47 protein-coding genes and 3 pseudogenes (1 of these 50 only partly in view) are annotated in these 56,844 nt (G+C 73.8%); 34 read left to right on the top strand and 16 right to left on the bottom strand.

From position 1 onward, the window contains the following. Window positions 1-951, top strand: partial view of an iron-containing redox enzyme family protein gene (locus ABD223_RS17000; protein WP_344037213.1) — the 3' portion only. The gene continues 63 nt to the left of window position 1, outside the view; 951 of the gene's 1,014 nt are visible here — the last part of the coding sequence; its start codon lies beyond the left edge, outside the window; the stop codon is at window positions 949-951. Here the strand turns inward: ABD223_RS17000 and ABD223_RS16995 are convergent. Further along, complete coding sequence (locus tag ABD223_RS16995) at window positions 948-1,139, bottom strand: CDGSH iron-sulfur domain-containing protein (RefSeq protein WP_344037212.1); 192 nt, start codon at window positions 1,137-1,139, stop codon at window positions 948-950. The genes ABD223_RS17000 and ABD223_RS16995 overlap by 4 nt on opposite strands. Continuing rightward, window positions 1,123-1,770 carry a HemK2/MTQ2 family protein methyltransferase gene (locus tag ABD223_RS16990; protein ID WP_344037211.1) on the bottom strand — a complete coding sequence of 216 codons (648 nt, stop codon included), beginning with the start codon at window positions 1,768-1,770 and terminating at the stop codon, window positions 1,123-1,125. The genes ABD223_RS16995 and ABD223_RS16990 overlap by 17 nt, the downstream gene beginning before the upstream one ends. 105 nt (window positions 1,771-1,875) lie before the next feature. Here ABD223_RS16990 and ABD223_RS16985 point away from each other — a divergent pair, with 105 nt between their 5' ends. After that, the gene (locus ABD223_RS16985) at window positions 1,876-2,703 is read left to right on the top strand and encodes an alpha/beta hydrolase (RefSeq protein WP_344037210.1); all 828 of its coding nucleotides are present in this window, start codon (window positions 1,876-1,878) and stop codon (window positions 2,701-2,703) included. A gap of 84 nt (window positions 2,704-2,787) precedes the next feature. Here ABD223_RS16985 and ABD223_RS16980 read toward each other — a convergent pair whose 3' ends face one another. After that, a complete protein-coding gene (locus ABD223_RS16980; protein WP_344037209.1) occupies window positions 2,788-3,219 on the bottom strand; it encodes a PPOX class F420-dependent oxidoreductase in 432 nt (143 codons plus the stop codon). Next, on the bottom strand, window positions 3,216-4,127 hold the full coding sequence (locus ABD223_RS16975) for an NAD(P)-dependent oxidoreductase (RefSeq protein WP_344037208.1): 912 nt from the start codon (window positions 4,125-4,127) through the stop codon (window positions 3,216-3,218). The genes ABD223_RS16980 and ABD223_RS16975 overlap by 4 nt, the downstream gene beginning before the upstream one ends. 50 nt (window positions 4,128-4,177) lie before the next feature. Here ABD223_RS16975 and ABD223_RS16970 point away from each other — a divergent pair, with 50 nt between their 5' ends. The 4 genes and pseudogenes from ABD223_RS16970 (at window position 4,178) to ABD223_RS16960 (ending at window position 7,685) form a co-directional block, all read left to right on the top strand. Next, on the top strand, window positions 4,178-4,615 hold the full coding sequence (locus tag ABD223_RS16970; RefSeq protein ID WP_344037207.1) for a MerR family transcriptional regulator: 438 nt from the start codon (window positions 4,178-4,180) through the stop codon (window positions 4,613-4,615). An 81-nt stretch (window positions 4,616-4,696) separates the two neighbouring features. Next, window positions 4,697-5,143: pseudogene (locus ABD223_RS43550) on the top strand (DUF6359 domain-containing protein); the annotation flags it as partial. Beyond that, window positions 5,129-5,911, top strand: coding sequence for an endonuclease I family protein (locus ABD223_RS16965; RefSeq protein ID WP_380647706.1), 783 nt, complete (start codon window positions 5,129-5,131; stop codon window positions 5,909-5,911). The pseudogene ABD223_RS43550 and the gene ABD223_RS16965, both read left to right, overlap by 15 nt. 526 nt (window positions 5,912-6,437) lie before the next feature. Then, a complete protein-coding gene (locus ABD223_RS16960) occupies window positions 6,438-7,685 on the top strand; it encodes a nucleotide sugar dehydrogenase (RefSeq protein ID WP_344037205.1) in 1,248 nt (415 codons plus the stop codon). A gap of 18 nt (window positions 7,686-7,703) precedes the next feature. On the opposite strand, the gene ABD223_RS16955 is transcribed toward ABD223_RS16960, so the two are convergent. Together ABD223_RS16955 and ABD223_RS16950 are read right to left on the bottom strand one after the other, a co-directional pair. Beyond that, the gene (locus ABD223_RS16955; RefSeq protein WP_344037204.1) at window positions 7,704-8,600 is read right to left on the bottom strand and encodes a sugar phosphate isomerase/epimerase family protein; all 897 of its coding nucleotides are present in this window, start codon (window positions 8,598-8,600) and stop codon (window positions 7,704-7,706) included. 83 nt (window positions 8,601-8,683) lie between these two features. After that, window positions 8,684-9,721: a Gfo/Idh/MocA family protein gene (locus tag ABD223_RS16950; RefSeq protein WP_344037203.1), complete on the bottom strand. Its 1,038-nt coding sequence runs from the start codon at window positions 9,719-9,721 to the stop codon at window positions 8,684-8,686. Window positions 9,722-10,193: 472 nt separating this feature from the next. Here ABD223_RS16950 and ABD223_RS16945 point away from each other — a divergent pair, with 472 nt between their 5' ends. After that, window positions 10,194-10,733, top strand: a complete 540-nt coding sequence (locus ABD223_RS16945; protein ID WP_344037202.1) for a hypothetical protein — start codon at window positions 10,194-10,196, stop codon at window positions 10,731-10,733. Continuing rightward, complete coding sequence (locus ABD223_RS16940) at window positions 10,730-12,133, top strand: CoA transferase (RefSeq protein WP_344037201.1); 1,404 nt, start codon at window positions 10,730-10,732, stop codon at window positions 12,131-12,133. Before ABD223_RS16945 ends, ABD223_RS16940 begins: the two co-directional genes overlap by 4 nt. A gap of 175 nt (window positions 12,134-12,308) precedes the next feature. Here the strand turns inward: ABD223_RS16940 and ABD223_RS16935 are convergent, their stop codons facing one another. Beyond that, window positions 12,309-13,811 carry an outer membrane protein assembly factor BamB family protein gene (locus tag ABD223_RS16935; protein WP_344037200.1) on the bottom strand — a complete coding sequence of 501 codons (1,503 nt, stop codon included), beginning with the start codon at window positions 13,809-13,811 and terminating at the stop codon, window positions 12,309-12,311. A gap of 68 nt (window positions 13,812-13,879) precedes the next feature. Between ABD223_RS16935 and ABD223_RS16930 the strand changes: the two genes are divergently transcribed. The 3 genes from ABD223_RS16930 (at window position 13,880) to ABD223_RS16920 (ending at window position 15,756) form a co-directional block, all read left to right on the top strand. Next, entirely contained in the window at window positions 13,880-14,194 is a 315-nt protein-coding gene (locus ABD223_RS16930; RefSeq protein ID WP_344037199.1) for a DUF4062 domain-containing protein, read from the top strand. Window positions 14,195-14,287: 93 nt separating this feature from the next. Beyond that, on the top strand, window positions 14,288-15,517 hold the full coding sequence (locus tag ABD223_RS16925) for an FAD-binding protein (RefSeq protein WP_344037198.1): 1,230 nt from the start codon (window positions 14,288-14,290) through the stop codon (window positions 15,515-15,517). After that, window positions 15,514-15,756 (top strand): hypothetical protein, encoded by a 243-nt coding sequence (locus ABD223_RS16920; RefSeq protein ID WP_344037197.1) that lies wholly within the window; start codon window positions 15,514-15,516, stop codon window positions 15,754-15,756. The genes ABD223_RS16925 and ABD223_RS16920 overlap by 4 nt, the downstream gene beginning before the upstream one ends. A 39-nt stretch (window positions 15,757-15,795) precedes the next feature. Here the strand turns inward: ABD223_RS16920 and ABD223_RS16915 are convergent, their stop codons facing one another. Further along, a complete protein-coding gene (locus ABD223_RS16915) occupies window positions 15,796-17,601 on the bottom strand; it encodes a Crp/Fnr family transcriptional regulator (protein ID WP_344037196.1) in 1,806 nt (601 codons plus the stop codon). A gap of 772 nt (window positions 17,602-18,373) precedes the next feature. Between ABD223_RS16915 and ABD223_RS16910 the strand changes: the two genes are divergently transcribed. The 8 genes from ABD223_RS16910 to ABD223_RS16875 all read left to right on the top strand — a co-directional run bounded on the left by ABD223_RS16910 (window position 18,374) and on the right by ABD223_RS16875 (window position 28,396). Then, window positions 18,374-19,441: a long-chain-fatty-acid--protein ligase gene (locus tag ABD223_RS16910; protein WP_344037195.1), complete on the top strand. Its 1,068-nt coding sequence runs from the start codon at window positions 18,374-18,376 to the stop codon at window positions 19,439-19,441. Continuing rightward, the gene (locus tag ABD223_RS16905) at window positions 19,438-20,814 is read left to right on the top strand and encodes an acyl-CoA reductase (RefSeq protein ID WP_344037194.1); all 1,377 of its coding nucleotides are present in this window, start codon (window positions 19,438-19,440) and stop codon (window positions 20,812-20,814) included. The genes ABD223_RS16910 and ABD223_RS16905 overlap by 4 nt, the downstream gene beginning before the upstream one ends. A 79-nt stretch (window positions 20,815-20,893) precedes the next feature. Continuing rightward, window positions 20,894-22,489 (top strand): methyltransferase, encoded by a 1,596-nt coding sequence (locus ABD223_RS16900; RefSeq protein WP_344037193.1) that lies wholly within the window; start codon window positions 20,894-20,896, stop codon window positions 22,487-22,489. A gap of 117 nt (window positions 22,490-22,606) precedes the next feature. Further along, window positions 22,607-23,737, top strand: a complete 1,131-nt coding sequence (locus tag ABD223_RS16895) for a sugar efflux transporter (protein WP_344037192.1) — start codon at window positions 22,607-22,609, stop codon at window positions 23,735-23,737. A 178-nt stretch (window positions 23,738-23,915) separates the two neighbouring features. After that, the gene (locus ABD223_RS16890; RefSeq protein WP_344037191.1) at window positions 23,916-24,578 is read left to right on the top strand and encodes a hypothetical protein; all 663 of its coding nucleotides are present in this window, start codon (window positions 23,916-23,918) and stop codon (window positions 24,576-24,578) included. Between the two features lie 203 nt (window positions 24,579-24,781). Next, complete coding sequence (locus tag ABD223_RS16885; protein ID WP_344037190.1) at window positions 24,782-26,041, top strand: cytochrome P450; 1,260 nt, start codon at window positions 24,782-24,784, stop codon at window positions 26,039-26,041. 116 nt (window positions 26,042-26,157) lie between these two features. After that, window positions 26,158-27,150, top strand: coding sequence for a DMT family transporter (locus ABD223_RS16880; RefSeq protein WP_344037189.1), 993 nt, complete (start codon window positions 26,158-26,160; stop codon window positions 27,148-27,150). A 64-nt stretch (window positions 27,151-27,214) separates the two neighbouring features. Next, window positions 27,215-28,396 (top strand): S8 family peptidase, encoded by a 1,182-nt coding sequence (locus ABD223_RS16875; protein ID WP_344037188.1) that lies wholly within the window; start codon window positions 27,215-27,217, stop codon window positions 28,394-28,396. A 75-nt stretch (window positions 28,397-28,471) separates the two neighbouring features. Here the strand turns inward: ABD223_RS16875 and ABD223_RS16870 are convergent, their stop codons facing one another. Both ABD223_RS16870 and ABD223_RS16865 read right to left on the bottom strand, forming a co-directional pair. Next, on the bottom strand, window positions 28,472-29,263 hold the full coding sequence (locus ABD223_RS16870; RefSeq protein ID WP_344037187.1) for an exonuclease domain-containing protein: 792 nt from the start codon (window positions 29,261-29,263) through the stop codon (window positions 28,472-28,474). A 35-nt stretch (window positions 29,264-29,298) separates the two neighbouring features. After that, a complete protein-coding gene (locus ABD223_RS16865; protein ID WP_344037186.1) occupies window positions 29,299-35,454 on the bottom strand; it encodes an SDR family NAD(P)-dependent oxidoreductase in 6,156 nt (2,051 codons plus the stop codon). A gap of 240 nt (window positions 35,455-35,694) precedes the next feature. On the opposite strand from ABD223_RS16865, the gene ABD223_RS16860 reads away from it, so the two are divergent. From ABD223_RS16860 to ABD223_RS16850, 3 genes are all read left to right on the top strand, one after another. Next, window positions 35,695-37,386 carry a fatty acyl-AMP ligase gene (locus ABD223_RS16860; protein ID WP_344037185.1) on the top strand — a complete coding sequence of 564 codons (1,692 nt, stop codon included), beginning with the start codon at window positions 35,695-35,697 and terminating at the stop codon, window positions 37,384-37,386. 161 nt (window positions 37,387-37,547) lie between these two features. Beyond that, window positions 37,548-38,519, top strand: a complete 972-nt coding sequence (locus ABD223_RS16855) for an alpha/beta hydrolase (RefSeq protein ID WP_344037184.1) — start codon at window positions 37,548-37,550, stop codon at window positions 38,517-38,519. Then, window positions 38,516-39,859, top strand: coding sequence for an MFS transporter (locus tag ABD223_RS16850; RefSeq protein WP_344037183.1), 1,344 nt, complete (start codon window positions 38,516-38,518; stop codon window positions 39,857-39,859). The genes ABD223_RS16855 and ABD223_RS16850 overlap by 4 nt, the downstream gene beginning before the upstream one ends. Here ABD223_RS16850 and ABD223_RS16845 read toward each other — a convergent pair. Next, window positions 39,846-41,060 carry a hypothetical protein gene (locus ABD223_RS16845; RefSeq protein WP_344037182.1) on the bottom strand — a complete coding sequence of 405 codons (1,215 nt, stop codon included), beginning with the start codon at window positions 41,058-41,060 and terminating at the stop codon, window positions 39,846-39,848. The genes ABD223_RS16850 and ABD223_RS16845 overlap by 14 nt on opposite strands. Before the next feature lie 222 nt (window positions 41,061-41,282). Here ABD223_RS16845 and ABD223_RS16840 point away from each other — a divergent pair, with 222 nt between their 5' ends. Continuing rightward, complete coding sequence (locus ABD223_RS16840; RefSeq protein WP_344037181.1) at window positions 41,283-43,646, top strand: PEP/pyruvate-binding domain-containing protein; 2,364 nt, start codon at window positions 41,283-41,285, stop codon at window positions 43,644-43,646. Between the two features lie 79 nt (window positions 43,647-43,725). On the opposite strand, the gene ABD223_RS16835 is transcribed toward ABD223_RS16840, so the two are convergent. Both ABD223_RS16835 and ABD223_RS16830 read right to left on the bottom strand, forming a co-directional pair. Beyond that, entirely contained in the window at window positions 43,726-44,190 is a 465-nt protein-coding gene (locus ABD223_RS16835) for a hypothetical protein (protein WP_344037180.1), read from the bottom strand. 5 nt (window positions 44,191-44,195) lie between these two features. Further along, a complete protein-coding gene (locus ABD223_RS16830; RefSeq protein WP_344037179.1) occupies window positions 44,196-44,528 on the bottom strand; it encodes a Scr1 family TA system antitoxin-like transcriptional regulator in 333 nt (110 codons plus the stop codon). On the opposite strand from ABD223_RS16830, the gene ABD223_RS16825 reads away from it, so the two are divergent. The 3 genes and pseudogenes from ABD223_RS16825 to ABD223_RS16815 form a co-directional block, all read left to right on the top strand. Beyond that, window positions 44,480-45,154 (top strand): Imm1 family immunity protein, encoded by a 675-nt coding sequence (locus ABD223_RS16825; RefSeq protein WP_344037178.1) that lies wholly within the window; start codon window positions 44,480-44,482, stop codon window positions 45,152-45,154. The genes ABD223_RS16830 and ABD223_RS16825 overlap by 49 nt on opposite strands. Then, window positions 45,147-45,560, top strand: coding sequence for a tetratricopeptide repeat protein (locus tag ABD223_RS16820; protein WP_344037177.1), 414 nt, complete (start codon window positions 45,147-45,149; stop codon window positions 45,558-45,560). Before ABD223_RS16825 ends, ABD223_RS16820 begins: the two co-directional genes overlap by 8 nt. A 197-nt stretch (window positions 45,561-45,757) precedes the next feature. Next, window positions 45,758-45,967 (top strand): annotated as a pseudogene (locus tag ABD223_RS16815) (DUF4158 domain-containing protein); the annotation flags it as partial. A gap of 87 nt (window positions 45,968-46,054) precedes the next feature. Here ABD223_RS16815 and ABD223_RS16810 read toward each other — a convergent pair. Beyond that, window positions 46,055-47,023 carry a calcium-binding protein gene (locus ABD223_RS16810; protein ID WP_344037282.1) on the bottom strand — a complete coding sequence of 323 codons (969 nt, stop codon included), beginning with the start codon at window positions 47,021-47,023 and terminating at the stop codon, window positions 46,055-46,057. Between the two features lie 503 nt (window positions 47,024-47,526). Here ABD223_RS16810 and ABD223_RS16805 point away from each other — a divergent pair. The 4 genes and pseudogenes from ABD223_RS16805 (at window position 47,527) to ABD223_RS16790 (ending at window position 50,301) form a co-directional block, all read left to right on the top strand. Continuing rightward, entirely contained in the window at window positions 47,527-47,769 is a 243-nt protein-coding gene (locus tag ABD223_RS16805) for a hypothetical protein (RefSeq protein WP_344037176.1), read from the top strand. Beyond that, window positions 47,763-48,002 (top strand): annotated as a pseudogene (locus ABD223_RS43545) (helix-turn-helix domain-containing protein); the annotation flags it as partial. The gene ABD223_RS16805 and the pseudogene ABD223_RS43545, both read left to right, overlap by 7 nt. A gap of 237 nt (window positions 48,003-48,239) precedes the next feature. After that, the gene (locus tag ABD223_RS16795) at window positions 48,240-49,697 is read left to right on the top strand and encodes an MFS transporter (protein WP_380647708.1); all 1,458 of its coding nucleotides are present in this window, start codon (window positions 48,240-48,242) and stop codon (window positions 49,695-49,697) included. 4 nt (window positions 49,698-49,701) lie between these two features. Then, on the top strand, window positions 49,702-50,301 hold the full coding sequence (locus ABD223_RS16790) for a TetR/AcrR family transcriptional regulator (protein ID WP_344037175.1): 600 nt from the start codon (window positions 49,702-49,704) through the stop codon (window positions 50,299-50,301). An 862-nt stretch (window positions 50,302-51,163) separates the two neighbouring features. On the opposite strand, the gene ABD223_RS16785 is transcribed toward ABD223_RS16790, so the two are convergent. Together ABD223_RS16785 and ABD223_RS16780 are read right to left on the bottom strand one after the other, a co-directional pair. Beyond that, window positions 51,164-51,574 carry an imidazolonepropionase-like domain-containing protein gene (locus tag ABD223_RS16785; RefSeq protein WP_344037174.1) on the bottom strand — a complete coding sequence of 137 codons (411 nt, stop codon included), beginning with the start codon at window positions 51,572-51,574 and terminating at the stop codon, window positions 51,164-51,166. Then, complete coding sequence (locus ABD223_RS16780; RefSeq protein WP_344037173.1) at window positions 51,571-52,338, bottom strand: alpha/beta hydrolase; 768 nt, start codon at window positions 52,336-52,338, stop codon at window positions 51,571-51,573. Before ABD223_RS16780 ends, ABD223_RS16785 begins: the two co-directional genes overlap by 4 nt. A 147-nt stretch (window positions 52,339-52,485) precedes the next feature. On the opposite strand from ABD223_RS16780, the gene ABD223_RS16775 reads away from it, so the two are divergent. From ABD223_RS16775 to ABD223_RS16760, 4 genes are all read left to right on the top strand, one after another. Then, window positions 52,486-52,851, top strand: coding sequence for a winged helix-turn-helix transcriptional regulator (locus ABD223_RS16775; RefSeq protein ID WP_344037172.1), 366 nt, complete (start codon window positions 52,486-52,488; stop codon window positions 52,849-52,851). Between the two features lie 90 nt (window positions 52,852-52,941). After that, window positions 52,942-53,571 carry a hypothetical protein gene (locus ABD223_RS16770; RefSeq protein WP_344037171.1) on the top strand — a complete coding sequence of 210 codons (630 nt, stop codon included), beginning with the start codon at window positions 52,942-52,944 and terminating at the stop codon, window positions 53,569-53,571. Between the two features lie 205 nt (window positions 53,572-53,776). Further along, window positions 53,777-55,111 (top strand): NAD(P)/FAD-dependent oxidoreductase, encoded by a 1,335-nt coding sequence (locus tag ABD223_RS16765; protein ID WP_344037170.1) that lies wholly within the window; start codon window positions 53,777-53,779, stop codon window positions 55,109-55,111. Continuing rightward, complete coding sequence (locus ABD223_RS16760; protein ID WP_344037169.1) at window positions 55,108-56,709, top strand: aminotransferase class I/II-fold pyridoxal phosphate-dependent enzyme; 1,602 nt, start codon at window positions 55,108-55,110, stop codon at window positions 56,707-56,709. Before ABD223_RS16765 ends, ABD223_RS16760 begins: the two co-directional genes overlap by 4 nt. The last annotated feature ends 135 nt before the right edge of the window (window positions 56,710-56,844 follow it).

Raw genomic sequence — 56,844 nt, 5'->3', positions numbered from 1 at the left:
GCGGCGGTGCTGAACGCCCTGCGCGGCGCTCCACCCGCCGTCGACCTGCCGTCGGACGTCACCGCCGACCCCTACGGCGAGGACCTCCAGCTGGCCCTGCACGTCTGCTACGAGCTGCACTACCAGGGCTTCGCGGACGTGACGGAGGACTGGGAGTGGGAACCGGAGCTGCTGCGCTTCCGGGCCGTGCTGGAACGAGCCTTCCTGGACGCGCTGCGCGCCGACGTGCCCGGCGGCGACGACATCGAGGGCGTGCTCGACGAGTTGCTGGTCGAGCCGGTCGACGGTGCGGGCGTGAGCCACTTCATCAAGGACCGCGGCGAGTGGTGGCAGGTGCGCGAGTACTTCGCGCTGCGCTCCATCTACCACCTCAAGGAGGCCGACCCGCACGCCTGGGTGATCCCCAGGTTGCGCGGCAAGGCCAAGGCCGCGCTGGTGGCGGTGGAGTTCGACGAGTTCGGCGGCGGCCGTGGCGACCGGATGCACTCGCAGCTGTTCGCGAACCTCCTCGTCGGCGCCGACCTCGACCACGGCTACCTGCACTACCTGGAGCACGCGCCCGCGGTCGTGCTGGCCACGGTCAACCTGATGTCGATGTGCGGCCTGCGCCGGTCGCTGCGCGGCGCGCTGGTCGGGCACTTCGCCGCCGCCGAGATCAGCACCGCGCCCAGCGCCGCCCGGATGGCCAAGGGGTTGGAGCGCCTCGGCGCGCACCCGGACTGCGTCGAGTTCTTCACCGAGCACATCGAGGCGGACGCCGTGCACGAGCAGATCATGCGCCGCGACGTGATCGGCGACCTGCTCGACCGCGAGCCGGAGCTGACCGGGTCCGTGGTGTTCGGCGTGCAGGCCACGGAGCTGCTGGAGGCCCGCCTGGGCGAGCACCTGTTGCGGGCGTGGGAAAAGGGGCAGACGGCGCTGCGCCTGCCCCTTCAGCCGCTCGGGTCCTAGCGCCGTTTGCGGTGGCTCGTGTCGCACAGCGGGTAGCGCTTGCTGCGGCGGCACGAGCACACCGCGACGACGAACCGGTCGGAGCTGACCACCGTCCCGTCCTCCATCCGCACCTCGACCGGCCCCTCCACCAGGATGGGCCCGCCGGGCACGACGGTCACCTCACGCGCGTCACGTCGCGTCGGCACGGATCACCACCAGTTCCTCGTGCTGCTGTCCTTCTTCGATGAGCCCCTGTTCGAGCAGCCACGGCGCGCGAGCGCGCATGACCGGTCCGAAGGGGATGGTCCGGCGCGCCACCACGGCCGCCTTCAACCCGCCGCCGCGCAGCTGCCGGAGCGTGACGTCGGGGTCGCACAGCTCGGAGTGCACGATCAGGCCCACGCCCCTGGCCGCCAACAGGAGCGGCAGCACCGCGCACAGCCGGTCGAGCACCGAGCGCCCCCGCGCCCCCGCGTCCCAGGCCCGCTCGCAACCGCGCTCGGGCACGCTCGTGCTGGGCACGTAAGGCGGGTTCGCGGTCACCACGTCGAACTCGCCGGTCCCGACCAGGTCGCCGAAGTCGCCGTGCCGGGCGCGGACGGGCACGCCGCGCAACCGCCCGTTCACCCACGCCGCGACCACCGCGCGCCGACACCGGTCGACCGCGGTCACCTCGTCCGCACCGGCCCGGCCGGCGGCGACCGCCAGCGCGCCGGTACCCGTGCACACGTCCAGCACCCGCGCACCGCGCGGGATGCCCGCTTCCGCCAGAGCTTCGGCCATGAGCCAGGTGTCCTCCTGCGGGCGGTACACACCGGGCGGCCTCCACAACCACATAGGACAGTGGTTCCCGGCGCGCGGTTCGGCAAACGAACACTCGCACGGATGTTCAACCACCCCACCGGGTGGGAACCCCGGGTTCCCGGACGTGGAGGTGTTGCTATGGGCGTCGTGGAAGCAGCACGTGCCGCTGCCAGGGAACAGGTCCTGGTGGCCATGCTGGACATACCTCGTCTGCTGGCGCACCCGGCGTGGCGCGCCGGCGACCCGGACGAGGGCAGGGGCGTCGGGGTCCTGCTCGTGCCGGGGTTCGGCTTCGGCGACCTGAGCCTGCACCTGACCGGCACCTGGTTGCGCAACAGGGGCTACGTGCCCACGGGGGCGCGCATCGGGCTCAACGTCGGGTGCACCACGGAACTGGTCGACCGGCTGGAGGAGCGGCTGCGGGCGCACGTGGAGGCCACGGGCGGGCCGGTCGTGCTGTTCGGCCAGAGCCGCGGCGGCGGCCTGGCCAGGTTGCTCGCGGTGCGGCGACCGGAACTGGTCCGCGGCCTGGTGATGGTGGGCAGCCCGGTGCTGGACACCCTGGGCGCGCACCCGAGCGTGGTGCGGGTGGCGCGGCTGTTGGCGCGGCTGTCCGCCGCGGGCCTGCCGGGCCTGCTGGACGAGGACTGCTTCGAGGGCACCTGCTACGACACCAACTCCGAGTCCATGGCCCGACCGCTGGAAGTGCCCGCCCTGGCGGTGTTCTCGCCCAACGACCTGATCGCGCCGCCGGAGCTGTGCGCCGACCCGTGCGCGGAGTGCGTCGAGGTGGGGAGCACCCACACCGGCATGGCCCTGGACCCGGAGCTGTACGAGCTGCTGGCGCCCAGGCTCGCGGCGTGGGCTCGGGCGGGGGAGGACGCAGCGGGGGACGACGCCGCGGTGAGGGAGGCCGCGGTGGCGGAGGAGACCCGCGAGTCGTTGTCGCTGGCGAGCACGGCGTGACGTGGTCCCCCGGTACGAGGGGGACCACGTCGACGAGGCGTCCGCGCGCGCCGAGCTGGACAGCGTGGCCGCCGGGGAACGCGGTCAGCCGATGTCCGCGCCGTACACGTGGTCGACCGCCATCTTCATGAGCACCCTGCGGTCGGACACCATCACCGACCGGTACTCGTCCCAGTCCGGGTGCTCGCCCGCGGCGAGGCGGTAGTACTCCACCAGCGCCTCGACCTCGGGACCGCGGGGGTCGGCGCCCGGCCCGATCAGCGTCACCGAGCCCTCGGCGGTGGCCCACGCCCGGCCGTCGGCGCGGGTGACCTCCAGCGCGGCGCGGGGGTCGCGCCGCAGGTTCGCCGTCTTGGCGCGCCCCTCGGTCATGGACACGTAGAGGACCTCGTCGTCCCGGTCGTAATAGGGCATGACCGGGGAGAGCTGGGGGCGGCCGTCCGACTTGATGGTCGCGAGGACGCCCAGCCTGCTCTCCGCGAGCAACGCGCGCGGGTCGAAAGGACCTTCGGTCACGACCGCACCTCCACGGGTCGGCGGAACTGCTCGATCACCGCAGCGTAGCCGCTGTCGCCGTGCCCGGAGGCCACCGCGCGGTCGACCAGGGCTCGGAACAACCGGGGCAGCTCGGTGCTCACGCCCAGCGACTCGTTCTCCTCGACGAGGTGCTCGATCGCGGCCAGGTGCGTGTCGAGGGTGGCGTCGAGGGGTTGGCGGGAGCCGTCGTCGAGCTGCCGCGCGTAGGCGGGCAGCCAGCCGGCCACGGTGGTCAGCAGGGTGTCGGCGTACGGCGTGAACGCGGCGGCTCCGACGCCCGCCGCGCCGAGCAGGGCCGTGCCCTGGAGGAAACCGTTGAGCGCGCCCCACATCATGCCCAGCAGGGCCACGTCGTGCAGCGCCGACAGGCCGTGGTCCTCGCCGAGGTGGGTCGTGCCCGCGCCGAGGAGTCGCAGGACCGGTTCGTGCTCCTCGAAGGCGGACCTGGGCCCGCTGTAGAGGAGCACCGCTCCCGCCGTGCCGATGGCCTGCGGCACGGTCATGATCGCGCCGTCGAGGTAGGAGCCGCCGTGCCGCGCCGCCCACCCGGCGGTCTCCCGGGCCTGGGCCGAGGTGCCGGAGGTCAGGTTCGCCAGGACCCGGCCGTCGAGGAGGTCCCCCAACGGGTCGAGCAGGTCGCGCACCGCCCCGTGGTCCGAGACGCAGACGACCACGAGGGGGCTCGCCGCCACGGCGTCACGCGGGGAACCGGCGAGTTCCGCGCCCAGCGCGACCAGGGGCGCCGCCTTCTCCGGGCTGCGGTTCCACACGGTCGTGGGGTGCCCGCCGCGCAGGAACGCCTCGGCCAGCGCGCGGCCCATCAAACCCAGGCCCACGACCGTCACGGGAGTGGGGTGGTCGGTCCGGGGACGTCGTTCGGTGTTCATGGCAGGATCATCGACCTTCACACCGGTATGAAGGTCAAGGGGGAACAGGCGTGCTGATCGGGGAGCTGAGCCGGCGGACCGGGGTCCACGCGCACCAGTTGCGCTACTACGAGGCGCAGGGCCTGCTGGAACCCGGGCGGGGCGCCAACGGCTACCGCGAGTACGGCGACGACGCCGTGGTGACCGTGACCCAGATCAGGAAGCTGCTCGACGCCGGGCTGTCGACCCAGGAGATCGGGTTCGTGCTGCCCTGCGCGACCGGCGCGCTCCCCGAGCTCGAACCCTGCGCCGAGCTGCTGGACGGCCTGCGCGCGCGCCTGCGCGAGATGGACGAGCACATCGACACGCTCACCAGGTCCCGCCGGACCCTCCAGGAGTACCTCGTCGCCACCGAGCGGCGCGGCTCGCGGCGGGACAGCTCGAAGCAGGGCGGCTCGAAGCGGAGCGGCTCGCTGCGACGCGCCGCGCCGTCCCAGCGGAGCTGCTGACCACCGCTCTGTGAATGGTCAGCCCCGAAGGTTTGGTGATCATTAACTCTGACGTGTTATTTCCCGTGCGATCCTGCCTGGGTGCGGTCACCCTGCGACGCCGCACAGGGGAGGAGACACGCGATCGTGAAGAATCGGTCCCTGCTTCATCCGATTGCTCTCGTGGTGGCCGCCGTCGCGGTGGCGGCCGCCCTGGTTGCCCCGGCGGCGTCGGGCGCCGCACCGATCACGGTGGCGGCGGCCATCGGGCAGCAGAACGGCGCGACCGCGACCGTGCGCGGCTACGTGGTGGGCCAGCCGACCGCCACCACCACGGTGGTGCGATCGGGCTTCCCGTCGGACTACGCGGTGGCGCTGGCCGACTCGCCCACCCAGACCGGCACCGGGCAGATGCTGTACGTGCAGGTCACGACGTCCCTTCGGGCGCAGTGGGGGCTGAAGAGCAACCCCGGCCTGCTGGGCAGGCAGGTCGACGTCACCGGCGTGCTGGGCGCGTACTTCTCGCACGCGGGCCTGACCTCGACCACGGCGTTCGCCTTCGCCGGCGGCGCCGCGCCGACGACGACCACGACGTGGACCACCGCGCCCACGACCACCGCGCCCGGCGGGGTGGACGACTACTACCGCGACGCGCTGGGCAAGTCCGGTGCGACGCTGAAGTCCGCGCTGCACGGCATCGTCCGCAACCAGACCCGGCTGTCCTACGACCAGGTGTGGGAGGCGTTGAAGGTCACCGACGAGGACCCGGCCAACCCGAACAACGTGGTGCTGCTGTACTCGGGGCGGTCACAGGCGAAGTCGACCAACGGCGGCGACGCGAACGACTGGAACCGGGAGCACGTCTGGGCCAAGTCGCACGGCGACTTCGGCACCGCGACCGGACCGGGCACCGACGTGCACCACCTGCGGCCGGAGGACGTGTCGGTCAACGCCAACCGGGGCAACAAGGACTTCGACGCGGGCGGCTCGGTGGCGAGCGAGGCGCCGGGCAACTACACCGACGGCGACTCGTGGGAGCCGCGCAACGCGGTGAAGGGCGACGTGGCGCGGATGCTGTTCTACATGGCGGTGCGCTACGAGGGCGGCGACGGGTTCGCGAACCTGGAGCTGAACGACCGCGTGAGCAACGGGACGCAGCCGTACCACGGCCGGTCGTCGGTGCTGCTGCGGTGGCACGCGCAGGACCCGCCGGACGCGTTCGAGAAGCGGCGCAACCAGGTGATCTTCGACCGGTTCCAGCGCAACCGGAACCCGTTCATCGACCACCCGGAGTGGGCGTCCTCGATCTGGAGCTGACCCCGGCCCAACAAACCCTCGCGCACGGCGGACGGCGGCGTGGACCCGGTCCACGCCGCCGTCCGCCGTGCGCCGGTCGCCGAACGCGGCGCACGGCGCATCTTGTCCTTTGTGGACGGTAGGGTTAAGAAGGCCTCGCCGGAGGCGGCGATCCCGATCGGGCGACCGTCGAACGGATTCCCAGACTGAATTCCGCCTTAATGCGGTCACGGAAATGGCCATAAACCCACCGTCGCACAACCCCCGCCGCCATCACCCGGTTCCGTGAACCAGCCGTCTCCCGACCGGGCCGCCGTTACAGCAACAGCCGTCCCGTCAGCCGATGGGATGAACGCGGTCACACCTGCCACGACCTGTCCGGGTGATGTTCGAGTTCACCCCTACCTCCAGCACCGGGTCGCTGTTAGCTTGCCGCCAGCAATTCGTCTTCGTGAGGAGTCGACGTGAAAGCCGACCTGACCGACACCCGGACCTGAACCGCGTGCCGACCACCCGCACCCCGCCCGATGCCGTGGAAAGGGCGCGCGTGTCCCTCGACCTCGTCGTCGTCGGGGTCGGCTACGTCGGCCTGCCGCTGGCCGAGGCGGCCACCGCCGCGGGCCTGGCGGTGGCCGGTCACGACATCGACCCGGCGGTGGTGGCGACCCTCGCCGCGGGCCGTTCGCACGTGCCCGACGTCCCGGACGAGCGCCTGCGGTCCATGCTGGCCAAGGGCTTCACCGCGACCGGCGACCCCTCGGTCGTCGCCACCGCCGCCGCGGTCGTCATCTGCGTGCCCACCGGCCTGGACGCCGACGGCCGACCCGACCTGGGCGCGGTGCGCGCCGCCGCGACCGCCGTGTCCGACCACCTGCGGCCCGGCACGCTGGTGGTGCTGGAGTCCACCAGCTACCCCGGCACCACCGACGAGGTGGTGCGACCGATCCTGGAGCGGCACGGCCTGGTCGCCGGCGAGGACTTCCCGCTGGCGTTCTCGCCCGAGCGCGTCGACCCGGGCAACCCGCGCCACACCCTGCGCACCACGCCCAAGGTGGTCGGCGGCCACACCCCGCTGTGCGCCAAGCACTGCGCCACCTTCTACAGCCGCTTCGTCGACCGGGTCGTGGTCGCCCGCGGCACCCGCGAGGCCGAGATGGCCAAGCTGCTGGAGAACACCTACCGGTACGTCAACATCGCGCTGGTCAACGAGGTCGCGGTGTTCTGCGACCGGCTCGGCCTGGACGTGTGGGACGTGCTGCGCTGCGCGGCCACCAAGCCGTTCGGGTTCGAGCCCTTCACCCCCGGGCCCGGCGTCGGCGGGCACTGCATCCCCGTCGACCCCCGCTACCTGCTGGACAAGGCCCACCGCGAAGGCGTCCGGCTGGGCGTGGTCGAGGCCGCCCGGCAGGTCGACCGCGCCATGCCGGACTACGTGGTGGCGCGCACCGGGCGGCTGCTGGCCGGCGCGGGCAAGGGCATCGCCGGCGCGCGGGTCCTGTTGCTGGGCGTGACCTACAAGGCCGACGTGCCCGACACCCGCGAGTCCGCCGCCCTGCGCATCGCCGCTCGGCTGCGCGAGCTGGGCGCCGCGGTGTCCTACCACGACCCCGTCGCCGGGCGGGTGCCCGAACTCGGGCCGCAGGTGCCCGACCTGCACTCCGCGCTGCGCGCGAGCGACGCCACCGTGCTGCTCGTCGCGCACCGCGACTACGAACCGGACCGCCTGGCCCGGGAGGCGGTGCTGCTGCTCGACGTGACGGGCAGCGTGCCGGGGGAGGAGGTCGACCGCCTGTGACCACCGGGGGCGCGCCGGTCACCGCAGCAACCCGGCCATCGCCCGACCGGCCGCCACGAACGCCGCCGCCGCGCCGGGCGCCAGGACGCCGGACTCGTGCGGGCGCAGCGACACGTGCGGCTCCAGCGACCACGCTCCCCGGTAGCCGTGCGCGCGCAGCAGCGCCACGCAGTCGGCCACCCGCGCCCCACCGGTGCCCGGCGGCACGAACCGGCCGCCCACCGCGTCCTTGACGTGCACGTGCGCCACGTGCCCGACCACCTCGCGCAGCAGCGCGTACCCGTCGTAGCCGTGGGCCGCGCCGTTGCCGGTGTCGAACAGCAGCCGCACCGCCGGGTTGTCCACCGCGGCCAGCAGCTCCAGCGCCCGTTCGGCGCTCGTGCCCGCCCACCCCGAGCAGTTCTCGTGCAGCAGCACCACCCCGGCCCGCGCGGCGCGCTCCGCCAGCCGCGACACCCGCCCGACGACCTCGTCCCGCCACCGCCGCTCCGGCAGGCCCCGGTTGGGGTAGGACATGATCCGCACGTAGCGGGTGCCCAGCTCCGCGCACCGGCGCAGCAGCACCTCCAGCTCCGCCAGGTCCACCGGGAACGGCGTGTCGACCGGTCGCGCCCACCCGCCGATGCGCGAGTCCAGGCACACCACCCGCACCCCTCGCCCGGCCAGCGCCCCCGCCACCGCGGCGAACGCGGCGTCATCCAGGTCGGCGACCGCGCGCCCGTCGACCGTGCGCAGCTCGACGTGCGACCAGCCCAGCTTGGCCAGCACCGCCAGCTGGGTGGCCAGGTCCGGCCCGGCCTCGTCGGTGATGCCCGCCAACACCGGCTCGACGGCGCCGCGCGTCACCGACCCGCCGCCCACCGCGTCCCGCGCCGACCTGTCGCTCCGCCCGGCCCTCACCGACCCGCCGGCCACCCAGCCCCCTCACCGCACCACCGGCCACCAGCCACCCGCGCCCCGCCCGCGCCGAACCGCCGTCGTCCCGCGCGGTCACCGGCTCAGCGGACGTGCGCCGCCACCACCCGGCCCGGCGACTCCGCTCGGGCCGCGGGCACCACCGGCTCCGCGCAGATGTTCTTGGCCACCGACAGCAGCTGCACCACGTCGGTGGCGAAGGCGAACCCCCGCGCGTGCTGGTCGCCGGAGGCGTGGAACAGCCGGTAGGCCCGGATGACCCACTCGGTCAGCGAGTCGTCCCGCAGCACCTCGTGCTCGCGCCGCCCGTTGATCGTGACGGTCAGCTGCGAGTGGTCGTCGTCGTCGCTGACCGCGAAGTGGCCCACCGCGACGCCCCGCTCGAACTCCACGGTGATCCGCCGCTCCCGCACCGGCGAGGTCAGGTCCGAGCTGATCTCCGTGCGCACCCCGTTGTTGTGCCGCAGACCCACCCGCGCGCCGCCCATCCTGGGCACCACCGCGTCGCCCACCACCAGGTCGAACCCGGCGGCGTGGGTCACCCGGGCGCTGCCCGCCAGCCGCAGCGCCAGGCCCACCCCGTGCGGCAGCTCCACGTCGAACGCGGTCGGGTGGCTCGGCGTGGTCAGCGACCGGCGGAAGCGCGGCTTGTTCTGCACGATCGAGATCGACCGCGGCTCGCCCAGCGACGCGCTCCGCACCAGCCCGATCAACCGCTCGGTGAGCGCGCTGGTCAGCCACGGCTCCACCACCGCGACCCGCAGGCCGTGCTTGCGGCGCAGCCTGGTGATCCGCGCGAGGTCGTCGGTGTCCGCGGCCAGCGGTTTCTCCACGATCACGTTGCGGAACCCGCGCTCGGCCAGCTGCGCGACCACCTCGGCCCGCACCGTCGGCGGCGTGCACACGTGCGCCACCGTCTCGGCCGGGTCCAGCAGCGCGGCCGCTTCGGCGAGGCTGCCCACCATCGCCAGGCCCGGCCGCTCCGCGGGCAACCGGCTCGGGTCGCACGCGACGACCGGCCGGTCGTCGAACAACTGCCTGACCGAGGCCCGAGCCCTGGCCAGCACCGGCAGGTGCAGGTCCGCCCCGGCCCGCCCCAGCCCCACGACGAGTGTCCGCACCAGAGAGCCCCGCCTGTCCCGTGTTGTCGCAGAAGACGTCAAGAATATCGACCGGAATACTCGCCGATTACGTTAGTCGGCGATGTGCCGACGTTGTCAACACCGCGACGGCGAGTTGACCAGGAAGAGTGAACTGGCCGGTGCCCCAAGGCTCCCCGTGATGCCTGACATACGCTCGCAGTCGGAGTGACGACAGCGGAGGTGAGGACGCTGACCGTGCCATTCTTCACGCAATCGGCGACATTTCCGGATTTGCGGGAGACTGCTCGGCCGCACATTGCCGCGGCGGTCGAGAACGTCCGGTTCTCCAGTCGGGGCGAAGCGCTCGAATTAAAAAGCGAGCCCGCCTCGTGAGCCGGCGCGCTCGTCCTCCCGCACCGCCGGTCACGCGGACCACGCGAGCGACCGGACGACCTCCACCCCTACCGTGCGGTCAGGCCGGCCGCCCGCCCGCGCCCAGGAGGCAGCAAGCATGAAACCCCGTGACACGGGCGCGCCGTTCGACGAGGTCGCCGCGCGCCGCCCGCGCACCGCCGCGCACCCGGACCGGCCTGTCACCACCGCGCCCGGCGCCGGTCGGCTCCGCCACCCCGACCCGCCAACCCGCTCCACCGCCCGCCGCCGGGACCCGCGGCAGCGGGCGGTGGGCGCGACCACCCGCGCCCCCGACCGCGCGCCGGTCGTCGAGCACCACCGCCGCCCGTCCGCCGCCCACGACCCGCTGATCCCCACCCGCCGCGCCCGGCGGTGCCCGGAGGACGGCGCGCACCGGCTCTCCGCCCGCGCCGGTTCCGCGCCGGCCACCGACGTGGCGCCCGAGCGCGACGCCGTGCCGCCGGCCCCCGGCGCGCGGGACCGCGAAGCCACTGTCACCGCGAGGCCGGCCGAGGCGGGCCCCCGACCGGTCCCACGCCGCCCGCGGCGGATGGGTGCACGGGCGCTGCCGGTCGACCAGAGGTGCGCGGAGACCTCACCGGTGGCGCACCCGGTGCACGGGCGGGAACCCGCATGACCACCTCGACGCTGGCGGCCGTGCCCTGGTCCGGGCCGGTGGACCTGAAGCTGGGCGGCGAGCTGGACGTGCAGGCGGCGTGCGGGCTCATGCACGTCCACGGTCGCCGCTTCGGGCGGCCCACCCCGCTGGGCCTGGACTACGCCTCGATCCTGGCCGGCGAGCTGTTCGCGCTCGGCGCCGCGGCGCTGGAGCCGGCCCGGCTGCGCGGGGCGGCCGTGCGCTCGGTGACCACGTCCGTCGCCCAGGCCGCCCTGCTGGCGGTGTCGCAGTACCTGGCCGCGGCCACCGCGGACGACCCGGTCGGGCCCTTCGACGTCGGCGGGCCGCCGTTCGTGTCCGGCGACGGGGTGGCCTTCGAGCTGGAGGCGTCGGACGCCGAGGTGTGGCGGCGCTTCTGGACCGCGCTGCACGCCGACGCGCGGGCGGTGGCCACGTCGTGGCGGCCCTTCGCCGACCGCTTCGCCACCGCCACCTGCCCGCTGCCGCCCGAGCTGACCGGGGTGACCGCGCGGCTGCCGGTCCAGGTGCTGGAGCGCGCCGCCGCCTCCACCGGGATGAGCCTGGTGCGGGTGGCGAACCGCGTCCTGGACCACCTGCCCGCCTACCGGGTGGCGGAACTGCCCGGCGCGGCGGGCCCCGAGGTGCCCGCGCCGCGCGGCGCGCTGCCGCTGTCCGGCCTGGTCGTGCTGGAGTCGTGCCGGGGGGTGCAGGGCTCGGTGGCCGGGCACCTGCTGCGGCAGCTCGGCGCGGTCGTGGTGCGCGCCGAGCCGCCGGGCGGCGACCCGGCCCGCGGCGCGGCGCCCGTGGTCGACAGCCGGACCGGCCGGGTGTCGGCCCGGTTCCACGCCCTCAACCGGGGCAAGCGGGTGGTCGAGGTCGACCTGACCACCGTGGCCGGGCGGCACGAGCTGCTGGACCTGGCCGTCGACGCCGACGTGTTCCTGCACGACTGGGGTCCCGGCGAGGCGGAGCGGTGGGCGCTGCGGGCCCGCGACGTGGCCAGGGCGCGGCCGGGCGTCGTCTACGCGCACGCCTCCGGGTGGGGCGACGAGCTGGGCGACCGGCCGCCGCTGGGCGCCGACTTCGTGGTGCAGGCGCACGCCGGCGTGCCGCCGTCGCTGATGACCCTTCTCGACGTGTTCGGCGGCGTGGTGTGCGCGCGAGGAGTGGTGGACGGGCTGGCGCGGCGCGTCCGGTCCGGCACGGGCCAGGAGGCGCGCTCCTCGCTGCTGTCCGCGGCGTCGCGGCTCAACGCGCGCGCCACCCGGCGCTGCACCGCGCCGCTGACCTCGCCGGTGTGCACCGACCTCGCCGACCTGGCCGCGGACCCCGGGTTCGCGCGGGTGCTGGTGCGGGACGGGTGCGTGGTGGCGAGGTCGCCGTGGGAGTTCTCGTGATCGGCGACCTCAGTACTCCACCGCCGGGTAGGTCTGGACGACCGACGACACCGGCACGGGGGACACCGCCAACCCCAGCACGACGGCGACCACCGCGACGAACCCGCGCAAATGCGACATGTGCCCTCCTCGGACATCGGCCTGTGACCGGGTATCGCCCGAACCGGGCGCGGCGCTACGCGGGGGCGACCAGGCCCACCACCGGCGCGGGCGTGCCGCCGTAGGCCTCGCGGGCGACCACCACCGCGCCGGGCGCGGCCACCAACCGCACGTCCGACCGGGAACCGGAGCCGTCCAGCAGCACCGCTGCCTCGGTCGGAGGCGACCCGTCCAACGGCTGGGCCACCACGGTCAGCTCCCGACCGGTGTCCCCGCACGCCCGCAGGTAGGTCGTGGCCGTGGTGGCGCCCGCGACCCGCCCCCGGCACGCCTCGACCGACAGCGGCGTCGTGGCGCCGGTCCTCGGGTCCAAGGCGGCGATCGCCGTGCTGCGACCACCCTCCTCCTGCTCCAGCAGCGGCATGGGGCCCAGGTCCACCCGCGCCGTCCACGGCGCTCCCGGCTGCGTGAGCACCTCCCCGGTCTCCGCGTCGAACAGCCCGCCACCGGCCATCCCCGCCGACAGCAGCGAGCCGTCCGGGGAACCCAGCAGGATCACGTCGGCCACCTCGCCGTCGGACGGCCCCGGCGGCCCCTCGTGCCGCCAGCGCTCCCGCCCGGTCACCTCGTCCAGCGCGATGAGCGCCAGTCCGTCCGCGCACTCCTGCACCACGGGCACGGTCGTGCGGCCCCTGGCGGGCAGCGTGTACCGCGACTCGCAACCCTCCGGCGCGGTCCACGTCCACCGCACCCGGCCGTCGTCCAAGTCGTAGGCGGTGACGACGTCCCGGTCGCGCACCGCCAGCGTCCGCGTGCCCGGGACCAGCTCGCCCACCTCGACCAGCACCGAGCGCAGCACCACCTCCCAGCGGACGACCCCGGTGTCCGCGTCCAGCACCACCACCAGTTGCGCGCGCGTGTCCTCCGACGACCCGAACGCCACCACCACGGCCCGCCGGTCCATCGACGCGGCCACCGCCCCGACCCACGCCCCGGGCCGCGCGTACCGCCACTCCTCCCGACCGTCCGGGCCGTGCAGGGCGACCACGGCCCCTTCGCTCAGGCCGACCGCCACCCCGTGCCCGGCGGCCACGACCCCGACCACGTCGGACGTCGGTCGCCACGCCCACTGGCGATCACCGGGCCGTTCCGCGACCGGCTCCGGCGCGAAGTCCCGGGCCTCCCGCGTTTCCGCCTCCACCACCAGGGCTTCCACCCCCGTGGGCGCGACCACCGCCGCTGCCGCCACCACCAGCGCCGCCGCGACGCCGACCGGCCGCACCCGCCAATCCCGGCTCCAGGACGCCCCGGCGGCCACCGCTGTCGCGCCCACCGCCAGCACGGGCAGGTCAACACCCGTCAAACCGGTCCCCACGTCCAGCCACAGCAGCACGAGGGCCGCCACGGCGATCCCGGCGCCCAGCAGCGCGCCGACCACCCGCGCCCGCCCGAGGCTCACCAGCGCCGCCACCACCACCCCGGCGGCCAACCCGATCAACACCGCGTCCGGCTCGGGCCGGGGAACCCCGCCGGGCAGGAACGGCGCGGTCGCGGCGCACAGCGCGCCGACCAGCGTCATGTAGCGAAGCACGTCCCTGGGACGAGAAGTGCGGAAGATCCGTTCCGGGCCTGTGCCAGGGTGCTCCGATGGCCGGCGTCCACGTCTCGTCCACCTACCAGGATTTGAAGGAGCACCGCGAGGCGGTCCGCAACGCCGTTCGGCGGATGGGCCACGTGGACGTGGCGACGGAGCACTACGCGGCCGCCGACGACCGGCCGCTGGACAGGTGCCTGGCCGACGTGCGCGGGGCCGTCCGCCGGGCTTCCGCGCAGGTGCTGGAACGCGAGTGGTCCGGTGACGAGGAGGTGTTCGCCGCGTTGCTCAGGCGGTTGCGGACCGAGCACGGACGTCCTGAGGCGAGGAGCCCTGGATTCACCCGACACGTTCGCGCGGATCAGTGAGATCGCCGCTTCGGACCCCGGTGCGGAGATCCGCGTCACCGCCGTCCGAGTACTCCTGCCGGAGCAGGGCGCCGGTCAGGCAGAATCGATTCGGTGAGCACCAACTGGGCAGGTAACGTCACCTTCTCCGCCGCGACCACCGAGCACCCCCGCTCCCTCGACGAGGTCCACCGCCTGGTCGCGGACGCCGAGGCCGCCCACGTCGTCGGCACCGGGCACTCGTTCAGCACCGTCGCCGACACCACCGGCACGCTGATCGGCCTCGACGGCCTGCCCGAGGTGTTCGAGACCGACGGCAACACCGCCAGGATCAGCGCCGGCACCAGGCTCGCCCGCCTCGCCGACCTCCTCCAGGCCCGTGACCTGGCCCTGCCCGCCATGCCCTCCCTGCCGCACATCACCATCGCGGGGGCCTGCGCGACCGCCACCCACGGTTCCGGCAACGGCGTCCCGTCCCTGGCGAGCCTGGTCCGAGAGATCGACCTGGTCACCGCCGACGGCGCCACCAGGACCCTCACCCGCGGCCGGGACGAGGACTTCGACGGCGCGGTGGTCTCCTTCGGCGCCCTGGGCGTGATCACCGCGATGACCCTCGACGTCGTCCCCACCTTCGACGTCGAGCAGCGGGTCTTCGACGACATGCCCTTCGACGCCCTCGTCGAGCACGCCGACGCCGTCTTCTCCAGCGCCTACAGCGTCAGCGCCTTCACCACCTGGCAGGGCGTCGCCCACGTGTTCACCAAGCGCCGCACCACCGACGACCTGCCCGACCTGACCTGGACCGGCGCCACCGAGGCCACCGGGCCGCGCCACCCGGTGCCCGGCCAGCCGACCGTCCACTGCACCGCCCAGCTCGGCGAACCGGGCCCGTGGCACGAGCGGCTGCCGCACTTCCGGGCCGACTTCACCCCCAGCGTCGGCGCGGAGCTCCAGTCCGAGTACTTCGTCGCCCGCGAGCACGCCGCCGACGCGCTCAAGGCCCTCAACGGCCTCTCCGAGCACGTCACGCCGCTGCTGCTGACCTCCGAGGTCCGCACGGTCGCCGCCGACGCGCAGTGGCTGAGCACGGTCCACGGCCGCGACAGCGTGGCGTTCCACTTCACCTGGCGACCCGACGACCGAGGTGTCCGGCGGGCGCTGCGCCGGATCGAGGACGCCCTGGGCCCCTGGGACCCGCGCCCGCACTGGGGCAAGCTGACCGAGCTCACCGACGTCGCCGCCCGCTACCCGCACCGGGACCGGTTCGTCGACCTCCGACGACGCCTCGACCCCACCGGCAAGTTCCGCAACGCCCTGGTCGACAGCTGGTTCGCCGGGGCGTGACGGCGTCCCGACCCGCGGCCGATCGGCGCCGGGACCGGGACGGGTTCGAGCGGTCGGGTGAATTCCGCCGACGCCGATCGGTGGCGCCGCGGCACGACGCCGGGAACCGCCACCGGTGCCTGGCGGCCCTGGAGCTGCACCGCCACCACGACCCCGTCGGCGAGGCGGACGCGCTGGACAGCCCGGGCCACCTCGACGCGACGCCGGGCGACCCGCCGCCGGACGGGGCGGTCGGCTGAGGCGGGGGAGGGGGCCGGGTTCGGCGCCCGGCCCCGCGCTCACATCCGCGCGAACCGCCGCAGCAGGTCCAGGTCGGGCACCACCACGTCGCGCCGCAGGTGGCTGACCACCACGCCGGCCTTGCGCAGGTCGGCGAACGCCTTCTCCGCCGTGCGCGGCTTCATTCCCGCGATCGAGGCCAGCTCCACCTTGGTCAGCGGGATGCCCAGCACCCAGCCGCCCAGCTCCTGCCTGCCGTGCGCGCCGACCAGCTCGGCCAGCACCCGCGCCACCCGCTCGGCCGCGGTGTGGGAGAGGAAGTCGCGGCGGCGGCGGTTGGCCCAGCGCAGCTGGTCGTCGATCACGCCGATCAGCTCGACGAACCCGTCGTTGCGGCGGTGCAGGAAGCTGTGCAGCTCGGCGCTGGTGATCAGCTTCGCCACCACGTCGCCGCACGTCACGATGGTCGCCGACCGCGGTCTGTGGTCCATCGCGGCCATCTCGCCGATCAGGTCGCCCGCCACCCGCACGGTCAGCACGGCGCTGTCGCCGGCCTCGTCGGTGACCAGCACCTTGACCACGCCGTCGAGCAGCAGGAACGCGTGCGTGTCGGTGGCGTCCTGCACGATGATCTCGCGGTCGGCGGCGTAGCGGACGGTGGTGCCGAGGTTCATCAGCTCCTGCCGGCTGGTCTCCCGCAGCCGGTGCAGCAGCGTGCCCGCCGGCCACTCGGCCGTCGCCGGCGCGCCCTGCCGCACCGCCGGCGCGCCGGGCTTCGCCGTCGCCAGCGAACGGCCCGCGTCGGCGAACGAGGCGTAGCCGCGCTCGAACGACGGGTCGGGCCCGGTGCCGGACACCAGCGCCTCGCACGCCCGCCGCTGCTCGTCCAGCTCCTGCACGGCCGGGTGGTCCGCGCCCAGCCCGGCGGTGGCCTGCCTCGACGCGTCGCGCACCAGGTCCAGCAGGCGCTGCGCCTGCGGCCGGGTGCCCTCCACGTGCGCCAGCTCCAGCTCGGCCGCGGCCAGGTTCGCCGCCGCGATCAACGCGTGCGGGTGGTCCGAGCCCAGTCGCATGGCCGTGCGGTCGGCGGCCGAGCGCAGGCTCGGCAGCGCGAGCCTGGCCCGCTCGGCGGACCGCCGCGACCTGGCCAGCTCGAACTCGGCCGACGCCAGGTTGGCCTGCGCCACCAGCGCCCGCGGGTGGTGCGAGCCCAGCGACGCGACCGCCCGGTCGGTGGCCTCGCGCAGGTCGCCCAGCGACTCGGCCAGCTCGTCCGCGTCGCCCTGCTCGCGGGCGATCCGGAACCGCGCGCACATCAGGTTCAGCCGCACCGCGGCCGTCTGCGGGTGGTTCGAGCCGAGCACCGCCGCGTTGCGCTGGAGGGCCAGCTCCAGCGCGCCGGTCTCGCCGGGGTGGGTCGGTTCGACCGCGACGGCCACCGATCCGACCGCGACCCGGTCGGCCGCCGGCGCGGGGTCGAGGAAGTCGCCGACCACCTGCCGCAGCGGGGCGCCCCGTCCGAACGCGCCGCCCGGCACCCGCCGGCGCGCCTGCCGCGGCGCGGCCGCCCCGGGCTCGCGCCGGCCGCGCGCGACCGCCACCAGCGCCTGCTGGTCGCGCACCCGCGCGGCCTCCGGCGTCGAGGGGCCGACCAGGGCGAGCATCGAGACCAGCAGCACGTCCGCGGCGTCGGCCGAGCCGATCCGGGTGAGCGCGGCGGCGCAGCGCAGCAGCCGGTCCACGTCACGGCGGGCGCTGAGCGAGTCCAGCGAGCGCGCGAGCTCCACCGCCAGGCGCCGCGCCGCGAGTCGATCGGGGGCGGATCGGGACAGGACTGCTTCGAGTTCGACCATTCGGCTGTTCATCCGGCACCCCAGGTGGTTGCTCGGTCCGCGACTGTGCGGTTCCTGCGGTTCGCGCGTTCGGACGCCCTGTTCCGGCGTTCGGGCGCGTCTACTCGTACCGCCGGAGTGGAATCGTCGTCCATAGCGGCGATATCGGTTGCATCGGGCAATCGTTAGCCCGGCTGGTGACATCGTTACGGTGTGAAAGATCGGACGTCCGTCTGACCCGCAATAATGCGGAGAACTTGCTCTGACCTGCGTCCATCAGTGGAGGGTCGGAACAGAGCGTTACCGAGCGGGCGTCGGTTTTGCCCGATCGAATATGAGGTTCACTCGATAGGGGACTCCTGGTCGCGGCGTGCCGGGCTCCGAGTGGTCGACCGTTGGGGTGCGGGTCGCGCCGAGGCGAGGCCGCCGTTCCGCCCGTGACGGGTGTCGAGCCGTCACGTCTCGTGTGGTTCTTTTCGATCCCGATGCGTCTCGCCATTATCGCGGTAACGCGTTCAGCCGCCCCCGACAACCTCGACCGCCTCACGTCGTGCGCGCGAACTCCGCCACGTCGGCGCTGGTCAGCCTTCCGGGGTGGGGTCCGGGATCGGCGTTCCGCCCTGGTTCGCGGCGTTCCGGGTCCCGTAGCGGAACATTCGCATTTGTTTCCACCAGCTCCACTTTCAGTCATCCTATGGCCTCCCCGAACCACCCGGTTGGCGGTACCCCGTTCCGGGGGTCGATCTTGCGCCCCTCGATCAACCACTGCTGACTGGCCGGGTTCACCTCACCGCAGGAGGAGTCGATGACCATCGCCCACGACGACCCCCACGTCGCGCGGCTCTTCGAGAACATGGTCAGGCTGGTCGTCGAGGAGGACGGCGACCCGCTTGACGTGCACGAACAGCTCATCGAACTGTCCCGGGCCAACTCGCCCGAAGTCGCCAGGTACTGGAAGCAGGTCGGCACGGGCGTCGGCATCCCCGACACCGCGTACAAGGGCGGAGGCCCCCACCTGTTCCCCGACGCGCCCGTGGTCCGCGAGTTCCGCACGAGCGGCACGACCGGCAGCACCCGGGGCAGCGTCCGGTACTCCCCGCTGGGCCTGGAGCTCAAGCGCGCCGCGGTCACCGCGCGGGCCCGCCGGGAGATCGACTTCGCCGACGTCAGGCCCGTGGTGCTGCCCTTCGCGCCCTCCGAGCGGGTCGCACCGCACATGGCCATCGCGTTCGACATGGCCCGCATCGCCGAGGCGGTCGGCGACCCCCGGCTGAGCACCGCCGTCGTCCAGGAGGCGGGCGTGGACTTCGAGCTGCTGGCGCAGCGGCTCGACGCGGCCGTCGCCGAGGGGTTGCCGGTCGTGCTGGTCGGCGCGACCTTCGCCTTCGTCAACATCTGCGACGCCCTGGAGGCGCGGGGCAGGGCCTGGCAGCTGCCGCCCGGCTCCCGCATGTACGACGGCGGCGGCTTCAAGGGCCGCTCGCGCGTCATGGCCGTGGACGACCTCCGCGACGCGGTCAGGCGCGTCTTCGGCATCGAGCGGTTCGGCAACATCTTCGGCATGACCGAGATCGCCGGCCCGCTCTACGACTCGGCGGACACCCCGGTCGGCCCGCTGGGCGAGCGGCCCAAGGCGGGCGGGCCCGCGGGCGGTCCGCGGGTCCGCGACCCGCGCACCCGCGAGTACCGCGAGGTCGGCCCCGGCCTGCTGGAGATCACCGACTACGCCCTGCTCGACCGGCCGCACGTGCTGCTCACCGGCGACGTCGGCATCGCCGGACCGGAGGGCGTGGCCATCGCCGGGCGCATCGCCGGCAGCACCAGCCGGGGCTGCTCGCTGTCACTGGACGAGATGACCGGGGGTGCCGCGTGACCGTGTCGTGGATGCCCGACTGGGTGACCCACCCGGGCACGTCGTTCACCCTCCGCTCCGGCGCGCACGAGTGGCGCGGCGAGCGGCCCGACGACTGGGACGCGATCGGCGCCGGGCTCCGGGCCGCGCACGAACGGCTGCGCGCGCTGCCGGTGCGCCGGATCGTGGCCGCGTTCGACGAGGTGGCCGACCGGTGGGCCAAGCGCGACTTCGCCCCGCGCCGCGCCGTGGTGCGGGACGCCTCGCTGGTGACCGGCATGTCGGAGGAGACCGTCGACCGGGCGCTGGACGCCGAGGTGGGCAACCTGCGCGCCGAGTCGCTGCTGGCCGCGCTGACCCGCGAGCTGGGCGACCCCGAGGTGCTCGACGGGTTCCGCGGCGGCACCACGGCGGTCGGGCCGGGCGTCACGCTCGCGGTGTTCTCCGGCAACGTGCCCGGCCTGCCGGCGCGGTCCCTGGTCCGCGCGCTGCTGGTCAAGTCCGGCGTGATCGCGAAGATCCCGGCCAAGGAGCCGCACTTCGCCGCCGCGTTCCTGCGCACCCTGCACGACGTGGAACCGGCGCTGGCGGACGCCGTGGTCGCCACCTACTGGGACCGCGACGACGAGGCCTCGATCACCGCCGCCCTCGCGCACGCCGACGCGGTGATCGTGTACGGCGGCGACCAGGCGTGCGCGGCGGTCCGGGCCAAGGTCCGACCGGACCAGGTCTACGAGGAGCACGCGCACAAGTTCTCGTTCGGCTTGATCAGCGCCGAGTACGCGGCGCGGCACGGTCCCGCCGAGGTGGCCCGGCGCATCGCCGCCGATTGCAGCGACTTCGACCAGCACGCCTGCCTGTCGCCGCAGGTCTACCTGGTGGGGGCCGAGCACGCCCGAGCCGTGGCCCAACACCTGGCCGACGCGATGCGCCGCGCCGCCGCCGACTGTCCACCCGGGACGGTCGAGGCCCACGACGCCATCGCGCTCCAGCACCGCAGGCTGGTCGCGGAGTGGCGGGCCGCCACCAGCGACACCAGCGAGGTGTGGGCGCCCGACGGTCTGGAGTGGACCGTCCTGCTGGAGGACTCGCTGCTCCCGCTCAGCGGCGCGGGCGACCGGGTCGCGCGCATCGTGCCGGTGCCCGACCTCCCGGCGGCCGTCGAGCTGGTGCGCCCCTACGCCAGGCACCTCCAGAACGTCGGCCTCGGCGCGGTCGGCGAGGAGTTCCGGCGCGTCGGGCGCGAGCTGGCGGTGCTGGGCGCGAGCCGGATCTGCGCGCCGGGCGCGATGACCAAGCCGAGCATGTCCTGGCGGCACGACGGGCAGCCGCGCATCGCCGGGCTGGTGCGCTGGGCGGATGTGGAGCTCCACCCCGAGCTGGAAAGCGAATAACCCTCGAAAAGAGGTCACGACATCGCCGTGCCCCGCCCCCGGCGGGTGGGGCACGGCCGTTCGCTGGGAAGGACCTGGCATGCCCGTGACGGAGACCGGTGGCCGCGAGGCGCTGGACGAGCAGGACCTGCGCCGACTGGCGGACGCGGTGGACTTCACCCGGTCCGCGAGCACCGAGCGGGCGTTGGCGACCGCGCTCGACGAGCCCGGGGGAGTGTCCGCGCACCTGGAGTTCGCGCACACCGCCGTGCTGGTGGCGGCGCGGCGCGTGGACGACGTGGTGGCCGCGCTGGTCGAGCTGGGCGTGGACCCGGTGGGACCTGCGCCGACCAGGTCGGCGCGCGTGGGCGGTCGGGACGTGGACGTGCGGCTCGTGCGCGGCGCGGTGCCCGGTTGCGCGCGGGGGCTGGAGGTGTCCGTGCCGGTCGCCGGGGTCGGGTCGTCCGGATCGGACCGCTCCGGGTGGGCGCACCCGGTGTTCCGGGCGCCCGCGGACGACGTGGTGTCGAGAGGCGTCTACGCGGTGCTGGTCGACGCCGGTCTCGCGCCCGACGGCGGCGGTCACGACCCGCGCGAGGACTCGACCTGGCTGCGCCTGCGCGGTCGCGGCCGCGTGGAGCTGCGGCTGCCCGGTCACCACGCCGACCTGCTGCGCCGCCACGTCGGCCGGCCCGACGAGGCCCGGCGCGCGATGTTCGAGCTGGTGACCGGCGCCTGGCGCACCCGCTCCGTGGCGGCGGCGGCCGAACTGGGCGTGGCCGACCTGATCGCCGGCGGATCGCGCACCACCGCGGAACTGGCCGAGCGCACCGGCACGCGACCCGACAAGCTGCGCCGCGTGCTGGCCTTCCTCGGCGCGCTCGGCGTGCTGCGCAGGGACGGCGACGCGTGGGAGCTGACCGAGGCGGGCGCGCTGCTGCGCGCCGATGCCGACGGTTCGCTGCGGGACCTCGCCCGCATCTACGGCGGCCTGTTCTACCGGTCGTTCAGCGCGCTGGAGCACACCCTGCGCACCGGTGGCAGCGCGTTCGAGCACTCCCACGGCGCGTTGCTGTTCGAGCACCTCGCGGCGCACCCCGCCGACGCGCGCCTGTTCGAGGGCGCGATGGCGGCGGGCACGAGCTTCCTGAACCTGGTGCCCGGCCTGCTCGACCTGCCCGCCACCGGCGCCGTGGTCGACGTGGGCGGCGGCGACGGCAGGCTGCTCGGCCTCGTGCTCGCCGCCGCGCCCGGCCTGCGCGGCGTGCTGTTCGACCGGCCGCACGTGACCGGCGCGGCGCGGGAGGTGCTGACCCGCCTGGGTTGCGCGGACCGCGCGGAGGTGGTCGCGGGCGACTTCTTCCGCGACCCGGTGCCCGCGGGCGGCGACGTCTACCTGCTCTCCCGCATCCTGCACGACTGGGACGACGAGCGCGCCTCGGCCATCCTGCGCAACGTCCGGTCCGCGATGCCCGCCGGCGCGCTGCTCGCGGTGGTGGAGCGGCCGATCCTCGACGACCGGTCGGTGCTGCCGCTGTCGTTCGACGTCCACATGATGGTCAACACCCCGCGGGGTGGCGAGCGCACCGCCGACCGGCACCGGGAGTTGTTGGCCCGGAACGGTTTCACGCTGGAGGACATCCGCGGGCTGCCCCTGGACATGGCCGTCCTGGTGGCTCGCGCCACCGCGGTGTGACCGCTCTCATGGCCCACGTGGTGGAAATCGGCTTCCGCGCCGCCGGACCCGCCGGTGAGGATCGGCGGCGTGGATGTGATGAGCGTTGCTCGTGTTCGGTCCGGTTCGAGGCCTTTCGTGCCGCTCGTCACGGTCAGCCTGCTGACCGGCATCGGGTACGCGCTGGTGGGGCCGCTGCTGTCGGTGTTCCTGATCAAGGAGTTGAACGCCGGGCCGTTCGAGGTCGCCGCCTTCCTGCTGACCAGCGCGCTGGGGTCGATCGTGGTCAGCACCGCGATCGGCCGGTGGTCCGACTCCCGGGCGATCCGCCGCCTGCTGCTGCTGGTCGCGAGCGCGGCGGGCGCGGTGGCGTGGGTGCTGTTCGCGTCCATCCGGGAGTACTGGGTCCTGCTGGTGGTGTCGGTGTCGCTGGGGTCCGTCGCCGCCTCACAGATGCCGCAGATGTTCGCCTACGCCCGCCACGCGCTGGACCGCAGCGGCTCGACCAAGGTCCCGCTGGTGATGAGCGGCCTGCGCACCCTGGTGTCGGTCTCGTGGGTCGCCGGGCCGCCGGTGGGCGCGCTGCTGATGGCCGGGACCGGGTTCACCGGGCTGTTCGGCGCGACCGCGGCGTGCTACGTCCTGTCCGCGGTGGTGATCGCGCTGTGGCTGCCGGAGCTGGGCCGGTCGGAACCGGCGTCGACCGACACCACCGCGGACCGGTCGGGCACGCGCAAGGAGATGCTGCTGGCCAGCCTGGCGTTCGTCCTGCTCCAGGGCGCGACGTCGGTCGGCGTGGCGGCGATGCCGCTGTTCGTCACCGAGGACCTCGGCGGCACGATCGCCGACTCGGGCCTGGTGCTGGGCCTGTGCGCGGCGCTGGAGATCCCGCTCATGCTGGCCTTCGGCGCGCTGGCGGTCCGGCGCGGCCAGCGGGTGCTGGTGCTGTCGGGCGGCGCGGTGGCGCTGGGCTACTACGCGATCGTGCTGGTGGCCCAGGAGACCTGGCAGGTGATGGCCGCGCAGGCGCTGCACGCCGTGGTGATCTCCGCGGTGATGGGGCTGGGCATCTCCTACTTCCAGGACCTCGCACCGGACCGCCCCGGTTACGCCACCACCCTCTACACCAACACCTACAAGGTCAGCTCCATGCTGTCCGGACCGCTGCTGGGCGCGGCGCAGCACTTCGGCTACCGCTCCGCCTACGGCATGGGCCTGGTGATGTCGGTGCTGGGCCTGGCGCTGCTGCTCGCCGCCCGGCGTCGGTGAAGACCGCCCGACGCCGGTGAAGGCCGCTCGGCGTCGGTGACCACCGCGCCACCCCCGGTGGCACAGCGGCGACGCAGGATGGACCGACCGTTCGGTTTGCGCTGATCGAGCGGTTCTCCGCGAAAATCGGGTCACTTCGCCACGAGCGTTGCTAAACCTTGCTCGGGGGGAGGTCGCCATGCCGAGGAGCTTCTACACCGACGCCAAGGGCCGCGTGCGCCCGGTCGCGGGCCGGGGCGGCGGCCGGGCCAAGCCGGTGCTGCTGGCGGGGCTGGTCGCGCTCAGCGCGGTGGGGTACGGGGGAGCGGTCGGGCTCAGCGAGGGCGGTGGCGCGGGCGGCGCGGGCCTCAGCCTGACCACGCGCAAGGCCGCGAGCGAGGACCGGGCGCGGGAGGGCGACGTCGAGGGCGCTTGGCTGGCGATGGGGCTGCACGGGCTCAAGCGGACGGACGAGCAGCCGGCCGACTGCGCCGCGGCGTCGTTCGGCGAGGTGCGGGACTTCCTGCGGGACACCGGGTGCGCGTCGATGGACCGGGTGCTGTTCGCGGTGGGCGACGACGCGGGCAACACCGCGGTCGTCGCGGTGGCCTGGGTGGAGTTCGCGTCGAGCGGTGACGCCCGCCGGTTCCAGGGCGTCGTCGACGAGCCGGGCTCCGGTGACGTCGAGCCGCTGGGCGCGGGCGCGCTCGGGCTGGCGGAGGTCGCGTTCTCCGGGGCGAACTACGGCTCCGAGCGGTACCGGGGCACGGTGACCGTGGCCGAGGCGGAACTCGCCGCCGGGTACCTCACGCCGGAGGTGCTGGACGCGTTGGCGGAGGTGGCGGCGCTGCTGCCCCGGTAGGGGTGGTCCGGCGTCAGCGGGTGTCCCGGGCGCGGTGCGCGAGCGGACCCGGACGGCTTCGACCCCCGGCTCCCCGTTCACGCGCGGTCGCCGATCGTCTTTCACGAGCCGTCGTCGTGTCAATCCGCCTGTGGCTCGATGCCCCTCTCAGGTTCGTACCGTTACCGTTTCGACGATTCGATCTGGGGAACGAGGGGTGTGGAATGGCGACTCTGGCGTCTGTGCGCGACGGCCTGGTGGGGTGGGTCGCACGGCGTTCGGCTACGCGGTGGATCATGGGGAAGATCGGTTCACGTGCGTTGTCGCTGCTCCCGGACCGTGCGCTGCTTCCGCTGAAGCGGAACGGGGTCGAGCCGGTCGAGGAGTTGACGCGGATGAGCGAGTCGGGCGCGGTGCACCGCGTGCCGGTTCCGTTCGGCGTTCGCGTGTGGTTGGTCACGGGGGAGGCCGAGGCCAAGAAGGTGCTGTCCGACACAGCGGCGTTCAGCAACGATTACACCCGCCTCGGCGAGGCGGTGGGGCAGCTGGAGCAGTCGCCCGGGGGTCTCGGGTTCGCCGACCCGCCGGACCACACCCGGCTGCGCCGGCTGCTGACGCCGGAGTTCACCATGCGGCGGCTGTCGCGGCTGGTGCCGCGCATCGACGAGATCGTCACCGAGCGGTTGAACGCGATGGAGGCCGCGCCGGGTCCGGTGGACCTGGTCAAGGAGTTCGCCCTGCCGATCCCGTCGCTGACGATCTGCGAGCTGCTGGGCGTGCCGTACGACGACCGCGACCGGTTCCAGCGGCTGGCCGCGGCCCGGTTCGACGTGCTCGGCGGCGCGGGCCAGGCGCTGGGCGCGATCTCCGAGTCGCTGGAGTACATGCGGGAGATCGTGGAGCGGGAGCGCCGCTCGCCGGGCGACGGCCTGATCGGCATGATCATCCGCGAGCACGGCGACGCGGTCGACGACGCGGAGCTGGCCGGGCTGGCCGACGGCGTGCTGACCGGCGGGTTCGACACCACGGCGAGCATGTTGGCGCTGGGCGCGTACGTGCTGCTGCGCGACGACGCGGCGCGCGCGTCGATGCGCGACGACGACGCGGCGGTGGGCCCGCTGGTCGAGGAGCTGCTGCGGCACCTGACCGTGGTGCAGGTGGCGTTCCCCCGGTTCGCCCGGCACGCCCTCACCGTGGGCGACCAGCGGATCGAGGAGGGCGACGCGGTCGTGGTCTCCCTGACGGCGGCCAACCGCGAGGTCGCGGCCGGCTTCGACCACACCCGCACGTCGTCGTCGCACCTGGCGTTCGGCTACGGCGCGCACCGCTGCGTGGGCGCCCAGCTGGGGCGGTTGGAGCTGCGCGCGGCCTACCCGGCGCTGCTGCGCCGCTTCCCGGACCTGCGCCTGACCGAGGACCAGCCGGTGTTCCGCGGCGCCTCGATCGTCCACGGCGTGGACCGGCTCATGGTCCGCACGCGCTGAGGTGACCCCCGGGGTCGGGGCCCTCGACGAAGCGGGCTCCGACCTTGAAGCAGTGCTTAACGCACCCTCACGAGGTTTCACTTTTCCTGGAACCGGAGTTGGGGGATGTTCGTGCCATGACCGGACGGCGCGTGCTGCGGATGGGACTGCTGGCCCTGCTCTGGGGCTCGTGCTTCCTGTGGATCGAACTGGCCCTGACCGGGTTCACGCCCGTGCAGATCGCGGTCGCGCGGTGCGCGCTGGGCGCGGTGGTCGTGTTCGCCCTCGCCCGCCGGGCCGGTGAACGGCTGCCGCGCGGCCTGTGGGGCCGGCTCGCGGTGGCCGCGTTCTTCTGCAACGCCCTGCCGTTCGTGCTGTTCGGCCTCGGCCAGCGGACCGTGGACTCCGGCGTCGCGGGCGTGCTCAACGCCACCACCCCGCTGTGGTCGCTGCTCATCGGCCTGGCCGTCGGCGCGGACCGCGGGTCGGGCCCGACGCGCTTGGCGGGCCTCGGCCTCGGCTTCGGCGGCGTCCTGCTGATCTTCGCGCCGTGGGAGCAGGGGCTGCCCGGACCGGCGGCGCTCGGCCTGCTCGGCGCCGCCGCGAGCTACGCGGTCGCCTTCGCCTACATGGGGCGCGAACTCGTCGGCAAGGGCGGCGCGATGGCGGTGTCGGCGGCCCAGCTCGCCGCCGCCACCGGCCTGAGCGCCCTGCTGCTGCCGTTCGACCACGCCGCGAGCCGGCCGAACCCCACCGCGATCGCCGCCGTCGTCGTGCTGGGCGTGCTCGGCACCGGCGCGACCTTCGTGCTCAACTACCGGATCATCGCCGACGAGGGCGCGACCAGCGCCGCGACCGTCGGCTACCTCCTGCCGGTCGTCTCCGTCGCGCTCGGCGCGGCCGTGCTCGACGAGCCGCTGACCGCCCGGGTGGTGGCGGGGGCGCTGGTGGTGCTCGCCGGCGTCGCGGTGACCCGGTTGGCGGCGGCCAAGACGCCGCCCGAGCGATGTGGTCCTTACCAATTGCCGGTTTTGTCGACCGAGCGTGACGCGGCGGCGGCCGTTCGGCCGAAGCTGGTTGACCATGGCATAAGTGCTGGTCAGGCTGCTGGGATGAACCCGGACGAGTGACTGTCGTCCCCGTCAACCCTGCGTCGGGGCGCACTGGTCCGGGCTCACCCGAAGGAGCCGACAAGTGCGTCCTTTCACCAGAGTGCTCACCCTGCTGTCCGCCTCCGCCACCGCCGTCGGGCTCACCACCGGAGCCGCGCTCGCCGCACCGGCCCACCAGGCCGACGTCGTCCTCGCGACGGCCTCCGCGACCGTCCACCCGATCAAGGACACCTACATCGTCAGCCTGGGCGCCACCGCCCGCAGCGGCCTCGGCGTCGCCTCCGCCGCCGGCGTCACGCCCACCCACGTGTGGGACGCGGCGTTCCACGGCTTCTCCGCCAAGCTCACCCCGGCCCAGCTGCGCAAGCTCAGCCGGGACCCGTCCGTCGCCGCGATCGAGCAGGACGTGCTGGTCACCGACGCGCTCGACGCCACCCAGGCCAACCCGCCGTCGTGGGGCATCGACCGCGTCGACCAGCGCAACCTGCCGCTGTCGGCGAGCTTCACCTACAACTACACGGGCGCGGGCGTCCACGCCTACATCATCGACACCGGCATCACCCCGGGCCACGCCGACTACGGCGGCCGGGCCACCTTCGACTACAACGCCGTCGACACCAACAACACCGACTGCCACGGCCACGGCACGCACGTGGCGGGCACCATCGGGTCCAACACCTACGGCATCGCCAAGGGCGTGCGCCTGCACGGCGTGAAGATGATGAACTGCGCGGGCAGCGCCAGCACCACCGCGGCGCTCAACGCGATCAACTGGGTCACGCAGAACCACACCAAGCCCGCCGTGGCGAACACCTCGTGGAACTTCACCGCGTCGGCCAGCCTGGAGACCGCGATCCGGAACATGATCGCCTCGGGCGTCTTCCTGGCCACCTCGGCGGGCAACACCGGCGGCAACTCCTGCGACCGCCTGCCCCGCAAGGTGGAGACGGCCTCCGTCGTGGCGTCCTCGCAGAACAACGACGCCCGCTCCTCGTTCTCCAGCACCGGCGCCTGCGTGGACATCTACGCGCCCGGCACGTCGATCACCTCGACCGTCCGCACCGGCGGTTCGGGCGCGATGAGCGGCACCTCGATGGCGACACCGCACGTGGCGGGCGTGGCCGCGCTCTACAAGCAGCGGTTCGGCGACCAGTCGTCGGCGACCGTGCACAACTGGCTCAACTCCGCCGCGACCCCGAACGTGGTCGGCGGCGGCGCCACCGGCGGCACCGTCAACCGCCTGCTGTTCAGCAACGGCCTGTGAGACGTCCCGGCGCGCGGGGGCCCTCTTCCACCCCGCGCGCCGGGCGCCCCGTCCCCAGGCCGGCCGAGGCGGTCCCTAGTCGGCCGGCACCAGCGGCCACGTCCGGGCCCGCGACCGCACGTCCGCGATCCGGTCGCGCAACCGGTCGGTGTGCTCGTCCTCGCCGCCGCGGGCGACCCGCTGCTCCCACCGCCGCTCCAGCCGGGCGGCGTACTCGTGCTCCTGCTCCAGGTACCAGCCGACCTGCCGCTCGTGCAGCTCCCGGGGGTCGAGCAGGCCGACCTCGTCGGGGTGGCGCGTGGCCAGCGCCCAGGCCACGCGCGCCGCCGCGATCGCGTCACCGGCGCTGGTGTGGGCGTTGTCCAGCCGCACCCGGTAGTGGGCGCACACGGCGGCGAGGGTGCGCTTGTCATCCCAGCCGCGGACCGGGCGCAGGTGGCGGTCGACGCACAGCGGGTCGACCACCGGACCGGTCCGGGCGAGCCCGCGGCCGTGGTGGCGACGCAGTTCGGCGTCGAGCATGGTCAGGTCGAACGCGGCGTGGAACGCGCACAGCGGCGTGGTGGGGCGCCACACCCGCGCCAGGTGCTCGGCCACCTCGGCGACGACCTCCGCGGCCGGGCGGCCCTCGCGGCGGGCCTGGTCGGTGCTGATGCCGTGGATCGCGGTGGCCTCGGCCGGGATGTCCACGCCCGGGTCGGCCAGCCAGGTGCGCGTGTCGACCTCGGGGCGCTCACCGGGCCCGCGCGGGGTGATGGTGACCACGGAGGCCGTCACGATGCGGTCCCGGTGCGGGTTGACGTCGGTGGTCTCCAGGTCCAGCGCGACCAGCGGACCGCGCGCCCACGACGGTGCGGGGTTGTCCATCCGCGCACCGTAGCGGTCGGGTCCGACACCGCCGCTCAGCCGCCCAGCACGCGCCGAAGGTGGTCGGCGAGCACGGCGACGTGCGGCGGGTCCACCATGGACAGGTGGTCGCCGGGCACCGGGACCACCTCCAGCGACCCGCACGCGTCGGCCCACCCGAGGTCGTCGTCCTCCTGCCGCCGCAGGTACCGGGGGTCCAGCACGGTGGTCAGCGTCTCCCGCTCGGTGGCCCGGTAGAACACGACCCGGCCCGGGAAGCGCCGCGGCGTGAACCGCTCGGCCGCCCGCGCGTCCAGGTAGGACGTGCGCTGGTGCCGCAGCGCGCCGGGGCTGATGCCGACGCCGGCCGCCACCAGCGCGGTCAGCACCGCGTCGACCTGGGCCACGTCGTCCAGGCCGGACAGCGCCTCCCACGGCAGCTCGACCGACGCGCCGTGCACCCGCTCGACGTGCGCCAGGTACCGCTCGAACCGGTGCCGCACCAGCTCGGCGGGCGGCACGTCCGGCGCGGGCAGCGGGCGCACGGTGTCGATCATCACCACCAGCTCGACCTCGTGGCCGCCCCCGACCAGCCGGCACGCCACCTCGTGCGCCAGGCACCCGCCGAACGACCAGCCGCCCAGCAGGTAGGGCCCGGACGGCTGCGCGGCCAGCACCAGGTCCGCGTACCGCTTCGCCTTGGCGGGGATGTCGGGCACGTCGTCGACGCGCTCGTAGCCGCGGCACGGCCGGTCGGGCAGCAGGTCCACCAGCGGCTGGTACACGCCGGTCGGCCCGCCGGCGGGGTGGAACAGGTGCAGGGGCCGCAGCGAGCCGCCCGCGCGCAGCACCCGCACCGGCCCGTCCGCGCCCTCGAACCGCCCGCGCAGGTGCTCGGCCATCGCCTCGACGGTGCGCGCGCCGCCCAGGTCCGCGCCCGGCGCCCGCTGCCGGACCAGCGCCAGCAGGTCGGCTGCCGAACCGCCGAGCGCGGCGAAGTCGTCGTGGACGCCGAAGTCCCGCCGCCCGAGGACTCGGGCACACAGGCCGAACAGCCACCGCTCGGTCGGGTCGCGCGGCTCGACCCGCCGGCCCGGTCGTCCGGCGCTGCCGGCCGGATCGCCGCTCGCGTGATCGCGGCCTGCGTGATCACCGCCCGTGTGATCGCCGCCTGCGTGATCGCCGCCCGCCTCCCCGTCCAGGTGCCGGGCCAGGTCTTGGAGGCTCGCGCCGCGCAGCAGCAGCGGCACCGGCAGCCGCGCGCCCAGCTCGTGCTCGACGGCGTTGCGCAGGCGCATCGCCATCAGGGAGTCCAGCCCGAGCGAGGTCAGGGGCGCGGCGGGGTCGGGCGCCGCGCCCAGCACCCGTTCGACGATCGCGGTCAGCCGGTCCCCGCCGGCCGCGACCAGGTCCCCGGGCTGGAGGAACCCCGCCAGGAACGGCCGCCGCGCCAACTGCGGGAACAGCTCCACCGCCGCGCGCGGGTCGAACCGCGCCACCCCGGTCACCGCCCGCCCGGACCGCACCAGCGCCTCCACCGCCGCCACGCCCTCGGCCGGCGAGATCGGCCGCAGCAGCGGGTTGTCGGTGTCGCGGGCCAACCCGACGCGGCTCCACGCGCCGAAACCGATGCTCGTCGCGGGCAGTCCGCCGGCCCGCCGCCACCGGGCGAAGCCGTCCAGCCACGCGTTGGCGGCGGCGTAGGCGAGCTGGCCGGGCGAGCCGAGCAGGGCCGCGGCGGAGGAGAACAGCACGAACCAGTCGAGCCGGTGCCCGGTGGTGGCCTCGTGCAGCCGCAGCGCGCCGTCGACCTTGGGCCGCAGCACGCGCCGCACGTCCTCCGGTGACACCCGGTCGGCCGGTGCGTCGGCCAGCACCCCGGCCGCGTGCACCACGCCGCGCAGCGGCAACCCGCCGGCCACGGCCGCCGCCACCAGGTCCTCGGCCACACCGGGCTCGGCCACGTCGCCGGTCACCACGACCACGTCGCCGCCCAGCCCCTCCAGCACCCCGGCCGCCGGTTCGCGCCGCCCGTTCAGCACGACCCGCGCCGCACCGCGGTCGAGCAGCCACCGGGCCACGACCCGCCCCAGCCCGCCGAGGCCACCGGTCACCACGTACGCGCCACCGGCGACCACCTCGGCGGGCGCGCCCGCGTCCACCCGGGCCAGCCGCGCCGCGTACCGGTCGCCGCCGCGCCAGGCGACCTCGTCGTCATCGAGGTCGGCGGCCAGCTCGCGGGGCAGCGCCGCGAGGTCGTCCACGTCCACGATCGACGCCCGCAGCCCCGGCCGCTCGAAGGCCAGCACCCGCACCGCGCCGCGCAACGCGGCGGGTTCCGGCGCGCCCGGCTCCCCGTCGAGCACCACCGCCGCCTCGCGGGTCACGACCCACAGCCGCCGCGTCCCCGAGGCCAGGGCGGACAGCCGCACCAGGTCCTGCTCCAGCCCGTCGCGGCCGGGCAGGAACACGACGCCGTCGGCGGGCTCGGCCGGGTCGCCGGTCACCCGGTGCCCGGCCACGACCAGCGCCGCCCTGACCTCCGGGTCGCAGCCCAGCAGCAGCCAGGTGCGCGGACCGCCGCGGGCCGGCAGGTCCTGCCGCTCCCACCGGGCCTCCAGGGCGGGCAGCGCCGCCGCGACCGGCCGCACCCGCACGTCCAGCACCTCGGCCAGCAGGGTCCCCGCGTCGTCGCGCAGCCGCACCGACCCGGTCAGCCCGGTCGCGTCCCCGGCCACCACCGCCTCGCACCGGTCCGCCCGGCGCGGGTCGCCGTGCAGCCGCACCGCCCCGATCCCGACCGGGAGGCACGGCCCGTCGACCGCGAGGTCGAGCGCGGCGGCGGCCAGCGCGTGCAGGCACGAGTCGAGCAGCGTGGGCGGCAGCCGCAGGGCCCGGTCCGGCCCGTCGGGGCGGCGCAGCAGGCAGTCGGCCACCCCGCCGCCCGCCCGCGCCTCCCGCACGCCCCGGAACGCCGGCCCGTACTCCATGCCGACCTCGGCCAGCCGGTCGTACAGCGCGACCGGCTCCAGCCCGTTCCGGCCGGGTCCGTTGCTCTCCGGCCCGCCGCCGCCCGGCCCGCCGCCTTCCACCCCGGGCACGACGGTCGCGGTCGCGTGTCGGACCCAGCCGTCCTCCGCCTTGGCGTGCACCTCGACCCGACCGCCCCGCAGCGTGGTGCTCAGCCGCACCTCCCCGGTCAGCGGCAGCAGCGCCTCGAACTCCACGTCCCGCAGCCCCACCGGACCACCCGCCGCCCGAGAGCCCGCCGCCAGCGCCATCTCCACGTATGCCGCGCCGGGCAGCACCGGGGTGCCCTGCACCCGGTGGTCGGCGAGCCAGGGCAGCGCGGCCACGCCCACGTCCGCCTGCCAGGCGTGCGTGCCGTCGGGCAGCTCGACGTGCTGGCCGAGCAGCGGGTGCCCGCCTCCGCGCGGTCGGGGCGCGGCCCAGTGCTCGCGGTGCGCCCAGGGCGCCGTGGGCACGTCCACCACGACCCGCGGCCGCACCAGCCCGTGCAGGTGCAGCTCGGCGAGGTTGTCGTGGAACTCCTCCACCTCGTCGGCGTCGCGGCGCAGCGTCCCGACCAGCAGCAGGTCCGGCGCGTGCTCGGCGATCGCGGCCAGCGCCACCGGGTGCGGCGAGACCTCCAGGAACGCGGTGCGGCCGTCCGCCAGCGCGGCGCTCACGGCCTGGGTGAACCGCACCGGGCGCCGCATGTGCGCGGCCCAGTAGTCGGCGGTGAACGGCGGCGCGTGCCGGGGGTCGGCCAGCACCGTCCCGTACAGCGGCACGTCACCCGGTCGCCCGCGCACGTCCCGCAGCGCGTCGACCAGCTCCCCGAGCACCGGCTCGACGGCGGGGGAGTGGCCGCTGGTGCGCAGCGGCAGCAGACGGGCGGCGCCGCCCTCCGCCTCGACCCGCCCCACCAGCGCGGCGAGCCGGTCGGCCGGTCCGGACACCGTGCACCGGCGAGGCGCGGCGTGCACGGCCACGGACAGCGCCGGGTCGTCCACCTCGTCGGCGGCCAGCTCGACCGCCGCCATCCCGCCCGCGCCGTCGACCACGTCCAGCAGCCGGGCGCGGGTGGTCATCACCAGCGCCGCGTCGGGCAGCGACAGCGCGCCGGCGACCACGGCCGCGGCCACCTCGCCCACCGACTGCCCGATCACCGCCGCCGGCCGCACCCCGCGCGACGCCCACAGCCGGGCCAGCGCGACCTGCACCCCGAACAGCGCCACCTGACCGGCGCCCAGGCCCTCGCCGGGCACCTCCAGCAGCTCGCGCACCGAGTACGGCGCGAGCAGGCCGTCCAGCTCGTCCACCGCGTCGGCGAACACCGGTTCGGCGGCCAGCAGCCGCCGCCCCATGCCCGCCCAGCCCGAGCCGTACCCGGAGAACACCCACACCGCACCGGTCCGCGCCTCGACCCGCCGCACCCCGGACGGCAGGGCGCGCAGCGCGGCCGCCACCGAGCCCCGGTCGGCCCCGCTCACCACCGCCGCGAACGGCTCGCGCCCGCGCCGTTGGGCCAGGGTGGCGCCCACGTCGTGCAGGTCGGGCAGGTCGCCCGCGTCGGTGCGGCCACCCTCCAACCAGTCGGCCAGCTGCTCGGCGTGCCGGCGCACCCGCTGCTCCGACACCCCGGCGACGACCAGGAACGCCGGTCCTCCGGGCCGCGACACCGGATCGGGCGCGGGCGGCTCCTCCAGCACGACGTGCGCGTTGGTGCCGCCGAAGCCGAACGACGACACGCCCGCGGTGATCCGCCCCGAGCGGCGCGGCCACGGCGTCGGCCCGGTGACCACGCGCAGACCGGTGAAGTCGATGTGCGGGTTGGGTGCGCGGAAGTGCGGGCTGGGCGGGATCTCGCCGTGGTGGATCGCGAGCACCGCCTTGACCAGTCCGACCAGGCCCGCGGCCGACTCGGTGTGACCGAAGTTGGCCTTGGCGGAGCCGAGCAGCAGCACCCCGGGCCCGCCGCCCAGCACCTCGCGCAGCGCGCCCGCCTCGATCGGGTCGCCGAGCAGGGTGCCGGTGCCGTGCGCCTCCACGTAGTCCACGCGCGTCGGGTCCACGCCCGCCTCCGCGTACACCCGCCGCAGCAGGTCGGCCTGCGCCCGCGGGTTCGGGGCCATCAGCCCGTTGGACCGGCCGTCGGAGTTCACCCCGCTGCCCCGGACCACCGCCAGCACCCGGTCGCCGTCGCGCCGCGCGTCGGCCAGCCGCTTGAGCACCGCGACCGCGCACCCCTCGGCGCGGGCGATGCCGTCCGCGGCGGCGTCGAACGGCTTGCACCGGCCGTCCGCGGCCAGCAGGCCCGCGCGGTGGAAGGCGACCGTGACCGCCGGGCCCAGCAGCAGGTTCACCCCGGCGACCACGGCGGTGTCGCTCTCGCCCGCGCGCAGGCTCCGGCACGCGTGGTGCACCGCGACCAGCGACGAGGAGCACGCGGTGTCCACGGCCAGGCTCGGCCCGCGCAGGTCCAGCAGGTAGGACAGCCGGTTCGCGGCGATCGACAGCGCGCCGCCGGTCGCCGTCCACGGCTCGACCCGGTCCAGGTCGGCGGCCTGCGCCGCGCCGTGCTCGCCGCTGGAGATGCCGACGAACACGCCGGTCCGGGTGCCGCGCAGGGAGTCCGGCGCGATGCCCGCGTGGTGCAGGGCTTCCCAGGACACCTCCAGCACCAGCCGCTGCTGCGGGTCCGCGTGCGCGGCCTCGTGCGGCGCGATGCCGAAGAACTCGGCGTCGAAGCCCTTGATGTCGGGCAGGAACCCGCCGAAGCGGGGCGTGCCCTCGGGCAGGCCGGGCCAGCGGTCGGGCGGCGCGGGGGCGACCGCGTCCCCGCCCTCGCGCAGGAAGGTCCACAGGCCCTCCGGGCCGGTGACCCCGCCCGGCAGGCGGCAGCCGACGCCGACCACCGCGATGTCGTCCCCGGTCACCGGTCCGCCGCCGGCGTGCTCGACCCCGGCGCCGGCGAGGTGGCGGGCGAGCCGGGCGATCGTGGGGTGCTCGTAGAGCGCGGTGGCCGGGAGCGGCGCGTCGACCAGGTCGCCCAGCGCGCCCGCCAGCACCACGGCGTCGCGGGACGACAGCCCCAGCTCGGCCAGCGGCTGGTCGACGTCGACCTCGTCCTCGGGCAGGTCGACGAGGTCCGCCACGTGGCGCGCCAACCACGCGCGGAGTTCCGCTTCCGGGGGCGTGCCGGTCATGGGGGAGCCTTTCGGGATTGTGCGCGAAGTGCGGCGGAGTGCGCTCGATCGTGGCCCGCCAAAGGATCGGGAACAATAGTCCGATCGGGTCTCGGGGAGTCGCTGGAAGTAATCGTTGACAGTTGTTCTACTCGTGAGTAGCTTCCGTGCTCAACATGCTGGAAAGCGTCTTGGGAAAATTTGTCGAAGACGCACAAAAGCCATTTTGAAAACTGTCGCACCAGGAGAAAGAGGCTGGCCATGACCGTTGTGCTGACCAGGACGGGCACGGTCGCCGACGCTGTCCGGCGTTGGGCCGGTGAACGCGGGAACCGCACTGCCTTCACCTTCGTCGACCACGACCTGGACCCGCTCGGCGCGCCGGTGTCGATCACCTGGGCGGAACTCGACGCGCGGGCCCGCGGTGTGGCTTTCGAGCTGCGAAAGAGGTGCGTCCCGGGTGATCGCGCACTTCTGCTGCTGCCGCAGGGCATCGACTACGTGGTGGCGTTCGTCGGCTGCCTCTACGCCGACGTGCTCGCCGTGCCGCTGTTCCCCGTGAGCGGCGACGGGCACCGCGACCGCCTGGACGGCGTGCTGCGCGACTGCGCGCCCCGGGTCGCCCTCACCGCCGCACCGGTCGACCTCGGCCTGGACGCGGTGGTGGTGGGCCGCGTGCCGCCGTCCGCCGCGCCCCTGCCCGAGGGCCGCGCGGGCGGGCCCGCGTACCTCCAGTACACCTCCGGTTCGACCCGCGCCCCGGCCGGCGTGGTGGTGACCGACCGGAACTTCCGGGTCAACGTCCGGCAGGCGCTCACCGCCTACGGCCTGGCCGACGCGGCGGCGTCCCCGGTCAGCTGGCTGCCGCTGTTCCACGACATGGGCCTGGTGCTGGGCGTGGGCGTGGCGCTGACCACCGGTGTCGAGGCGGTGCTGATGGACCCGTTGGCGTTCCTCTACCGCCCGTCCCGGTGGCTGCGCGCGATGCACGGCAGGCGCGACGTCATCACCGCCGCACCCAACTTCGCCTACGACCTGTGCGTGCGCCGCGTGGCCGAGGCCGAGCGGTCCGCTCTGGACCTCTCGGGCGTGGTGGCGATGATCAACGGCAGCGAGCCGGTGCACGCGGGGACCCTGGCGCGCTTCCAGGAGGCCTTCGCACCGTGCGGCCTGCGCCCCGACGCCCAGCGCCCGTCCTACGGCCTGGCCGAGGCCACGGTCTTCGTCACCGCCTCGGACGGCCCCGCCACCACGTCCTTCGACCGCGGGGCACTCGCCCTCGGCCGCGCCGAACCCCAACCCGACCCGGCGCGGGCGAGCGTGCTCGTCGACTGCGGCCGAGCCGTGGACCAGCACGTCGCGATCGTCGACCCGGCCACCGGCGAGCCCGCGCCGGCCGACCGCGTGGGCGAGATCTGGGTGTGCGGCGACAACGTCACCCCCGGCTACTGGTCCGGCGGCGACTTCACCGGCGGGGGCGACGGCGACGACGGCTTCGGCGCGGAGTTGGCGGCGCCCGGCCTGCCCCGCGGCCCGTGGCTGCGCACCGGCGACCTGGGCGTGCTGCACGACGGCCGCCTGCACGTCGTGGGCCGGATCAAGGACCTGATCGTCATCGACGGCCGCAACCACTACCCGCAGGACGTCGAGGCGGTGGCCGAACGCGCGGACGAGGTGATCCGCCGGGGGCACGTGGCCGCCTTCGCGGTGCCCGCCGGCGACGGGGAGGCGCTGGTGGTGGTGGCCGAGCGGAGCGCCGAGTCGCCGCGCGCCGCCGTCGACCAGGCCGGGGTGCGCAACCGGGTGCGGGCGGCCGTGTCGCGCCACCACGACGTGAGGGTGCGCGACGTGCTGGTCGTCGAACCGGGCTCGGTGCCGCGCACGTCCAGCGGCAAGCTCTCCAGGGCGGCCTGCCGCGACCGCTACCTGGCCGGCCTGCTGCCCGCGTCGTGAACGGCCGAACTACCCGTGCGTGCCATGCCGTGCAGTGCCGCGCCATGCCGTGTGAAAGCGCACGCAGGGCAGTGCCGTCTGAAAGCCCGCGCAGAGGTCCCCGCCAGGGGGTCCCCTGTCGTTGATCATGCCAGCGGGGTCCGACATTTCCGGGAGAACCCATGTTCCGCGCGCTGCTGACCCTCTCCGCCGCCCTGACCACCGCCCTGACCGCCACCGCCCTGCTCACCGCACCCGCCCAAGCCGCGCCCTCCGTCCCGTCCGACGACGGCGCACGGGTCGTCGCGGAGAGGTGGCTCGACACCCGCACCGCCGACCTCACCATCTCCTCGCCCGCCATCGGCAAGGACGTGCCCGTGCGGGTCCTCACCCCGCCGGGCTGGTCACCGACCGCCAACCGCACCTGGCCGGTCCTCTACCTGCTCCACGGCGTCGGCGACGACTACACGTCCTGGACCCGCGAAACCGACGTCGAGGAGCTGAGCGCCGCCACCGACGTCCTCGTCGTGATGCCCGACGCCGGTCGCGCCGGTTGGTACACCGACTGGTACAACAACGGTCGGGGCGGCACACCCCGGTGGGAGACCTTCCACACCGAGGAGCTGATCCAGCTCGTCGAGCGCAACTACCGGGGCGGCACGGCCAGGTCCGTGGCCGGGCTGTCGGCGGGCGGCACGGGCGCGTTCACCTACTCGGCCAAGCACCCCGGCCTGTTCCGCGCCGCCGCCTCCTACAGCGGGCTGCTGTCGACGCAGTTCATCGGCGTGCCGCAGTTCATCTACACCACCGTCCTGCGCGAAGGCCTCGACCCGTACGGCCCGTGGGGCCGCGAGGCCGTCGTCCCCCTCGTGTGGGCCGCCAACAACCCCCGCAGCCTGGCCCGCGACCTGCGCGGCACCCGGCTCTACGTCTCCTTCGGCAACGGCTTCAAGGGCCCCCTGGACGACAGCTGGCTCACCCTGGACCCGTTCGAGACCATCGTCGGCACGACCTCGCCCGACTTCGTCCTCCACGCCCGCTCGCTCGGCCTGACCGTCACGGTCAACGCCTACGGCGGCGGCACCCACACCTGGAAGTACTGGCAGCGCGAGCTGCACGCGTCCTGGTCGTTGCTGACCTCCGCGCTGCGGTGAACGCCGTCGTCCTCGTCGCCTGCGTCGCGGGCTTCGTCACCGCCCTGGACAACAACGTCCTGGTGGTGGCGCTGCCCGTGATCGGCGCGGACCTCGGCCTGTCCACCGGCGACCTCCAGTGGGCCGTGGTCAGCTACATGCTCGTGTTCGCGAGCCTGATGCCGGCCGCGGGCGCGGCGGGCGACCGGTTCGGCCCGCGCCGGGTGCTGATCACCGGCCTGGTCGGGTTCGCCGCGGCCTCCCTGGGCTGCGGCACGGCCGACGACGCGTGGGCGCTGTCGCTGTGGCGGGCGGCCCAGGGCGCGGCCGCGGCGGCGGTCGTGCCGACCGGCCTGGCGGTGCTGCGCACCGAACTGGACGCCGACCGCAGGCGGCTGGGCATCGCGGCGTGGACGGGCGCGCTGGCGGTGGCCCTGGCGGTCGGGCCCGCGCTGGGCGGCCTGCTCGCCGAGGCGGCGCACTGGCGGTGGATCTTCCTGGGCAACGTCCCGGTGTGCGCGGCGGCGGCCCTGCTCGCGCACCGGGCGCTGCCGTCCCGGCCCACCGCGCCGACGCCCCTGCCGGTCCGCTCCACGGTCGCGTTGACGGTGGCGGTGTTCGCCGTGACGGCCGCGGTGCTCGGCGCGGGACCCGTCACAGCGGCGTCGGCCGTGGTGGCGTGCCTGGTGTTCCGGTCGGTCGAGCGGTCGGCGGCGCACCCGCTGCTCCCGCGGTCCGCGATCGGGCTCAGGGCGTTCGCCACCGGCACGGTCGCGCAGGCGCTGTGGGGCCTCGCGATCAGCGGCGTGCTGTTCGTGCTGCCGCTGCACCTGCACCGCGCCGAGGGCTTCACCCCGCTCGAAACCGGCCTGTTCCTCGTGCCCGCCGCGGTGGCGGTGATCGCGGGCGCGCCCGCCGTGCCGTTCCTGGTCACCCGGTTCGGCGCGACCCGCACGGCCGGTTCGGGGCTGGTCGCGGTGACCGCCGGGCTGCTGGTGGCGCCGGTCGTGCCCGTGGCGGGCGTGCTGGTCTGCCTGGTGGTGGTCGGTTTCGGCTCGGCGCTGACCACCCCGCTGACCACGACCGTGCTGGACGCCGCCGACGAGCGGTTCGCCGGCGTCGCCTCGGCGGCCGTCACCGCGAGCCGCGAGCTGGCGGGCGCGCTCGGCGTCGCCGCGGTGGGCCTGGCGTTCACCTCGTCCGGGTTCGCCGCGGCGGCCTGGTCGGCTGCCGCGGCGACGGTCCTGGCGCTGGCGGTCAGCCGTTCGGGCGGGCGCGGCGGCGGCCGGGACCACCGTCGCGCCCGGCGGCGCCCGCGGCTCACCGGGGGAGCTCCACCCCGTCGGGTCACGGGGAGCTGAACTCGACGCCCTCCAGCTCGTCGCCCCCCACGGCCACCACCCGCACCCACGTCCGGAGGAACGACCGGGGCTCGCCGGCGTTGGCCTCCCGCACCTCCAGCAGGGCCTCGCGGTTCTCCGCCGAGCTGTTGGCCCGTTCGCGGTTCGACAGCCCGACGGGCGTCTCGACGATCTCGGAGCTGTCGGGCAGGTGCGGGTGCGGCGAGTTCGCGACGGCCTGCCGCCCGGTGATCCGCCAGGTCGACCCGCCCCGCTCGCGGACGTCCTCCTCGAACCGGACCGCGCCGTCGCCACCGCGGTACAGCTCCCGCCACGCCGTCCTGGCCACGTCGGGGGTGACGTCCTGGACTCCCAGGTCCCTCGCCGCCAACCACCCCTCCAGGTGGGTGCCCGAGCAGTCACCGATGGTGGCGACGACCTCGGCGCCGGCGATCGCCGCCCGGTGCTCCTGGTCGACGTGCAGGAACGCGCCCTCCGACGTGGAGTCCAACTCCTCGTACGCGGCGAGCGCGGCCTCGGCGGAGTAGTGGATCCGCCGGGTCGGGGTCGGCGTCGCGTGCCAGACGAACTCGTCCACCCACGACAGGTAGGTGTGCCGGTGCGGGCTCACCCCGCCGCGCACCTCCCGGGTCGCCTCGCCGCGAGCCCGGAGGACCTCGCGCGCGTGCGCCAGCTCCTCCAGGTGGGACTGGGGCAGCAGGAGCCGCCGTTGCCGCTCCGCCCGTTCCTCCCCGGGTTCCGCGAGGTCCGCGAACCACTCCGTCGCCTCGGTCGGCTTGTCGTTGTCGAACACCAGGTTGACGAAGACGTTGTCGCCGGCGGTGTCCTTGTGGAACCCCGGGAACAGGCTGAAACCCCGCCGGTTCGGGTAGTAGTTCACGTCGACGGCGACGACGTGCTCACCCTCCTCGAACCATTCCTGTCCCCTGAGGTAGCTCCACTGCCCGTTGCCCTCCATGAGCCGTTCGACGATGTCGACGACGTCGGACAGGTAGTCGATGCGCAGTCCGCCGATGTGCTCCTCGACCGCTCTCGGCTTCCCGTGCGCGTAGTAGACCGTGCAGAGCTTGACGAGGTCGTACTTCTCCTCGGCCCCGAGGTCGTCGTCCGCCAAGAAGTCGTTCCGCAGTTCGGTGGCGACCCTGGTCCACTCCTCCACCCGCTCCTCGCCGAGGACTTCGGCCAGCGGACCCGTTCTCATGAAGAGCGAGGCCAAGGCCTCGCCGGGGCGGGGAAAAGCGGCGTCGGTGGACAAGTGGAGCGCCTCCTGGATCATTCGTGACCGATGTTCCCGGCTATCGCCCGCATTCGAGGGCGAATACGGGCGCGGCGGTGGCGGCAGAGCCTAGTCGATCACCGAACTCCTCGTCGATCTTGACGGAAAACGCGCACCGGAAATGGCCGCGTGTGCCACGATCGGCCCATGGGAACCGCCCCGCTGGTGCTGCCGCTGGCCGACCCGGCCGCGGACCTGGACACCGTCGGCGGCAAGGGCGCCTCGCTGGCGCGGCTCGCCGCCGCGGGGCTGCCGGTGCCCGACGGCTTCCACCTGACCACCCACGCCTACCGCCGGTTCACCGCCGACCTGGACCTCCCCGGCCTGCTGCGGCGCGAGGACCCGGCCGGCGCGATCGCCGCCGCCTTCGCCGCGCACGAGGTGCCTGAGGACGTGGCCGCCGCCGTCCGCGCCGCCCTGCCGCCCGGACCGGTGGCCGTGCGCTCCTCCGCGACGGCCGAGGACCTGCCCGACCTGTCGTTCGCCGGGCAGCACGACACGTTCCTCGACGTGGCGGGGGAGGACGTGCTGGACGCGGTCAGGCGGTGCTGGGCGTCGCTGTGGACCGCGCGGGCCATCGAGTACCGCGCCCGCAACGGCGTCACCGACGCGGCCCTGGCCGTCGTGGTGCAGCGGATGGTGCCCGCCGAGGTCTCCGGCGTGCTGTTCACCGCCAACCCGGTGACCGGCTCGCGCGCCGAGACGGTCCTCAACGCCGCGCCCGGCCTGGGCGAGGCGCTGGTCGGCGGCTCCGTCACGCCCGAGCAGCACGTCGTGGTGGACGGCGAGGTGCGGCTCGGCGGCGGCCTGCTGCCCGAGGCGCGGGTGCGCGAACTGGCCGCGCTGGGCGCGCGGGTCCAGGCCCTGCACGGCGCCCCGGTCGACGTGGAGTGGGCTCTGTGCGACGGCCGGGTCGCGGTGCTCCAGGCCCGCCCGATCACCGCCCTGCCGGAGGTGTGGAACGACAGCCTCCGCGGCGACCACCTGTGGACGTGCGCGAACCTGCGCGAGGCCGTGCCCAGCGTGATGACGCCCGCCACCTGGTCGTTCGCCCAGGCGCTCGCCCAACCGCCGATCGGCGGGCACCCCACCTCGGGCAACATCGGCGGCCGGTTCTACCTCAACCTCAGCGCCGCCCTGGGCGTCGCCTCGGCCCTGGGCCTGGGCCGGGTGGCGCGCCGCGCGTCCGAGCAGGTCTTCGGCCGCATCCCGCCGGAGGTGGAGGTCCCGCCACTGCCCCTGTCCCGCCCGGCGGTGCTGCTGGCCGCGTTCCGCGCCGGACTGGTCTTCGCCGGGCAGAGCCGCCAGTACCGGGCCCGCATCGCCGAACTGCTCGCCACCGCGCCGGCCACCGCCGACCGCCTGACCACCGCCTTCCGCACCGCCCGCACCCCCGCCGAACTGCGCGCCCTGTGGGACTCCGACGTGGACGAACTGCTGCACGTCCACGCGAGGGTCTACGACACGGGAGCCCGCAACGGCCCCAGGTCCGGCACGAAGGTCCGCCGGAAGCTGGTCGCGCTGGTGGGGGAGGACGACGCCACGACGCTGCTGACCGGCGCGCACGGCGCCGGGGGCGAACTGGCCAGCCTGGGCCCGGTCCTGGGCCTGGCGAGGCTGCGGCGCGGCGAGATCACCCGCGAGGACTACGCGCGGGCGCACGGCCACCGGTTCGCCGACGAGTTCGAGGTGTCCGCACCGCGCCCGGCCGAGGACCCGACCTGGCTGGACCGGCAACTGGCGGGCCCGGACATCGACCCGGAAGAGCTGCTGGCCAGGCAGGCGCGAGCGCGCGACGCCGCGTGGACCGGGCTGCGCGCGGCCAACCCGCGCAAGGCGGCCCGGCTGCGCCAACAGGTCGACCGGCTGGCCGAACTGGCCCGCGAACGGGAACGGGCCCGGTCGGAGTTCGCGCGCGCGTTCGCCGTGCTGCGGGCGTTCCTGGTGAGGGCGGGCGAGGTCACCGGCCACGGCGACGACGTGTTCTTCCTGCCCATCGAGGAGACCCTGCGCGTGCTGGACGGCGACACCGCGCCGCTGACCAGGGTGCCCGCCCGCCGCGCCACCTACCAGCGCTACCGAGCGCTACCGCCCTACCCGACCCTGATCCGGGGCCCGTTCGACCCTGAGGCGTGGGCAGCCGACCCGAACCGCCGCCTCGACGTGCACGCACCGGTCGTCGCCGCCCCGACCGGCGGGATCACGGGCTTCCCCGGCGCGGCCGGCGTGGTCGAGGGCATGGCACGGGTGATCCTCGACGTGGCCGACGGTGACGAGTTGGAGCCGGGGGAGATCCTGGTGACCACGGTGACCAACATCGGCTGGACCCCGCTGTTCCCGCGCGCCGCGGCCGTGGTGACGGACGTGGGCGCACCCCTGTCGCACGCGGCCATCGTCGCCCGGGAACTGGGCATCCCGGCCGTGGTGGGGTGCGGCGACGCCACGGCGCGGATCAGGACGGGCGACCGCGTCCGCGTGGACGGGGGCCGCGGCGCGGTGGCGGTGCTCTGACCTCGACGCCTCCTCGTCCTCCACCGGCAGGCGCCAGGTCCCGGACACCGTGACGCGGCATGAGCCCCGGGGACCGTGGTCAGCTGTTGTCAGGCAATTCGGAGATGAAGTTCGCGTCCTCGAAGTCGCGGACGAGGAACGCCCCGTCGTCCGGGTCGACCAGGACCGTGAGCCTGCCGCCCGGCTTGGTGTTCGGACCGGGCTCGGTGGTGAGGGTCGCCCTGAACGAGGGAACGTCCGGCCCGCTGATCCGCACGGTGAGGATCACCTTCGTCACCTCGCCGCCGTCGTTCCTGGCCGTGAGGACCTCGCCGATCGCGGGCAGCCCCACGGCGTCGAGCCGCAGCAGCCGCTTCCGCGCCCGGGTGACGGCGCGCCAAGCGCCGATCCCCACCGGCATCAGCAGCAACGACAAAACGATGCCCACGTAGAACTGCACCGACTCGTCGCCGGCCTCGCGGTAGCCGAACGCCGCGATCACCGGACCGGTGAGCATGAAGGCCGCGCTGAGCAACCGCCAGAACAGGTTCGAACCGCGTCCCACCGGGGTCACGTCAGGCGGTCTTGGGCGCGGTAGGTGCGGGAGAGGTCGAGCAGTGCCGAGGCGATGGCGTCGGGGTCGTCGTGGAACGCGGTGGCGACGTCGGTCTCGGTGTGGGCCAAGGGCTTGGTCGGCGCTTCGAAGGTCAGCAGCGTGCAGGGGTGCCGCAGGTGCGCGTGGAATCCGACGGCCAGGGGGACGACGCGCACGGTGGTAAGGGGCCATTCGCACATCAGCAGCAGGTGCAGCAGCTGATCACGCATGAGCGGAGCTCTACCCGAACTACCGCGCGATGGCCATCGCCAACGGTCTCGACACGGACGACCCCGTCCTGGCGCCATGCTGCGGGGACCGACCGCTCATCGGGCCCGACCACGAGCAGGACGACGACACCACCGCAGACCTCGACGCGCTGGTGAAGCGCATGGCGTCCGAGTTCGCCGCACAGGACGGACCGGTGCCGCCCGTGGCCGAGCTGTTCCGACCCGATCCCTGGGCCGAAGGCGGGGTGGTCATCCGTCTGGGCATCGGCGCGGACCGCGGCTTCATCGCCCACGCCGACGCCGACGGCTCGTGCACCACCACCAACGGCCGCGAGCCGGACGGCAAGCCGGTGATCTACGACTACCAGGGCCACGTGCGGGAGTTCCCGACCGACGCCGAGATCCCGCTGGACCAGGTCGTCAACGCCGTCCACGACCTCGTCGCCGCCGACGGCAAGCGGCCGTCGACGCTCATCTCCAGCTGCCAGCCGAAACCGGCCAGGACATGGCTGCCTGGAGCGCGCATCTCCGGCGGATACAACCAAGCGGTCAGTTCAGCCAGTCATGCTGTAACAGGCGGCTGCGCAAGGCCCTCGAGGACGCCAAGGGCGAACCTGCACCGCCGACCTCTGCCTCGGCGAGATACAAGCACGCCGCCGCAATACCCGGAAGACCGCATAACGGCTGATCCTGACCGTGTATAAGGCGCTGTCCGCCTACGGGCTGCGCGCTGGTCGGGCGCTAGGCTGGCTGCTCGGCCTGGTCGTGATGCTCACCGTGCCGCTCATGGGCTTCGGGCTGCCCGACACCACCGGCCCCACCCAACGGATGACCTGCACCCTGCAACCCACACGGGCCGCCAGCGCTTCCCGCGCCGCCGACCAGTTGGCGCGGGAGGCCGTCGCGCTCAGTCAGGGGGCCTGGTGCGTCGCCCGCCTGGGCGACCGCGACACCGCCCGCGGCCACTGCGAGACGGCCCTCGCCCTGCACCGACGCCACCACAACCGCGAGTGCGAGGCGAGCACCCTGGCCGGCCTCTGCCACATCGACCACAGCACCGGTCACCACCACGAGGCCATCCACCGCTACCACCAAGTCCTCGCGCTGTAGCGGTCTCTCGGCAACACCGTCGCCGTCGTCCTGCACGGCCTTCCGGTAGCGGGCGTGCAGAAACAACGTCTAGCCGTATTGATGCTGGTCAAGGGCTTGTTAGGTCGGTGTTCCGAAGCCTGATCCGTGTGTGGTCCCGCTGCGGGGTGCGGGTTTGTCGGTGGTGAGGATGTGCCCGTCGTTGATCATGTGGATGGGTGGGGTCGAGGGTGTCGGCGAGGTTGTTCACCGATGAGGAGATCGGGCGGCTGCGGTCGTGGCCGGGTGAGTTGGGTCGTGACGAGTTGATCCGGTTCTTCACGTTGGGGTCGGACGATGTGGCGTGGGTCGACGCGATGACGTGGGGTGCGGGGAACCGGTTGGGGTTGGCGGTGCAGTTGTGCGCGTTGCCGTGGTCGGGGTTCGTGCCCGACGACACCGAGTGCCGGTGGTGGTGTACCGAGGGCGGTGGCCCCGCAGGCAGGGGCACCGCCCTCGGGGCCACCGGCACGGGGTCAGGATTCGCAGTTCTGTCGTGTGCCGTTGTCCAGTCCCACCACGAGGCAGGTGTCGGTGGCCGGACCACCGTCGATGAGGGCCTCGTCGCCGTTGCCGACGACGCCGGTGGCGTTGATGATGTCGTCGCCTCCCTGCCCGAGCAGTCGTCCCAGGTTGCCGAACATGGGAGCGTCGGCGGTGATGGTGTCGTTGCCGTCCCCGCCCCGGACCACTGCGATGAAATCGTTGCCCGCGCCGCCGAAAACGTTGACGGCCGTCGCGAGCAGGATGTCGTCACCGGCGCCGAGGTCAACAGTGTTGCTGTTGCCGGCGAAGCCGCCGTCGAGGGTCACGAGGTCGTCGCCCGCGCCGACGTCGATGGTCCCGAAGTTGCCCTCGCTGCTTGCCCCCAGGTTCAGGGCGATGGCGAGGACGGTGTCGTTCTCGGTGCCGCCGAGAACGGTGCCGATGTTGCCGTAGTTGAAGCCGGTGGTGGAGAAGGCGTCGTCGCCCGGCCCGCCGTCCATGGTGCCCTGGTTGCCGGTGTACCCGACGGCGGCCGTGGCGGTGAGGACGTCGTCGCCGTCGCCGCCCAGCATGATGCCGAGATTGCCGCGGGCGGAGTTGCTGATCCGGGTTTCGGTGGAGGTGATGACGTCGTTGCCGGGGCCGCCGTCGAGGGTGCCGAGGTTGGGACTGAGCATGTTGACGCTGGAGCTGGGGTTGGAAGTGACGGTGATGTCGTCCTCGCCCTCGCCTCCGCTGACGGTGGTGCCCTCGTTGACGCCGAAGGCGCAGACGATCAGGTCGGGGCCGAGGGTGCCGGTGATGGTGGTGGAGGTGACGGTGGTGGTGTCGGTCGGGTCGGTGACCGGGGCGATGGTGCAGGTGCTGGCCGTGGCCGCCGACGCGGGCGGGACGGCGACCAGGGCCAGCAAGACCGTGGTGACGCCGCAGATCGCGAGGGCCGGACGGGGTGTTCTCATGACACGCTCCGATTCCTTCGGTGGCCCGGGCGCCGGATGTGACCCGGCGCCCGGGTGTGGCCGCGCGGGTCGGGATCCGTCCCAGTCGGCCCTTGGGGATGCGAGGGTCGACCGGGGGCGTCCGTGCCGCGGTGGGATGGCGGACCGGAATCCACCAGAGAGTGATGCGCATCACTTGAACGAAGGATGCGCCGCTGCACAGCGCAACGTTGCGTCGCGTTCGGGTGAACGCTGCTACATCCGAAAGATTCACACGAAAGTGCAGAACTTCTAGGCTGAACGGCCTACCACAAGGGTTGTGGACCCTGCACGCCCAAGACCCGCGTCCGTGCCGCGACCCATGATCTGGCTCGACCCCGACGAACGTCCCTCCTCCCGCCGACATCCCCACCACTGACCCATGACCGGCACGGGCTCAGCCGACGGCGCCGCAAGCGCCCATCACCTCAGGTCAGGCAAATCCCCCCGGAATTTCCTGGCTACTACGGGGATCCCACCAAGGTGTGCTCGACCCCGCCGTCGAGCACCTGGCCGAGGAGATCGCCACCCACGAGGCCGGCCACCTCCGGGAGCCGTTCGACACCGCGGTGGAGACCGTCGTACGGCGGCACGGCGTCGACCCCGACGGCTGGGACGTCGAAGACCTGACCGCGGGGGCAAGTGGCGGTCCCGTTTCGCCGCCCGTCGACTGGAGGGCCTGGGCGATCGGCCGCGTCCGGGCCGTCCCACACCGGATCTGGTGTTGAGCCAGGCCGAGCATGCGCAGTTGACCCGGTGGGCGAGGCGGGCGAGGCGGGCGAGGCGGGCGAGGCGGGCGAAGACCGCGCAGTTCCTGGCGTCGCGGGCGAGGATTGTGCTCGCCTGTGCGCAGGGCGGGACGAACAAGCAGGTGGCTGCCGCGTTGAGGGGGTCCCCGTCGACGGTCAACCGGTGGCGTTCCCGATTCGTCGCGCACCGCCTGGATGGGCTGGTCGACGAGCCCCGGTCCGGACTTCAGGCGCAGGACACTGGTTGGCGGAATTGGTGCCGGGCGCGTGGCGCAGACGAGGTTGCCCATGTGACCGACCTCGCCGGTATCGAGCTGGAGGCACCACAAGTAACTAGACCGGCTGGACGGTACAATAAACAGGTGATTGATGATGACGCCCGCGGGGCGCAGAAGGTGGCGACCCCGTATTCACGCAGGTGGGCGGCGTTGTCGGTGCTGGTCGGCTCGATGCTGCTGCTGGCCATCGACGGCACGGTGTTGTACCTGGCGGTGCCGTCGTTGACCGCGGACCTGGCCCCGAGTTCGACGCAGATCCTGTGGATCGGGGACATCTACGCGTTGGCGTTGGCGGGGCTGTTGGTCACCACGGGGACGTTGGCCGACCGGTTCGGGCGCAAGCGGGTGCTGTTGGCGGGTACGGCCGCGTTCGGCGTGGCGTCGGCGTTGGCGGCGTTCGCGCCGAGTGCGGAGATGTTGATCCTGGCGCGGTTGCTGTTGGGTGTGGCGGGGGCGACGATCATGCCTTCCACGCTGTCGATCATCCGCAACATGTTCCCCGACCAGGCGGAGCGAACTCGGGCGATCGCGATCTGGTCGGCGGCGTCGGCGGGCGGGATGGCATTGGGACCGCTGGTCGGCGGGGTGTTGCTGGAGAACTTCTGGTGGGGTTCGGTGTTCCTGATCAACGTGCCTGTGGTGCTGGTGTTCCTGGTGACGGGCGCGTTCCTGCTGCCGGAGTCGCGCAATCCGCGGCCGGGCCGGTTCGATCTGCTGTCTGCGGCGTTGTCGCTGGCCGCGATCGTCCCACTGGTCTACACCGTCAAACACGCCATCGGGTCGGGCATCGATTTCCAGACGGTGCCGGCCGCCCTGGTCGGCGTGGTCGCGGGTGTGCTGTTCGTCCGCCGTCAGCGCCGCTTGGAGACGCCGTTGATCGATGTGGGGCTGTTCGCCAACAAGGCGTTCAGCGGCGCGGTGCTGGCCAATGTCGTCGCGATCTTCGCCCTGATGGGCCTGCTGTTCTTCTTCTCCCAGTACCTGCAACTCGTGCGCGGCCTGGGTCCACTGGCTGCGGGACTGGTGGAACTGCCCACCACGATCGCGGCCATCCTGGCCGTCGCAGTGGTCGGGGTGCTCGTCGCGCGCCTGGGCACCGGGCGCGCCGTGGCCGCAGGATTGCTGGTTGGCGCACTGGGCCTGGGGCTCATCGCCGTCGCCGAAGGGGCCGATCACCACCTCTGGCTGGCCTTGGCGCTGCTCCCTCTCGGCCTGGGTGTCGGGGTGGCGATGACCTTGACCACCGACGCGGTGGTTTCCGCGGTGCCGTCCCAGCGCGCCGGCGCCGCTTCCGCCATCGCCGAGACCGCCTACGAACTCGGCGGGGCCCTCGGCATCGCCCTGCTCGGCTCCGGTGTCACCCTCGTCTATCGGGCGTCGCTGGACCTCCCCGTCGACGTGCCCGGCCCCGCCCGCGCCGCTGTCGAGGACTCCCTGGCCTCCGCCGTGAACAGCGTCGGCCCCGACTCCGGTCTGGCCGAGGCGGCCCGTGAGGCGTTCACCACCGCCATGCAGGTCACCTCCGTGGTCGCTGCCGGCATCACCGTGGTCGCCGCCCTCATCGCCTGGCGCACCATCCCGTCCGGTAGGAAGACCGGGACCGCTGTGACCGCCGGGACCGAGGAGTGACTCCATGCCGCGTGTAGCCGGGCGCACCCGCGAGGACACCCGTCGAGCACTGCTGGACGCTGCGGGCGTGTGCATCCGCGCCCGCGGCACCTCCGCCACCCTCGACCACATCGCCAAACAGGCAGGAGTGTCCAAAGGCGGTCTGCTGCACCACTTCGCCACCAAGGACGACCTGGTCCGGGCGCTCGCCCAGGACCTGTTCGACCGCTTCCGCGCCGACGTCGCCGCCGCCGTGGACCCCGACGACACCGCACCCGGCCGTCTCACCCGCGCCTACATCCGCGTCAGCGCCGCCTTCTCCCACGACCCTGACACCTTCCACGACCTGGTCCCGCTGGTCGCCCACCTCGCCGCCATCCCCGATATCACCGATCTCGCCCACGCCGACACCCGCCGCTGGCACGACGACCTCGCCGGCGACGGCCTCCCACCCCACATCACCGACCTCGTCATCGCCGCCGCCGACGGCATCAGCGCCACCTCCTTCTGGAACCACCACTCCGACCCCGCGGCCCTGCGCAACCTCGAAACCCTCCTGCTCACCCTCACGACCAACACCACCGCGTGGGACCAGCTCGCCCTACCGTCGGGCGAACAGCCTTGAACATTGGCAAGACGGCGATGCCCGCCAACTCTGCCGGACCGCGGTTGCCCGAACGGGACTGGTTCCATGGCCGAATCGCGCTCGTGCCCTGATCCGGCCCCCGCGGCGGCCGAGCGCCCGGCCGGGCGCGGCAGTGGATCAGAGCGTCGTTCCGCCGCAAGGGGTTCGACGCTAGAGGCGTCCCGCCCATGGGTCGAGTGCGCCTGCCGGGAGCGTTCGAGCGTCGTTCCCCTACGCCTTGGGCAGGGGTCTCCCGGCGGGGATGGTCAGCGCCTCGACAAGATCGCGGTAGAGCGGGTCGGTGGCGAGCAGCTCGTCCGGCAGGAGCAGCTCGGGCCGGCGCACCACGGCGCGGGCCAGGGCGATCCGCCGATCGCGGTGTGACCGCGTCCGGGTAGCCCAGGAGGTAGGTGTGCGAGACGGCGCGGTCGTCGCCCAGGGTGGCCAGGTAGAACGACCGCAGCGCCGTCAGGGTCATGCGCCGGTCGTCGGGGATGCGCTCCGGGTAGGCGTTGCCGAGCGCGACCACCTTGTACGCCTCGTTCAAGGTGGTCAGCAGCGAGTAGCTCGTGCCGCCGCCGACGTCGGTGCCCAGGCCGGTCCGCACACCCGCCCGGCTGCACTGGCTCAGGGGGAACAGGCCGCTGCCGAGGAACAGGTTCGAGGTCGGGCAGAACGCCACCGCCGCGTCGACCTCGTCGCGGCTCTCGGCGATGTGGCTCCGCACCCACAGCGGGCGCTCCGAATCGGAGTGCTCCCGGTATGAGGTCACCCGCCAGCCCGAGGGCTTTCGCGGTGGACGTCAGCGCGAAGCGAGGGCTCACGCCGAAGCGCGGCCGGTCGTGGCAGTGCCACCGCTCGATCAGCTCGCGGCACTCGTCCATCGCCCTGTCCGGGCACTTGTCGAGGTACTCGGGCGGGACCGAACCCCGGTGGTCGTGCCCACCGACAGCAGCGTGTCGCAGAAGAACCAGCCGGCGCGGCGCGCGTAGTCCAGGTCGGCGAACCTCATCTCCGCCGGGTACATCGAGTGCTCGAGCCACGGCAGCAACTGGTGCCCGGGACTGGCGATGGCGTCGACCTGGGCCAGGTGGACGTGGGTGTCCACGAACCCCGGCGTGATCAGGCTGTCGCCGTGGTCCACCCGGTCGGCGCCGGCGTACCGCGCGGGCAGGTCGCGCCTCGGCCCGACCCACTCCACGCGGCCGTCGGCCACGACCAGCGCCCCGGGGGTGCAGCGCGTGTCCGGGACAACCCGGTGGTGACCGGTCAAGACACCGGAACCGCCGACTGCGCCGGGCTCGTCCGACCCCGTTCGGTGGCGAGCAGCAACCCGCTCAGCTCGACGGGCGTGGTGATCATGCAGTCGTGGCCGGTCGGGAGTTCCCACACCTGCGCCGGGGAACCGTTGGGCTGCACGGCGGGCACGGGCCGCCGGGTGATGCCCTCCGGCGTCGCTCCGACGCAGTGGATGTGCGTCCGGGGGATCGCGTTCACGGCCGGGTCGTCCAGCCGCACGGGTTGCCGGAGGCAGCGCACCGGCTGGTCCGACAGCATCTCGCGCAGCCAGGCGACGTCCGCCGGGTCGGTGACGCCGAACAGGCCGTGCGGCGGCGGCAACTCGGGCAGCGGCGGGATCCGCCAGCTCTCGCCGGACCGCGCGGCGAGGTCGATCAGGCCCTGCGTCGCGGGCATGACGTCGATCGCGGTCTCGCCGTCCTCCGGGACCATCGCGTCGAGGTAGACCAGGTGCGCGATCCGGTCCGGGACCTGGTTGGCCGCCGAGGAGATGACCAGCCCCGCGTAGCTGTGCCCCACGAGGACGACGTCGGTGAGGTCTTCGTCGACGATCAGCGAGACGACGTCGGAGACGTGCGTGTCGAGCCCCACCTCGGGGCCGAGCAGGTGCGCCTTGTCGCCGTAGCCGGTCAGCGACGGCGCGAGCACCCGGTGGCCGGCCGACTCCAGCAGCGGTGCCACCCGCTCCCAGCACCGTCCACTGTGCCAGGCGCCGTGCACCAGCAGGAAGGTTGACATGGTCGTGCGATCCTCCGGTTCGGGACGGGACGGGGAACAGTGGTGGTCACCATTGGTAACCCGGTACCGTTCGAGAACCATCGTGATCGTTCGACGCACCCCGGGCAACAAGGCACTTCCCGGTGCCCGGGTTCCCCGGAGGTAACCATGACGCGGCAGCAGGACGACGCGTGCCGGACCCGCGTGGTGCTCGACATCGTGGGGGACAAGTGGTCGCTCCTGGTCGTGCGCCACCTGAGGCACGGGCCGCGCCGCTTCACCGAGCTCAACCGGGACATCGACGGGATCAGCCGGCGCATGCTCACCGTCACGCTGCGCGGCCTGGAGCGCGACGGCATCCTGACGCGGACCGTCCACAACGTCATGCCGCCCCACGTCAGCTACGAACTCACCCGCATGGGCAAGACCCTCCGCGAGGCCACCGCGCCCCTCCTGGAGTGGAGCGTCGCGCACCTGGCCGACATCGACGCCGCCCGCGCCGACTACGACTCCCGCGCCAACCACGACTCCTGAACCGACGCGCAACCCGCCCGGTCGGACTGGAGAACACCCGACGCCGAGTGCGGTGCGCCCCTCGGTCCCGGCACCCGCTAGGTTTTCGGCATGATGAGACTGGGGGTCGTCATCCTGCTGTTGGTGACCTGCGCACCGGCCTGCTCGTCGGCCGACGCCGAGTACGGCGTGCCCGTCGAAGCGTGTGGCCTCGTGGACCCGGCGACGGTCGCGGCGCTCGCTGACGGCCTCACCGGGACGACGCCGCGCCAGGAACCGGTCCGGACGCTGACCGACCGGGTCGACGTGATCGAGTGCCGCCACGAGTTCGGCGGTCCCGACACCGTGTCGATCCCGCCGTACGACGAGCTCGCGCCGGACACCCCGGGCACGCCCGCCTACCGCTACACCTCGGTCACCGCCATGCGCTTCCACGAGGTCGACGACGAGTCGGGCACCGACATCGCCCGGCACTTCCTCGCCTCCGACCCGCAGGAGAAGGTGCCGAACCTCGCGGGGCTCGGCCTCGACGACGGCGACATCGGGCAGCGCCTCAACGGCGTGGCGAGCTACACCCGGATCCGGGCCGTCGACGCGAACCTGGTGCTGGTGATCGACTACGGCGGGGCGAACTCCGACGCCAAACCGGCGGGCCTGCCCGCCGACGTACGCCGGGCCGGCGCCCTGCGGCTGCTCGCCGACGCGGCGGCCCGGCTCCCCTGCCCCGAGCCGGACTGCTGAGCCGAGGCGCCCGGGCACGCCGTTCCCGACGGGCTGGGCGAAGTGCCGAAGGGCAAATTATTTCACATTTCCCGAGGGGTGCCCCGCTCGTTCGGGCGTCCAATCCTGCCCATTTTTACCATGAATGGCCGGTGTCGCAAAAATAGGGGGGTCCTCGGCCGTTCGGCTCTGTACAGGGTTATGGAGGCGCTGTTGAGATGATCACATGTACAACGCAATTGTCATAGGTGGCCGGTGCGCCGGCGCGGCGGTCGGGGCGCACCTCGCCCGGCGTGGGCTCCGCGTGTTGGTGGTGGACCGGTCGCGGTTTCCCAGTGATGTCCTGTCCACGCATTTCGTCTGGCCGCACGGAGCTTCCTACCTGAACCGGTTGGGCGTGTTGGACCAGGTGAGGGCCGTGACGCCCGCGCACACCCGGGTCACCGTGGTCAACAACGGCATCGCCCTGCGCGGCAGCGTGCCCGAGGAGCTGCTGCGCAACCAGTTCCGGCTGCTGCACGACGACGACAGCGGCATCACCACGGAGTACTTCTCGGTCCGCCGGCACGTGCTGGACAAGATCCTGGTCGACAACGCGGTGCGCGCCGGCGTGGAGTTCCGCGAGGGGTACACCGTCAAAGAGCTCTTACAAGATGAAGACGGGACCGTCATCGGCATCAAAGGTCGGGATGGAACGGTCGAGCGCGCGCAGGTGGTGATCGGGGCGGACGGGCGGAACTCCTTCGTGGCGCGCGCCCTCGGGTTGGAGAAGTTCGACGAGCGGCCGCGGTGCACCTTCGCCTACTGGAGCTACTTCAGCGGCATCCCCGACGCCGACGCGCAGATCCACCGGCGGGGCAGGCTCGGCATGGCGATGGCCTCGACCAACAACGGGCAGACCATGGTGCTGACGTGGGGGCCGAGCGAGTGGGCCGAGGCGTTCCGGGCCGACGTCGAGGGCAACTTCCACCGCGCGCTCGGCCTGATCAGCGAGGAGGCGGCGGACACCGTGGCGCGGGCGCGCCGGGAGGAGCGCTTCTACGGGACGCTCGACCAGGCCGCCTACCTGAGGCGGCTGCACGGGCCCGGCTGGGTGCTGGTGGGCGACGCCGAGTCGTTCAAGGACCAGTGCACGGCGCTCGGGATCACCCACGCCCTGCGCGACGCGGAGCTGGCCGCGGAGGCGGTCGGCCGGTGGCTCGGCGGCGAGACCGACCGGGACACCGCCATGGCCGGGTACGCGGCCAAGCGCCGCAGCCAGACCGCCGCGGCCTACTACGACTACGTGTGCACGCTCGCGGAGATGAAGCCGCTGCGGCACGACGAGCTGCAACTGTTCGCGATCCTGCGCGGCAACCAGGCCGAGATCGACCGCTTCATCGCCACCCACGTCGACGTGGCGCCGGTCTCGGAGTTCTTCGACCCGTCCAACGTGTTCCTGCTCAACGACACGGCCAAGGAGTCCTCGCGCGACCACAGCGCGTTCGCCGACTTCGAGGCGACCTACCGCGAGCACCAGCGGAACCCGTTCCCGCGCGTGGCGGCGGAGGCGACCCGATGACCGACGCCCTGGCACACCAGCGCGAGGACGGCGAGGTCGTCGCCGCGCTCATCACCGCGGCCGACGGGGCCGACACCGACCTGCTCACCGCGGCCAAGGCGGTCGCCGCCGCCGCGCGCGAGGTGTCGGACATGATGCGGAACTGGGCCGCCCACATCCCGTGGGAGGACCTGGAGGAGCTGGACACCCTCCCGGCCGACGAGGTGGCCCGCTTCTTCGACGAGGACTTCCCGGCGGTCCGGGCCGACCTGGAACCGATGTGGGAACCGGCGACGGCGGCCGCGGCCGCGATCGACCCCGACGAGGACTACGCGCTCGACAAGAACGCCTACGACTTCTTCCGGCCCGTGGGGGCCAACCTGCTCGCCCGCACCGAGGAGTTCCACGGCTGGGTGGAGGCGCGCAGGCGCACCGAGACCTGGCAGTACTCCCGGGTCCTCGAAGCGGCGCCCGGCGGGGTCGCGACCATCACCAACGACCTGAGCAAACCCGCCCGGGGCATCAACTTCAACTCCCAGGACTACCTGTCGTTCAACGCCCACCCGGAGATCCGGGAGGCGGCGGTCAGGGCGATGCGCGACTTCGGCCCGCACAGCGCCGGGTCGCCGATGGTGCTGGGCAACACCCGCATCTCCGACGAGCTGGAGGCCGCCCTCGGCGCGCTGGTCGGCCTGGAGCACGTCACGCTGTTCTCGAACGGGTGGTCGGCGGGGTTCGGCACCGTCACCGGCCTGGTCCGCCAGGAGGACCACGTCCTCATCGACCGCCTCGCCCACTCGTGCCTCCAGACGGGGGCGCGCGCGGCGACCAGGAACATCACCCGCTACACCCACCTCGACGTCGAGGCCGTGCGCACCCACCTGGCCCGGATCCGCGCCACCGACACGCACAACGGCATCATGGTCATCACCGACGGCCTGTTCTCGGTGGACGCCGACTGGCCGGACCTCGTCGCCCTCCAGGAGGTCTGCCGCGCCCACGACGCGACCCTGCTGGTCGACGTGGCCCACGACCTCGGCTCGATGGGCCCCGGCGGCACCGGCGTCCTGGGCATGCAGGACATGCTGGGCCAGGTCGACCTGGTCATGGGCGCGTTCTCCAAGACCTTCGCGTCCAACGGCGGCTTCGTCGCGGCCAGGTCGCCCGCGGTGAAGCAGTACATCAAGATGTTCGCCGCGTCCCACTTCTTCTCCAACGCCCTGTCGCCGATGCAGACCGCGGTGGTGCTCAAGGCGGCCGAGATCATCCGCACCGACGAGGGCGAGGCCCTGCGCGGACGGCTGTTCTCCGCCATCCACGCCCTGCGCGACGAGTTGACGACGCGCGGGTTGACCTGCATGGGCTCGCCGAGCCCGATCGTGCCGGTCCTGATCGGCAACGAGAAGCTGGCCCGGACGGTCAACCGCCTGCTGTTCGACCGCGGGGTGCTCGCGTTCATGGTCGAGTTCCCCGTCACCCCGACCGGCGCCTCGCGCTTCCGGTTGCAGGTGCAGGCCGCGCACGAGCCGGAGCAGGCGAGGGAAGCGGCCCGCATCATCGACGAGGCCCTCCGCGACGCGAAGGAGTACCTGTCCAGCGCGTTCGGCAACTCGTTCTAGCGGGACGGGGCGCTCGCGGCCAACACGAGCGCCCCGCTCCGTGCTCCCGTGCGCGGCCGGCTCGATCGCCCGCGGGCCCGGTCAAATCGATTGCGGTCCGCCCGCCCGGTGGCCCACGATGCACCCACAGCCGGG

It is taken from the genome of Saccharothrix xinjiangensis, assembly GCF_039527585.1.
In the GTDB taxonomy this organism is placed as follows: domain Bacteria; phylum Actinomycetota; class Actinomycetes; order Mycobacteriales; family Pseudonocardiaceae; genus Actinosynnema; species Actinosynnema xinjiangensis.
This window is presented reverse-complemented; position numbering and strand designations above follow the sequence as displayed.

What these genes read in the sequence shown, in the direction of transcription:
- ABD223_RS16990 (WP_344037211.1), bottom strand. Translation starts at nt 1,770, where the DNA reads ATGTGGTTGTGGAGGCCGCCCGGTGTGTACCGCCCGCAGGAGGACACC.
- ABD223_RS16985 (WP_344037210.1), top strand. Translation starts at nt 1,876, where the DNA reads ATGGGCGTCGTGGAAGCAGCACGTGCCGCTGCCAGGGAACAGGTCCTG.
- ABD223_RS16975 (WP_344037208.1), bottom strand. Translation starts at nt 4,127, where the DNA reads ATGAACACCGAACGACGTCCCCGGACCGACCACCCCACTCCCGTGACG.
- ABD223_RS16945 (WP_344037202.1), top strand. Translation starts at nt 10,194, where the DNA reads ATGAAACCCCGTGACACGGGCGCGCCGTTCGACGAGGTCGCCGCGCGC.
- ABD223_RS16940 (WP_344037201.1), top strand. Translation starts at nt 10,730, where the DNA reads ATGACCACCTCGACGCTGGCGGCCGTGCCCTGGTCCGGGCCGGTGGAC.
- ABD223_RS16935 (WP_344037200.1), bottom strand. Translation starts at nt 13,811, where the DNA reads ATGACGCTGGTCGGCGCGCTGTGCGCCGCGACCGCGCCGTTCCTGCCC.
- ABD223_RS16930 (WP_344037199.1), top strand. Translation starts at nt 13,880, where the DNA reads ATGGCCGGCGTCCACGTCTCGTCCACCTACCAGGATTTGAAGGAGCAC.
- ABD223_RS16915 (WP_344037196.1), bottom strand. Translation starts at nt 17,601, where the DNA reads ATGAACAGCCGAATGGTCGAACTCGAAGCAGTCCTGTCCCGATCCGCC.
- ABD223_RS16910 (WP_344037195.1), top strand. Translation starts at nt 18,374, where the DNA reads ATGACCATCGCCCACGACGACCCCCACGTCGCGCGGCTCTTCGAGAAC.
- ABD223_RS16900 (WP_344037193.1), top strand. Translation starts at nt 20,894, where the DNA reads ATGCCCGTGACGGAGACCGGTGGCCGCGAGGCGCTGGACGAGCAGGAC.
- ABD223_RS16890 (WP_344037191.1), top strand. Translation starts at nt 23,916, where the DNA reads ATGCCGAGGAGCTTCTACACCGACGCCAAGGGCCGCGTGCGCCCGGTC.
- ABD223_RS16885 (WP_344037190.1), top strand. Translation starts at nt 24,782, where the DNA reads ATGGCGACTCTGGCGTCTGTGCGCGACGGCCTGGTGGGGTGGGTCGCA.
- ABD223_RS16880 (WP_344037189.1), top strand. Translation starts at nt 26,158, where the DNA reads ATGACCGGACGGCGCGTGCTGCGGATGGGACTGCTGGCCCTGCTCTGG.
- ABD223_RS16870 (WP_344037187.1), bottom strand. Translation starts at nt 29,263, where the DNA reads ATGGACAACCCCGCACCGTCGTGGGCGCGCGGTCCGCTGGTCGCGCTG.
- ABD223_RS16865 (WP_344037186.1), bottom strand. Translation starts at nt 35,454, where the DNA reads ATGACCGGCACGCCCCCGGAAGCGGAACTCCGCGCGTGGTTGGCGCGC.
- ABD223_RS16860 (WP_344037185.1), top strand. Translation starts at nt 35,695, where the DNA reads ATGACCGTTGTGCTGACCAGGACGGGCACGGTCGCCGACGCTGTCCGG.
- ABD223_RS16855 (WP_344037184.1), top strand. Translation starts at nt 37,548, where the DNA reads ATGTTCCGCGCGCTGCTGACCCTCTCCGCCGCCCTGACCACCGCCCTG.
- ABD223_RS16845 (WP_344037182.1), bottom strand. Translation starts at nt 41,060, where the DNA reads ATGAGAACGGGTCCGCTGGCCGAAGTCCTCGGCGAGGAGCGGGTGGAG.
- ABD223_RS16840 (WP_344037181.1), top strand. Translation starts at nt 41,283, where the DNA reads ATGGGAACCGCCCCGCTGGTGCTGCCGCTGGCCGACCCGGCCGCGGAC.
- ABD223_RS16825 (WP_344037178.1), top strand. Translation starts at nt 44,480, where the DNA reads ATGGCCATCGCCAACGGTCTCGACACGGACGACCCCGTCCTGGCGCCA.
- ABD223_RS16830 (WP_344037179.1), bottom strand. Translation starts at nt 44,528, where the DNA reads ATGGCGCCAGGACGGGGTCGTCCGTGTCGAGACCGTTGGCGATGGCCA.
- ABD223_RS16810 (WP_344037282.1), bottom strand. Translation starts at nt 47,023, where the DNA reads ATGAGAACACCCCGTCCGGCCCTCGCGATCTGCGGCGTCACCACGGTC.
- ABD223_RS16795 (WP_380647708.1), top strand. Translation starts at nt 48,240, where the DNA reads ATGCTGCTGCTGGCCATCGACGGCACGGTGTTGTACCTGGCGGTGCCG.
- ABD223_RS16790 (WP_344037175.1), top strand. Translation starts at nt 49,702, where the DNA reads ATGCCGCGTGTAGCCGGGCGCACCCGCGAGGACACCCGTCGAGCACTG.
- ABD223_RS16780 (WP_344037173.1), bottom strand. Translation starts at nt 52,338, where the DNA reads ATGTCAACCTTCCTGCTGGTGCACGGCGCCTGGCACAGTGGACGGTGC.
- ABD223_RS16775 (WP_344037172.1), top strand. Translation starts at nt 52,486, where the DNA reads ATGACGCGGCAGCAGGACGACGCGTGCCGGACCCGCGTGGTGCTCGAC.
- ABD223_RS16770 (WP_344037171.1), top strand. Translation starts at nt 52,942, where the DNA reads ATGATGAGACTGGGGGTCGTCATCCTGCTGTTGGTGACCTGCGCACCG.
- ABD223_RS16765 (WP_344037170.1), top strand. Translation starts at nt 53,777, where the DNA reads ATGTACAACGCAATTGTCATAGGTGGCCGGTGCGCCGGCGCGGCGGTC.
- ABD223_RS16760 (WP_344037169.1), top strand. Translation starts at nt 55,108, where the DNA reads ATGACCGACGCCCTGGCACACCAGCGCGAGGACGGCGAGGTCGTCGCC.